This window comes from Acetonema longum DSM 6540, assembly GCF_000219125.1.
GTDB lineage: Bacteria > Bacillota > Negativicutes > Sporomusales > Acetonemataceae > Acetonema > Acetonema longum.
In genome coordinates this window covers 1-57671 of the sequence record NZ_AFGF01000016.1, presented here as the reverse complement: position 1 = coordinate 57671, position 57671 = coordinate 1, and the positions used below count along the sequence as shown (strand labels likewise).

Here is a 57671-nt window from a genome sequence, read left to right as displayed (position 1 = left end):
CAGCAGGATATTCGACGAATTAATCGCCGTCAGGGAAGCCAGCCGTACGGCTTCGCGAATCTCCACGCTTTCCCCGATAATATCATGAAACTGCAGGGTGGCGGAGTAGCCGCTAAAGCGATTGACCAGGTTTTGCACCTGTTTGATCGGCCGCAAAATGATAATGCCGCCGGTGACTGCGCCCTGCTCATTGACCACCGGCTCGCCGGAAGCCAGGCACTGGCACGGGCCGTATTGGGTATCAGCCATGACCGCCCTGTCGGTATAGGGTTCGTGAGCAGCTGATACTTTGCTTTTGCCGGATTCTTTCCCCTCAAACAGCTGCTGCACCGGCTGCCCCAGAATATCTTCCCTGGCGTGGCCGAAAATCTTCCAGGCCGCCGGATTGATCTCTGTTACCATGTCATTTTGGTCAATCATGATCACGCCGTCGGAGACGGCATTAAAGAAATTGGTCAACCGGTTGTTGATGATGGCCAGCTCCTGGTTCTTGCGCCGGATGTTCAGCTGGGCCGTGATGGCTTCCGCCGCCGCCGCCACCATCCCCAGGGTATGCAAATGGGATAGATGCGAGGCGCCCGACATATCCAGAATTCCGATGATCCGCCCGTCGGAATAAAGAATGGGTGCGGCGGAACAAGTCAGGCAGTGATGCTTCTGACGAAAATGTTCCGCCCCTGACACCTGAATGGGTTCTCCCAGGACCAGCGCTGTGCCGATGGCATTGGTCCCCGCTTCTTCCTCATGCCAGCTGGCGCCCCGGAAGAAATCCTGGGTCATGGGATTGGTCAGGGTATCTTCGTCGTCAAACAGCTCCATGATATGACCGTTTTCATCCGTTAATACCACCACAAAACCCGAGCCCCTCACAAACTGATATAGATTAGCCATAAAGGGCTTGGCAATTTTGATGAGCATTTCCTTTTCCTGCAGCACTTTATGCAGCGTCACGGCGTCCAGGGACCGGTGGGGCGCCAGGCTGCAGGGGCTGACTCCCGCCTGAAAACATCGGAACCATGATTCGGCGATCCGGGGCCGGACATGACTGGGGTTATGCTTTTTGGAGGATATAAACCTGCCCCATTCGCCCAGAATATTGTCAAAAGTGCCCAAAGTAGTGGCTTTCATGCCATTCACCTCGTTGTGCAGCTGGATATATATGACACAATTATTTCACTATTCTTTCTTCTCTTTTTTCATCCTGATCCCTTCTTTTACCAAACGGGGCAGTCGTTCCCCGGCACATCGGGGAGAGTCCGGTCCTTTGCCAAGCAGGTCATGGATTTTAGCCAGGGCTGCTTCGGAATAAAAGGCGATTTCGCTGGGATGGCCGGCAACAGTTTCTCCGGATAATATCACGCCGTTATCGGTTTCCAGATACTTCACCGGCAGAGTGCGCCGAAAAATTTTGCCTGTGGCTTTATCCATAATTTCTGCAACAATAGAGTCTGCTTCAATTTTCTCAAAGGATCTCTCCATCACGCCAATCTCCTGGTCTTTCATTCTGTCACCTCCAGGGTGCTTTTTTCCGCCACCAGCAGACAATAACCCAGCTGCCTGGCGGCAGGCCAGTTCTGCCGGCCTCCCTGCGCCGGCATGCAGCTTTGAAGTTCTTCCAGCGAGCCATGAGCCATAATAAAACCAGCCACAAACTCTTTCAGCAAAACCGTATGGTCTTCCCAGAGCAGAAGCCTGAAAGCTTTAGCCTCTATCAGGCGCAGCATCCCGGCTTGGTTCAAAACGCCGGCAATACGGCCAGAATCCGCCGCAGCATCCGGGGGCGCCGGGTCCGGTTCCCGGAGGTAAAGATCAGTAACCGCCAGCTTCCCGCCCGGGACCAGAATGCGATGGATTTCATCCAGCACCCGCCCCATGTCCTCCATGACCGACAGGCTGCACTCCGCCAAAACGCCTTGGACCGAGCCTCCGGCAAAAGGCAGCGCGTCGCCGGCAGCCCGGACGAGCAGCAGTCCGGCTGACCGTTCCCTTCCCTTTTGGAGGGAAGCCTCTGATATATCAACTCCTACCGGGTCCAGGCCGCACTTATCCCGCAGATATTCCACGGTCGCCCCGATGCCGCAGCCTATATCCGTTACTTTGGCGTTAGGCGCAAAACCGCAGCAGTTAACCAGCCGCCTGGTGAGCTTCAGCCCGCCGGGGCGCGCCCCCTCCGGCAGTCTGGACCACAGGCTGCCTTCTGAAATCCGGTCAGTTTGCATCATTTATCCTCCAGGGCCGCTTCCACCTCTTGCATCTTGCCTCTGGCCAAAGCTTCCGGGATATAGACCAGGCCGCACCGGGGACACTTATACAGTTCCACCGGAAATACGCTCCCCAGGTAGGCCAGTCTGACCTTGCCCAAAGTCAGGGGAATGCTGCACTTATCGCAACCGATATTTTCCGGTTGCTCCTCCTGTTTGCCCATTTATTCTCCCTCATCATCTGTATCCATGATCTCCAGTCTGTGGCTGTAGGCATTATGAAGCACAAAGCCATCGCCCTGAGGGGAATATTCCACCCAGTAGGTCACGGCCGCCGGCCGGAAATAGGCCAGATAATGGCCGCTGGCCGCGCTTTTCAGCCTGCTGCCGTTCTTTTCGGCCTGAGCGATGACGCTTTCCACATCGCTGACCAGGATTCGCCTGTCTTCCAGTATGCTTTTGACTGGGTCCGGGATACTCACTTTTACCGCCGGCAGCCGTTCGGCCACGGTTTCACCCCACATTTCCCGCAACAGCGCAATTTTAAGCCTGGCCCGGTTTTCCTGACGCTGCGAATAGCCGGGGCCTGCCTGCTCCGCCAGCCGGGCATCGCCGGAGCCAAACAGCAGGTCCAGCAAATGATAGACCCGTTTTCCCTGCCCGGCGAAATAGTCCCGGCACATGGCGCAATAAGCAAGATAATCCGTTTCGCATTCCCCGATGCGCCGCTGAATCTCTTTGCCTGCGACTTCCCGGTTGGCAAAAAGCATCAGGCCGCCATAACCGCAGCATATGGTCCGTTCCCGGCTGCGGGGCAGTTCTTCTATCTGATGGCCCAGTTTGGCCGCAATGCGGCGCACACTGTCCTGAAGTTCTGTTTCATGCCGGGTGGTGCAGCTGTCGTGAACCGCCAGCGTCTGCGGCCTAACCGCCGCTCCGGCGCCTTCCGGCAAGCCGGTACGGTCCAGCAGCGTCCACACCGTCTCTGCCGGCACAGCCGGCAAATAGCGCTTAAATATGCTAAAACAGGCGGGGCAGGCGGTAATCACCCGGGGGCTGCCCAGATTGCGCCAATTGCCTTCTATAGCTTGCAGAATCTCCTTCGCTTTTTCCTCCTGCCCGGCCCAGTCCGCCGGCGCACCGCAGCAGCCCAGCATAAGGCCGACGCCGCCCTCTGCTTTGGCGCATAAAAACTCATACAGCTTTCTGACCGATTGGGGCGACGAGGCCGCCAGCTGGCAACCGGGAAAAAAGGCCATGCTGCTGGCAGTCCGGCCCGGCTGATGCCGGTTCAGGACAAAGCTGTCGCCGCTGCTGAATTCCATGTCCCGCAAGGCGAAGTCATGCACCGACGGCGGCATTTTCCCCTTTTGGACCATCATTTGCCGCGCTTCCCGGCAGACTTCCCCCATGTCCAGCCGGTTGGGGCAGAGCTCGCCGCAAAGGCCGCATAAACTGCAGGAATTAATCAGCCGGTTGGCGGTGTGGATGCCCTTGACCAGGGCCAGGTTATTAAATACTTCCCGCACATACCGTTTAGGATAGGAACCGTAATGGGCCAGATACTCACAGGCTTTCACGCATTCGCGGCACTCGCAGGCCAGACAGCGGCCTGCCTCCTGCGCCGCCTCTTCACCGGTATAGCCGGCCGCCGGGTCAGAGGGGGCCACCCTGCGGGCTGGCTTTACCCCGGCAATGTTGACATACAGGCTGGCAGCAAAAGAGCCTTCTTTGTCCCGACTGGCCGTGAGGGAGGCGCCCTGCAGCAGCCGGTCAATGGAAACGGCGGCTATTTTGCCGTCGGCAATCGAGCCGATAGGTGAAGGGCTCTGCCCGGCCTGCCTCAGGCTGCCACCGGCGAAGATTTGGGGATGACTTGTGGCCAGGGTCACAGGATCAACCGCCAGATTGCCCGCTGTGTCGGTGTCAAGGCCCACCGCCGGCCAATCCATTCCTGGCTTGCCTATACCAAGATAAACGGCATCGAATCTGTCGCAGAGGCCGGCCAAGGTTATAGCCGGGTCGCCGTGAGCGCCCACAGACGTACTATATTGTATTTCTACCGGCATCTGGGTAAAAACGGCAAAATCTCTTTCGACCCACTGCCGGGGCATCTTATCTTCAGAAAGGTCCCGGATACGGCCCCCCAGCCGGTCACCTGCCTCAAAAACAGCCACCTTATAGCCCTTGCGGCTAAGCTCCAGGGCTGCCGTCAACCCGCTCAGCCCGGCCCCCACCACTGCCGCTTTCTGCGGCTTAGGCGGCAAAGGGACAATGGAGGGGATGCCGAATTCATGCCGGTCGGCGCAAACCCGTTCCAAGGCGTTAATCGAAATGGCAGTATCGATTTCCTGCCGTTTGCAGACTGCCTGGCAGGGCTGATCGCAAATCCGGCTGATAATCCTGGGAAAGGGGACTGCGGCCTGAAGCAGGCTGAATCCCCTCGCATAGTCGCCTGCTTTCACCGCGGCAACCAGCCCCCTTGCGTCCACACGGACCGGGCAGCCGGCTGTGCAGGCGGGAGGGCATTCCTGAATGCACTTCGCCTCCCGCTCACGCAATAGCTTATGATCCATACTTCTGTGCTCCCCTCTTCAACAGGGACACCTAAAACGAACTGGAAGAGAAAATACTCCGTTCAGTCCGTTTTAGGCTTATTCATTACCGTCCGGTGTTAGCCGGCGATTTCATTTACTATTTCTTGCTTAATTTTTCCAGTCCGGCTTTGATTTTTTCCGGCAGCGCCGGCACCGCGTACAGGCGTACGCCGCAGGCATTATAGATGGCATTGAGGATGGCCGGATGGGGCGCGGTCAAAGGCCCTTCGCCGGCGCCGGCGGCGCCGCCGGGTCCCAGGGGGCGGGGCGAAATGTTGTAGATGATGTCCATGTCATCGGGGATGTCCTGGATGTACGGCAGGCCGCAGGCCAGCAGGCTGGTGTGCTTTTTGAGATCCTCGAAGTCTTCGGTCAGGGCCAGGCCGATGCCCTGGGCCAAACCGCCGTAAATTTGGCCGTCGCAAACCGATTTGTTGGTAATGGTGCCAATGTCGGCGACAGTGGTAAATTTGACGACTTTGGTCTTGCCGGTTTTCATGTCCACTTCCACTTCCGGCATGAACACTTCGTACATGTAAACCCCGAACGGGGTGCCCTGGCCTGTCACCGGGTCGCAGGCAGTACCCGAGTAATCCCAGCGGCCGTCATAACGCAGCGGGATCTTTTCAGCCACCATTTCGTCGTAAGTGCGGTAAGTGCCATCCGGCTTTTTCATCGCCTTTAAGAGCATGGCGCAAACCACCCGGGTGGAATTGCCGGTCATGACATTGCTGCGGCTGCCGCCGGAGGGGCCGCTGTTGGGCGTGAGGGCCATGTCGTTCATGACCAGTTTGATCTGCTCCGGCTTGATGCCCAGAGGGCGGAGGACTTCATGGGCGTGAGTCAGGGTGCCGATGTCCGCGCCCTGGCCATGATCCTGCCAGGAGTTGCCGACGGTTACGCCGTCCTTGGTCAGCTCGGCCCAGGCTTCGGACCCGTCAGTCCCGTCCAGGCCGCAGCCATAGATGCCCAGCGCCAAACCGACGCCGCGCTTTTTCTCCGGGGCGGACAGTTCCCGGCAGCGCTGTTTGGCTTCCTGCCACAGGGGGCGAAGCTTGTTGAACATTTCTTCAAAGCAGAATACCTCCGGCTCCTGGCCTGAAGGGTTAGTAGAGCCCGGGCGGTAGATATTTTTGAACCGGAGCTCCAGCGGATCCACGCCCAGTTTTTCCGCCAATTCGTCCATGGCGATTTCGGAAGCCAGGAAGGCTTGCGGCGAACCATAGGCGCGGAAAGCCGAACCCCAGGCGTGATTGGTGCAAACCGTGCGGCCCTTGCTGCGAATGTTGGGAATGTCGTAGCCGGCGCCGATAAATTGAGCCTGACGCACCGTCAGCAAATCGCCGAACTCGGAATACGGCCCGTGGTCAATTGTCCAGTCGGCTTCCATGGCCAGCAGTTTGCCGTCTTTATCGGCGGCCAGCTTGCATTTGACAAAGCCGGGGGAACGCTTGCCGGTATAAGTGATGTGCTGGTACATGGAATAATTTAAGGAGACCGGCCTGCCGGTGGCCAGACAGGCTACTCCCAGCAAAGCTTCCATGGTGGGGCTGAATTTGTAGCCAAAGGTGCCGCCGGCAGGGTTTTGCACGAGCTGGCACTTTTCCGGGGCAATGCCAATCCCCTCGACAATCATAGCATGATGCAGGTGGATGCCGATGCTCTTGGAGTGGATCCGCAGGATGCCGTTCCCGTCGATATAGGCGTTGCCGCAGTCCGGCTCAATGGTCAGATGGGGCTGGCGGCTGCAGTAGGTATTGGTTTCCACTGTGACTACATCGTCCCGGTCCATAATCGGCTTGGTTTCGCCGCCTTTGATGACGCCCTGCTCATAATAGACATTGGGTGTGCCGGGATGGATTTCCATGGCGTCGGGAGCCATGGCGGCCGGGGCGCTCATGTAAGCCGGCAGCACCTCCAGGTCCACCCTGACTTTTTGCGCCGCTTCCCTGGCATGGGCTTCCGTGTCGGCGCAGACGATGGCGATGGCATCCCCGTACTGGAATACCTTTTCGTCGCACAGGATGGGCCGGTCCCAGCCATCGCCCTTATTGCTGGGGAAGGTACAGCCGAAAATGCGGTTTTTGCCTTTTACATCCTTATGGGTGACCACTTTGTACACGCCGGTCATTTTCTCGGCTTCCGACGTATCGATGCCCTTAATGTTGGCATGGGATACTTCGGCCTGCACCAGCGCCAGGCGCAGTGTGCCGGCCGGCATCTGCAGGGCCACGTCGGCGCCGTAATCCCAGGTTCCCGTCACCTTGCGCAGGGCGGAGGGGCGATGATAGGTAGTCCCCTGGATTTTATTGCCTACCGGCTGATACAGCAGTTCCTCCTTGCGCATTTCGCCGCGCAGCACCCTGGCCGCCGCCATCACTGCGTCTACCAGCGGCTTGTAGCCGGTGCAGCGGCAGGCGTTGCGGTTCTTCTGGAACCATTCACGCACGTCTTCCCGGCTGGGGTCATGATTTTTATCCAAAAGCACTTTGGCCGACAGAATAAAACCGGGACTGCAAAAACCGCACTGAGCACAGCCGTAAGCCATCCAGGCCACTTGCAGCGGATGCAGATTTTCCGGCGTACCCAGCCCTTCAATGGTAGTAATCTTTGCCTCGTCAGCAATCCGTTTCATTTTGAAGACGCAGGAACGGATAACCACGCCATCCACGATAATAGAGCAGGAGCCGCACTGGCCTTGGCCGCAGCCTACTTTGCAGCCGGTCAGGAGCAGCTGTTCCCGCAGCACACTGGCCAGAGTGGCTTCAGGGTCCACGATCAAAGTCCTGGTTAATCCGTTGATGTTCAAGACTTTCTTTTGCATTTTCCTCTCGCCTCGCTTTCCGGATAGTAAAACTCCTTGCAAGAATTTTCTAAAAACATGTATTGCAAGGAATGTGCCAAAAGTGGTATATGTAAAAAGTCCGCCTCGATTAATGAGGCGGACTATAACCCTTGTATCAGTCATGTAACCTATATGGTTAACAGGTAACGCATTCTATACACTTAGGTAACACTTTTTTGTAAAACTAAATTGACAGGCTGATCCCTAACTCATATAAGGCCAACGGCAGGCTGTGAGGCTGACTTAATGCCTGGTCAAAAGGCACCGCCACCATTTGATTGTTTTGCATGCCCACCATGACGCCGGCCCCTCCTTCCACCAGCAGGTCCACTGCCTTAGCCCCCATTCGGCTGCCCAGCATCCGGTCAAATGCTGAGGGGGAACCGCCCCGCTGAATATGTCCCAGGACTGTAACCCTGGTTTCAAAGCCGGTTTTCTCACGGATCAATTCGCCGATTGTCTGCCCATTGGCTACTCCTTCCGCTACCACAATAATGCTGTGTTTTTTGCCGCGTTTATGGCCTTGCAGCAGCCGGGCGGTAATATCATCTATATTGGCTTCCTTCTCCGGAATCAACACTGACTCAGCGCCGCCGGCCACCCCTGACCACAGGGCAATATCTCCCGCATGTCGGCCCATGACCTCAATGACATAGGTCCGCTCATGAGAGGTAGCTGTGTCCCTGATTTTATCAATGGCGTCAATCACCGTATTCACCGCCGTGTCAAATCCCAGGGTAAAATCAGTACAGGCAATGTCATTGTCAATGGTCCCCGGTATGCCAACCGTAGGAAATCCCAACTGGACTAACTTCTGGGCGCCGCGAAATGAACCGTCGCCGCCGATGACAACCAGTCCTTCTATGCCGTTTTCCCGCAGGCGGCCAAGGGCTTGCCGCTGCCCCTCCTCGGTCTTAAAAGCCTCGCTCCGGGCTGTTTGCAGAATGGTTCCCCCACGTTGAATGATGTCCCCTACGCTTCCCAGCTCCAGGGGAATGAAATCGCCTGCCATTAAACCCTCATAGCCGTGTTTAATTCCTGTCAATTCCAGCTGTTTGAATATCCCCCTTCTCACCACAGCCCGAATAGCCGCATTCATTCCAGGTGCATCTCCGCCGCTTGTCAGCACAGCGATCTTTTTCATTGAGTTCCCTCCCAAATGAAAATCCGTCAACAGTTCAACAGTATTTGCCAATTCAATTCGCTGCTGCTGCCAAAAAATCCTTTACCCCGCTATAATAATCGTCTATCCTCGCAGGATATCCGGCTTAGGGCATGGTATATAGTACCTATCTGCATATATCGACAAAACCGGGGGATAGAAAATGTTAGACCAAGCCCAACAAATCCTGCAAAAATACTACGGCTATCCTTCCTTCCGAGATGGACAGGCCAAGATTATTACCAATTTGCTCAGCGGCAGGGATACACTGGCGATCATGCCAACCGGCGCGGGAAAATCCCTTTGCTACCAGGTTCCGGCCATGCTGTTTCCCGGCTTGACCCTGGTCATCTCACCCTTGATTTCCCTGATGAAAGACCAGGTAGACGCCTTGCACAGCATCGGCATCCCGGCGACTTTTATCAACAGTTCCCTCACTGCCGGAGAAACCAACGACCGTATCGCCAGAGCCCTGTACGGAGATTTCAAGCTCTTATATGTGGCGCCGGAAAGACTGGAGTCCGAATTATTCCGCCGCTCTGCCGCTTCCCTGCCGATTTCTCTCTTAGCCATCGATGAGGCGCACTGCGTTTCCCAGTGGGGACACGATTTTCGTCCCAGCTACCGGGCCATTGCCCCGTTTATCAGCTGCCTGCCCAGGCGTCCGGTCATCGGCGCCTTTACCGCCACGGCCACGGATGATGTACGGCAGGATGTAATCCAACTCCTGAATTTAAACCGCCCTTCTGCCTTTATCACCGGTTTTGACCGGAAAAACCTCTCCTTTGCCGTCCTGCGGGGTGTCAACAAGCAAAAATTTGTCCTGGAGCATGTGGCTGCCAACCCGGATTCATCCGGCATCATCTACGCCACCACCCGCAAAGAAGTGGACGACCTCCATGACTTGCTGCGACGCAAAGGCTGGCCGGTGGGAAAATATCACGCCGGCATGAGCGACGCGGAGCGCACCCAAAACCAGGAGGCTTTTGTTTACGACGACCTGCCGATTATCGCAGCCACCAACGCCTTTGGCATGGGCATTGATAAATCCAATGTCCGCTACGTGCTCCATTACAATATGCCGAAAAACATGGAAGCCTACTACCAGGAAGCTGGCAGGGCCGGGCGAGACGGAGAGCCCGGCGAATGCATCCTGCTGTTTTCGCCTCAGGACACGCTGCTGCAAAAATATCTGATCGAACAGGGCACCCACGCCCCGGAACGAAAGGCCAACGAGTTTGAAAAACTCCAGACCATGGTGGACTACTGTCACACCCCCCGCTGCCTGCGAAAATATATTTTGCAATACTTCGGCGAATCCGATGCTCCTGACCAGTGCGGCAACTGCGGCAACTGCAATGACGACCGGGAACTGACGAATATTACGATTACCGCTCAGAAAATCTTCTCCTGCATTCTGCGGATGAAAGAGCGCTTCGGGACAGGGCTGGTAGCCGATGTATTAAAAGGGGCCGCGAACAAAAAGGTGACTGAGATGGGATTTAGCAGCCTGTCCACCTACGGCATCCTGAAGGAATACTCCACCCAGGAGATCAAAGACCTGATCAACCTGCTGGCAGCCGAAGACTATCTGTATTTCACCCCCGGCCAATACCCCCTGGTAAAACTGACCCCCAAAGCCGGCGACGTACTGAGAAATCAGGCCGAAGTCTGGCAAAAGGTTACCAAACAGCCAAAACAGCAGGCCGTGGACAACTCCCTCTTTGCCTTGCTGCGCAACCTGCGGCGGGAAATTGCCAGCCGTGAAAACGTACCGCCGTATGTGGTCTTCGCCGACAGTACCCTGCGGGAAATGTGCGAACAGTTCCCCCCGGATATGGAATCCCTGCGCCTGATCAAAGGTGTAGGCGAGGTCAAGCTGGACCGGTACGGCCGGGAATTCCTGCAGGTCATCCTGCTCTATATGGCCCAGCACAATATTCAGCCAATATCCCGCTCAAACGCTCATCTCGCCGCCCCCGACAAACCTCCGGAGCTTCCCAGCCACATCATCACCCTGAACCTCTTCAAGGCCGGCAAATCCCTGGAAGAAATCTGCCAGGAACGGGACCTGAAGCCGGTCACTGTCCAGGACCATCTGGTACGTTGCAGCCTGGAAGACCATAGCATCGACTGGGACCGGCTGATCCCGGCCCAGTATGAAACCGTGATTCTGGACACCATCAAAAAGCTGGGACCGGACCGGCTCAAGCCATTGAAAGACGCGCTGCCGTCAAACATAACCTACGAGACGATTAAGGCGGTTCTGTGCAAACATAAGCTGGTCCAGCGCACAGATAAATAACTATTTATTAAAATTAATGAATAGTTATTGACAAATATGCATATATAGGTATTATTATTTATATACGTATATAATGAGGTGACTAAAATGGCCCGGACAGGCAAACGACTTCAGGGACCAGGGGACAGAATGAAGGATTTACGCGAACAACTTGGCTTGACGCAAGATGAAGTAGCAAACAAAGTTGCCGCCGCATTGCGAGAAATGGGCTCCAAAAAAGACTTTTCCCAGTCCCAGTACAGCCGGTACGAAAAGGGCATACCCAAGCTTTGGCCGCAGGATGTTATGGAAGCCGTAGCCCAGGCCCTAGGCGTCACCTCATCCTACCTTTTAAGTGTCGAGGACCAATTTTCCCATCACAGTGACGAAGTCTTAGAATGGCTTAAAAAGCCGGAGTCCGCCCCCTATGCCAAGGAGGCGTTTATCGCTTATCTGAAAGAGCAGGCGTGACACCCGCTCACATCTAGGATAAACAACCTATAAAAACAAAGAAAGGGGAGGCCGAAGCCTCCCCTTTTTTTGTTGAAATCTTACCTTACCATGACGCCGCAGATACCGGAATCTGCCGCCGATGATGAAACCGCTCAGCATCAAACCTTATTTTGTGATTTTTTGCTCCTCAAGCTATTTTATCGCCAGGTAACCGGCTGCCAGCAGCAGCACACTCCGTTCAAACTTAAGGCGTCTGCGCTCGCGCCGCATCTCTTTTTCCAACTGTTCTAACGATTGTCTGGCCTTCTCTAATGAGTTCTGCGCTGTCTGCAGATTGATTCTGACTTTCTGTGATTCGTGCCTCAACGTCAGCAATTCGGTCTGTAACGCCGCCAACTCCTTCTGATACTCTTCCAGCTTCAGCCTCGCCGTCTGCAAGTCTGTTTTCGATATTTCCAAGTCTTTCACCAGCGCGCTGGTGTTGCTCTCCAGCTGATTGAAGATTTGTTCGAGCCGCGCCAGCTCCGGGTCCGTTATCTCGGCCGCCGTACCGATAGAGGGCAGCCAGGCTAAGGAGAGCAGCAAGAATACCGTACAAATACTTTTTCGCATCAATCGGTATCACCTCCCACAATACCAAAATAATCGGTAATCCCCCTGGCGACCGCCCGCGCCATACGGTCCTGCCATGCGGCGTCCGCCAGTAAGCAGCTTTCCTCTTCATTGCTGAGAAACGCCATTTCTATCAGGCACGCTGGAGCCTTTGTGTACACCAGGACATAGAATTTACTTTCTTTATCCGGATCCCCATCTGAGTAATCTGCACGTCCATACCGATCCGGGAATTCACCCTGAATTTGTTCAAATACGCGGGTCGCCAGTACGTCTCCCTGGGTTTGCCCCGGAGAAGTCCAAACTTCAAATCCGTGCGCAGAAGGGATCGTCGCACTGTTGCAATGCAAGCTGACGAACAGGTCCGCTCCCCAGTCATTCGAAAACTGCGTGCGATATCCAAGATCATCGGTTTCAGGCTGTTCCAGTTCAGTACGAGTCAAACAGACTTCGTGCCCGGCAGCGCACAGGTAACTTCGGACCAGCAGGGAAACGGATAAAGCAACATCCGCCTCCCGCAAACCGGTATATGGCGATACTGCTCCCGGATCCGTCGTGGGGCCTGCGTGACCAGGATCAATGCAAACCTTAGCCATCAATATTACCTTCTTCCTGATGCAAATCCGGCGACTGGGTCGCTTTTTGCATTGCCCGGATCACCTTTACCTGGATGTCGATAATGTAACCGATGAGCTGCGGCGGTATCAGATATTTGCTCAACCCCTTCAAACCTAACACAGTATAAACAAAATCAATAGCGTTTTGACGTTTTTGCTTGTTTGACATGTCGTCCGCGAATTCGTCCAGATAATAGATTTGTTTCTCAATTTTCTTCCCCAATTTCGAATGAGGATCTCGTGCATAAATCAAAAAGCCAACCCACAAAATCAGGTTGGCAACGATCACAACAATAATTGCCCAGTAAACAGGATCGAGACTAATAGACGTAAACCCTAAATTCAGCAAATTATCATCTCCCCTATTTTTATAGTCCTCCGTAAAGGAGGAATGGCTGGAAAATCGCAGGTCCAGATCCATCTGGATTCGGCTGCGGAACTCATCGCATCATGGTAGATCTGCACATTGGCAGCTGCGACAGGTGTATTGGTTGTCAATATAGTGTAGCTGACCAGCATGCCGGCACGCGGAAAGAGATTGATGACTGACTGCTGGCCATCCCCAGGATTAACAAGCGCGACGCCGGCTGACCAGGTCGGCGTCGGGAAATCAGACACGATCCTGATCATACACTGCCATCCCAGTCTATGCCGGCTATGATAACGTCAATCTCTTTGATCGATTGCGCTGTTTCGATGGCATTTTTATACTCACTACATAAATATAACTTTTGATATTTCCAATCTGCTGCGGCCAGCATCACGGCCTGCAATTGTTCGTAGGTGTGCGAAAACCATTCTTTTGTAACATCATCCGCATTCCATATACGGTATGATGTCGGTTTCCCGGTTGACTGTGCTACTTGCATAGCCTGCGCAAAATTAATTTGATCAACTATATCAGTATCATACCTGTGACGTTCGCCCAGAGCATCACAATAAAAGCCAGATATCAATATCTGACTGCAGGCGTTGTTTACCTCCGCAATTTTCCACTGCTTATAACCCGCAAGGTTCGGAACATATGGCTCAAGTTGAGGCGGTTCCGGCTCTGCTGGTTTCAGTACAGGTACGCTGCCATCCCAGTAGTATTTCGTCCAGTCTATCGGCATCTTGGATTGATACCAACCGTCAGGCGGATTGTCACCGCTATAGGTTTTTATGGCTGTATCTCCCTCAATTAAATAAGCATACATCATAGATCGCCCCCAATCACCAAAGAGTAAGATCGCGCTGCAGGGGGTTCAGCCCCGCCGACATAAATCTTCGCCAAACGCGTATCTGTCAGAGAATACAAATACCCGTCAGCGTAAGCCATGCCACGACACGCCGACACGCTGCTGCTGCCTAAATTCGAATGCTTCAGCGACTCTACAATTTGCATTGTGCTAGGATCAATCTTAATTATGGTAATCGGGTCTGTGCGGCATTGCGCGTATATGTAGCCGTTAACAGCCAAGCACCTTTCAGGACTAATATTGTCGTTGGTGTTTGCTCCCGGAAACTGGACTGTGTCCACCCATTGAAATGTGTTGAGATCGATTTTTGCAATCCTTCCAGGGGCGCGACGCAGTATAACATATAGATAGTTCCCGATAACACACAGATCGTATGGATACGCGTCAGAATTGCTCGGGTTTGTATTTGGGACTTCTAACTGTGCGGCGGTGTGCAATGTACTTGTATCAATTTTTGTAACTCTCCAGGGAATTGTTGACTGGTATTGCACGGTATAAATATATCCATCTTTTATCACCGCGCCTGCGGGGTTCGTGTCCCACCCGGCACTGCTTAAATACGATAAGGCAAGAGACATGTTACTTTTCAGATACTTTTCACGCCTGCCATTACCCATCAAGTAGTAAACGTAATTGTTATCCGTGGCTACTGTATAATTTACATACCCTGTTCCACGGGCCGAATAAGTACTGTTAAATGCTTCGGTAGCATAATCGATCTTATGCACGTAATTTACGTTATAATAGGCGGTGTAAAGAAACCCATTATCATATACCATACCGAATAACTGTGAACCGGCGTATGAAGAAAGTTGAACGTGGCCAATTGACCCCAGGGTCTCCGGGTTGTACTTAACTAAGGCACTTGCGCCAGATGAATAATAAGAAACATATAGTATCTCGCCCCCCGTCGCGAGAGCGCACCCGCCGTTTCTCGTAACTGAATTTACAAGTTCCATGTACCCTCCTAGCTAAATTCCGGCTGTACATTCAGCATTTTTAAATTATTTGCTGTCGTCTCAACTTTGTACCAAAAGGTATCCCCCACCGCATATACCACATCTGTCATATCAGCTGTCGCCTTTGCAGTCGAAAATGAGAAGTTGTACTGCTCGGCATCGTTCTTATACAGCCTTAAAGTAACTTCGGAACTAGGCACGAGGTCTCCATTTAAACTGGTATTGTCTGTAGATTGTACGGTCAGGGTTTTTAACGTTCTGGCAGACCGCAGTAAAAGAATGGCGGAGCAGGAGTTATTGACCGGATTGATCATCGGTATTGCTATGCTTGGGGGCGGTGGCGTCTCAGACAAGCCTCCTGATATTAACACGCGGAATTCTCCCGGATCCGGCGCCTCGGCGAATCGAACGGTTACCGTATTTTCGTCAGTGGCTTCGGCTTGAAATAGAGGGTAGTCATAGTTATCCTCGGCATGATTACTCCGCACCGTGACAAATACGTCCCTAGTTCCAAGATCATGTTGGCACACCGCAACCGTATCCCCACCCACGTCAAAGGCCTTTAATGCAGGGACACCCCCGCCTCCCGCGGCTACATCCACCTGGTCGATTCCGGTACCGGCGGCATTGACCTTTAGGTATTTGTTCGCCACTAGATCCTGCTTGATAGCATGAATAGATAGGTTGTCTACCTCTAATTCAGAGAGGCTTTCCGCAATGACCGTCATAATCTTTTCGCTGGAATAGGTTGTCCCGGCAGCCGTCTGGGTGTCGTCTATCTCGGCCTTGGCATCCACCTGGGCCTGCAGGGCTGCAACATCCCCTTGCAAGCCTGTCACATTGCTTCCCAATTGAGCTATATTCCGTTCGGCTGCCGTAACCCTGGGCGCCAGAAGATTTTGAGCGTTTTCTAAGTCATCCAGTTTTTCCTGCATATCAGGGATCGGCTCCTGCCCTTCTTGCAACGCACCGATTGCAGCGTCAAGAATTTCTGTGTTTGTGTTCAGCAGTTCTTTGCTCACAAGGTCTGAGCTTTCAATGAGTTTTAAATTGATATTTGCCGTATCTGTGGCCATTTTCCCACACCTCCCTATAAATTCGGCACGGCGATTTGTCGGAACCCAGCGCCGTCATATTGATACGCCGCCAAGTTACCCATAGCGTCGGGATCAAAGTATGTCAGGGCGATATAGCCGTTAGCCAGAGTCATCACATCATAAGTATTTGCGCCGATGATCGCCAGGATTGTGCCATTAGGCACCACCCATTTGCCGGACGGCAATAAAATCCCACCCAAGGCTAGCGCATCCACCACAATGGGCATGCCGTTTTCTCCCGCCATTTGCGTATATCTATTATCATAGACAGTTCCCAGTACAATAACCGGCATATCCGTCAGAGGGATGGTCCTGTTGAGCGTGGTATCGGGAAAGGATACTACCACATTCCCGTTGCTGTATATCCTGGACAGGATGGCCTGCGCCTCTTGTTCCGTGGCGCAGGCATCAACGATATAGGGCGGCTTCCAGAAGAAAGTACGCACATGGTTCTGATAGGATTCCAGGCCATTGAATTTCGCTGTGACGACAATGGTCGTCTCCGCGTCAAAGGAGGCCCGGTCCAGGCAGCGCTGCGCCCAGGTATAGGTCCATTTTGTCGGAGTCTTAGGTAAAACCGCGTCATCCCCTGCCGGTATCTGAGACAGGACCTCCTCCCGGAGCAAGGCGCTTCCGCTATACATCCTGATGACTGTCTGCAGTCCGTTTTCGGCTTCAATATCCTGCCCGCTATAGTAATCGGTGATATCATCCTGGGACACGCAGCCATGGGCAACTGTTTTGTTTCGCACAGCCCAAGCCAATTGCAAATCGCCGGTGGCTTCAGTGATGCGCGGCAACGCTGCCTGCATATGGCTGGTCAGACGGATTCGGCCAGGAGGATTGGGCCGCTCGGCGCGGCGGACGGTGGTCAACGGCCTGACTTTCGCGGCGCTGAACTCTTCCTCGGCGTCGGCAGTGGCCGTAGTGATATTGTATTGCTCGCTGACGGTTTCGCCAGCAGGGCATATCGGTCCGCCGGTCGTCACATTGGCGTAATATCCCGGGTCCAGGAAATAAACGATGTCGCCGGCACCATGGCCGGCCGGTACGGTATCATGGGTGGCCCGGATAATATTCGACACCCGCCAATTGCCATTGGCCAGTTGTGTCAGCGTACCCCACCCCATCAGTTCGCTATTGATTACCAGCAGGCGTGAGCCGTTACGGGCTAAATCCATGCCGGGTTTGACATTGCGTCTGGCCAAATCAAACAGGCCCCCCAAATCGATGAGTTCAAATCCGACACTGTCTTCCATGGCACTGTCTAGTGCAATGGGACCGACCAACTGTCCCGCCGGCGTCCAGAGGTTCAATCCATGTGTTTTTATCCAGGACAGGTCTTTATACCGCCACACGTCCCAACGGGCCGTAATGTTGTCCGGCTGCGCCGCCAAGGCGTAAACATAGCTTTCCAGCGAATGGCCCAACTCCCAGGGCGCCTCGAAATACCGGAATACCTGCACGCCGGTGGGATATTCCATCGGTCTGGTCCAGGAGGTTGTATCATTAGCGCCATAAGTGGTCTTACCCGCACCGAAGACATCTTCGACAGCGTCCACCGTGATCTCGCCGCTGACAAAATCACCAATATCAATATCGCTGACCCGCATGACCAAACCGGATATGCCATAAGGTTTCCAGTTTAGCTTAAATGGGTCCCCCGGTCTCAGAGTGTAGGCCTTGCGATTGCAAATCAGGCTGGCGGAAGCCAGAGGGAACCCTCTCTGCTTTAGTTCCCGGTTAGCTGCCCAAGCCGCATTGGCCGCGTTGGTAAAATAGGTGAAGTCCAGATCTTGGGAATTACGATCCCCATGATTGGCTTCGATCACCGCCGGATCGCTGTCCATCACAGTAGCTGTTTCATATAGCGCAGCTCCGTCCGAATAGGCGGCAATAATCTCACCCACTGAGTTTGACCATACGGTCCGGGAAAAATCGATGGAACTGCAGATGGATTCATCTATGACCGGCAGATTGTCCGCCTCATAATCATCCCGGATGAGTTTGAAGGTAAGCTTACCATTTTGGGGATTAATATAGCGGACCATGTCCAGGTGATCACACAGGTTATCAATAATATTACGCACCTGGGCCTTGGCCGTAATCTTAAAGGATACGCCCCTCCCCTCGTCCTTCAGCGTCCTGCCCACTGCCAGCAGGGAATCCACATCCAATAACTCCGGGTCTTTTCCCAAACCCCATTCGTTATTGACATGCATCTCATAGATGACCTCCGCCGGATTGGCGTCATTGTCACCGATGCCCCCCAGACCCAGACGATTGGGAATCCATTGCAGGTCGATCCAGGTTTGAGGAATGGCGGCCTGTTTGCCGATATAAGCCACCGGTACCACCAGACTGACGAAGGGCCGGTAAGCCGGCGTCAATCCCTTTAATTCCTGGGGTATGGAGCTGGCACTCATCTCAGCCGCCATCCAGGGGTCCGCCGGTTGATCGGGGCCACCCAGGTAGGCCCGTATATCGCCGACGAACCCGCCCCCCTCGTCGACGCCGCCGAATAATTCATCTTTATTCACATGCATGATATAGGGGCCGGCTGGGTAGTCTTCCCGGGACACGTCGCCGGTCCAGGCTTCTTTCTCATTCAGGTAGATTCCCCGCAGCCGCAGTCCGGCCCCGGATACGCAGCATAGTATTTGATAGCCCAGATAATACTTGAAACCTTTTTGAACAGTGGTCCTAAGCAGTCTTTCGTTGATCAGCCGGTTAAACAGCCACATGATCAGCGCATTCAAAATGGTCGGGCCTAATTGCTCCTGGGATTTGGCATGATTTGGCGCAGCGTTGGGCGGATGGGGATGAGGCCAGACCCAACCTGTCACCCTCGACAAGGCCCAGGTGATTGCCGTTGCCTTGATGACCTCCCAGCCGTCAAACTCAGCATGGGCTGAGTATTCCTCAGTATACTTTTTATAATCAAATCCTCCATAATAAATAATCAGAGGATTTTTGATGATAGAACGGCCTATGACCACCGGTACCGGCGCACCCAGACCGGCTGCCTCGGCGCTCAGTTCGGAGGGTTCCTGGGATGTTTCGTCCTCCTTCTTATTCAGCCAGTGAGACAAAAGTGTTGTAAGACCCCAACCGAGATAAGGATTCATAGACATTGCTTCTTCCTCCTACATGGAGATTCTGCCGATATATCCGTCAGTATCCCGCTTCACCACGGCTGAATCCACCCAATACACGCCGTTGCCTACCTGGGCGGCGGAATCTGTATCCGGCGGGATATAGGGGCAGCCGGTAAAATTAAGCGTGTTGTTAAACCGTTTGGCGCAGGTGCGGAACAATTTATCGCAGCCCGGAACCAGCGTCACATAGCCCATCGGTGTGGCGGGAAAGGGATATCGCAGGGTAAGGGCAGCGCCGGCATTGGCGCTGATCATTCTCATATTGCCGCCGTAGTACATCATACCGCCGGCGAAATAGTCGGTTTCATAGTTGGTCAGTTCATTCATGGCCACATTCAACCCGCTGGCTCCGTCCACATACAGCGTCTGCTCATAGTCGGCCTTGTTCAGCCGGCATGAGGCGTCATACACTACATTGCAGCAAAAAAACTGCCGCATAAAGTTCGGCAGTTTCCGGGACAGCCAATTTTCCATTTTTACGGTGAGTTCGCATTCTGAGTCACGAAAGGAGGCCTGAACAATCTCGCCGGCGAACAGTTTGTCAAAAACGCCATGGTCCTGGTCATGCAGGCGAATGATGGTCAGAGTCACAGGCTTGTCAGGCGGGGCCGCCTTAAACAGAGCCGCGACAGCATTATCTTTAGTGACCGTCACAACCACGCTGGACGAGTCTCCCTGGCTGGACGGCTTGATACTGTTGCGTCGGATGTAATCGGCTGCGTATCGTTCTGTGCCTGTCAGCTCGTTTTCCGTGACGGTTAAAGCCACGTCAGACCGGTCGGAGGTATATAGGTACGTCATATCTCGGTACCGGAACTTGTAGCATTCTATGGGCTGACCGTTTTGCGCAGAACTTTCATATACCGTTATATTGCTTTGGGCCATCAGGCGTTCACCTCCGCAAAGGATATCGTTGTTGTAGCCATGCCTGCCGTGTCATAGTCCATGATCAGGGCATCATTGTCGAACCGGTATCTTAGCAGAAAGGAAATCAGCAGCACATCTGACTTTTTCACGGCGGCGGTCAGGGTACTGTCCAAATATACTTTGCCATATTTACCGGCAGCGTCGGTGGAATATCCAGCCAAGGGGATGATTTGAACCCTGCCGTTCTTCAGAAACAGAATGATCAATTTACGCCGGGACATCTGGCTGTAATATTTCCAGTACAGCGGCCATTCCACCATGATATACGACTGCCCTTTCGCCGCGTCTTCCGTCATGGTCATGTCGTTAAGCCAGGTCGGGGCGTAAAACGACTTCCAGCGGCCCTTGCACTTGGTGAAAAAGCGCTGAAAGTTATTGATTTCCGACCTGCTGGCCAGGACATATTCCATTTCCTTATTTTCTGACGAAGACAGGCTCTTTACATCGTATTTGACCAAGCCGCTTTTGTTGTCCAGCTTATTGGCGTTCCGGGTGAAATTCCCCGCAATATCCCCTGCCCATGACGGCGGTATCGGGAATATATCCACCCCCTGATAGGCGGGGGGGATCGCATGTTGAAAGGGGGTAGAATTCTCCCATGGTTCAAAATAATTTTCGTCCAGCGCCGTTGGCAGGCCGGTGGCCGTATAATCCGTCAACAGCTCCACGTTAAGCTGCATATCCGACAGGGAGTCTGTGTATAGTATGAAATCCTCTTCCGGTTTTAGATAGCCGTAGGCCACGGGACAAATCATATGGCCCTGGATAGAATAGTTTTTCTCCAATATTTCAGTCAGTTTGAGAGATCCGTCCCCATGTAACGCGCTCAGGAAGTACCGTTCGCCGCCATCCACGTCGTTTCTCCAGAAGATAACGCCGCTACAGCCCCGGAATTGCCACAGGTCGCCGCTAGAGAGGCTGACATGAGACATGTTGGCATAGGCTGGTTCCGTCATGGAACAGGCGGCGTGCCAAAGGGGAATCTCAATTTGCTCATTCTGCCTGGCATAGGACAAGGCCCGCAAATACTGACTTTGCGCCGGTATCATGCCGTGATAATCGTAGGATATGGACCGGCGCGGATACTTGCGCAGGGCTGCCCGCTGCTCGGTGTTGTCCCAGGAGGTATGAACCTGGGTTAAAAATTCAAGGGTTTCCGATATTTTCAAACGCATCAACCCCAATTCGGTGACAAGTCAAAGATTCGCCGGGCATTCGCCTCGTAATGCGGTGAACTGAAATACCAGCGGAATATTTCATACAGCATCCATGGCTCATATAACATCTTGCTATCAGTGCTTAACAGTCTCTGGGCAAACAAGGCGATCATCAGATAGCCGACGCCGGCAAATTGCTGTCCGGCAAGATCCACTATATGCCGCACGGCCGGATTCCCCGGATCGCTTGCCAGCAGGTTGAGGGAGTAATCATTTACAGCCTGCATTCCTGCCCCCCGGGATAAAAGTATATCCGGCAGCGTATCATCGCCAAAGTATTCAGTGATCCTTTCGAGGCTGCCCGCTTCATCGCCATAGCCGTTATTGCCGCTCAGATTAACATCCGTGAGTATGATTTCGATCAGGGAGAGCCGGTCAAACAGCGCGTGCCGGCCTCCTTCGGCCAGATAGTCATTGGTCCAGGGGATTGCAGTTTCCACGCGGGACGACTTGCCTTCGATGACTTTGGAGGCGATCAGAAAGGCGCTGCTGTTTGAGTAGTTAGTATCCGTGATGCCAAACTGGCCGCTGGCAATGACCGCCCAGGATATGCCCAGGCCGGATAGGGTATAAACTCCATGGTGCAAAGTGACAGAACCAGTGTTGTCGGTCACGGCGAATATGCCGGTCCCGCTGTTCCAATGATAGGCCCAGTTCAGCTGGGGCTCGTCGTATCGGACCGCTGTACTGTCACCCCAGGGGCGCTTCAGATCACCCAGGACGCCCCATGATACATTGCCGGCGCCGATTGTTTTCGTGTCAGTCAGCATTTTGAGCCGGATAGGATGGACTGCCGTGCCGCGGCCCGCCAGGGAACTGCTTGCCTGGCTGAAGGCCGGGCTATCCAGATACATTAGCGAATTTAGCTCAGCCACGGCCGCACCCCTCCTTGCTATTGTTTGACGGAAAAACCGTCATACCCCATGACCCCGCCCCGGCTGGTATGCGGGAACGCCTGAAAGACATCACCTGAGCTGGGATAATTGATGTTATACGTTCCCCCGGCCGAGACATTGCGTGTGGATATAAAATACAGACCCGGCACATAGCCGCATTGGCTGAAATTGGCCAGTCCGTCCGGGTCCCGCAGTACATAGACCGCCAGCGGCAGGTTGACGGAAATGCAGTTCAGCGTGTTCACATTGCGGCCAGTGTCGTCGGCGCTCTGGGACTGCAGATAGCGGTAATGGGGAATGTTCGGCTGCCAGGCGGCGCCGGCCACATTAGCGCCAAACACGGGCAAGGCCAGTCTTTTGCCGGTATAACCAGCGTCGGCTTCTCCGGACGGACCGGCGCCGGCCCAGAGAACTTCCGGCGTTCGCAAGGGAGCTGAATCGATATTGGCCCGGAGAAAGGTATTGGCTTTGGCATTGACGGCGAACAAGTGGCCGCTGGTTGCTTCCACTGCAGCCTGAGTCATGGTGGTAACGAACATGTTGGCGCTGTTGCGGCTGGCGCTATAAATCGTGCCTCCGGTCCAGGAGCCGATCTTATAGGTTTCACCCACGGCGATATGCTGAAACACGCCGGGAAAAAGCTCTGCCGAAACCAGGAGCAGCTCCGACGGGTCGGCTACATGGTTGAAATAGACATTGTACTCCTGGGACTTATGCAGAGGGATGCCAACTCCAATCGGTTCACTGCCTGTGGTTCTGGTTACTCCGACCTGGTCATACCAGCGGCCACTGGCCGGGAATTCCGTAAATTCCGTGGAGCATGTCAGGCCAAGGCCATATAAATAATCTTTTTCCCCGTCCGCATTCTGGGAAGGAAATATCTTCATGCCGTTGGCGGAACGGAAATGAGCGAAGGTCTTACCGCCGGGACTCCGGATTACCAGCCTTTTCCCATCTATAGCGCTGCTGCCGTCAATGGCCAGGTCATCCCCCTCCGCCAGCACCGTCCAGTTATTGGCGGCGGCAAAGGCGCTGAGGGCAATGAGAAGGTCATTGGGGGTTGATATGGTGACTTTGGTATAGCCCATCTTTTTAATCCTCCAGTCTGATTAAAATGCGGAATTGTTTTCCGTATTCGATGATTTCTTTGTATAAGTTACCGAGAATAGTTGGGTCGGTGATTCCTGTTCCACCAGTGAGAATATACCACAAACGGTCTTCCCAGCAATTAGGAAGCAGCAGGCACAACTTGCCATTTACCCGCGTTTCGCCATAAGGGCCGTCTGCGCCGGGCCAGGCCATGCGCCAAAGAGAACCGAATAGATTCGTCGTGTGCATCTTTGGTGAATTCTGCACAAGCTGCAGGGCTTCCACGGTGATGGTATCTTCTCTGGATAACGTTTCTCTTATGCCCATCAGATCCGTGTGCATGGGCTTGATCACGAACTCACTGTTCGCATCCCGTACGGGCCGTTCCAGGGTAAACCAGTAGCTGATGCTGCCGTCGCCGTTCCTCTGACTGTTTGTTTTCAGTTCCTGCGTAAAATTGTGAAAAAACCGCCATCTGCCATCAGGCAGGCACAATCCCAGATTGGATGCTTCCCGGGTCCCGCCGGTTATATCAAAACAGGGCGCATGAGGCAGATTCCGGGATAGATCCCACTTATCATAAGAAAAGTCGATCTTTACGCCATTTCTTACGACAGTACTCTCGCCTACTCTTTCTGTTGTCGCCATTCCCCGCAAGCCATTCGTCGAGCCCGCGACCACCGCAGGAAAGGCATACTGCATCTCGGCATGAAACGGAATAAGCATGCCGGCATGACCCATATCCCACTGGCCGGCATTGTGGATGACGACCGTAAGCCGGCAGGCGTCCTTAGCCAGCCAGTAGTCGAAATACCCATTTACCGGCTCCCCGGCCGGCATGCCGATGCCGGGATACCCAACGCCGGGATAAAGAGGGGCGGGAAGTGCACCCTGGCTCCTGCCGACGCTATATCGCAGCGGAAAAAATTTCAGGTCGCCAAATTCAATCCCGCCGGGCTGCTCGTTCCAGTCAAGTCCTTCAGCGTATTGCTTGAATACGCCGAATACCAAGGCGCTGCCACTGTTGATCACGATGTCGGGATCTGAAAAGGAGTACGCCTTGCTCTTCGCGTTGAAGCTTGTCGCTCCGGCGGTATGGCTATAGGATGCGCCTTTCAAATTGAGACCCTTCGCCGGCCAGATCAGATGCTTGCCAATGTTTTCTGAGGCGAACAGCCATTCTTTGTAGGTTTTGTCTTTAATTAAGGTCAGCGGCAACATGCCGATATAGCAGGAGTTTTCTCCATTCAGACCCTTGGCTTTGAAAATAGTTCCCCGGGGCCAAGCTTCCTGTCGCATCAACTCCCAGGCGTCGTCGCCGTGTATATCCGCGTCCGTGGCCCATTCCGCGATTTTTGCCAGCAGGTCTTCCAGGCTGGCAGCCCTGCCCTTTGTGTACGGCATAGCATCAGCCTCCTAAAACCATTCGATGGCGAAGTATGAGTCATTATCCCGGCGGTGCACGTTGTTGAACACTTTATATACCTTACCGTCATAGATAATGCTGTCCTTGGTCGCCAGGTCCTGCCGGTTGCCGACCCAGTAGATGCCGTCAAGCTGGCCGACCAGACCGACCGGGTTGTTCTCGTACAGGAAAAAGGGGTACATAATCACATTCTCCATAGTCAGCACATCATCAAAGACTGTAAGTGTATTGACCGGCGAAACGTTAGTGGGCCAAACGCACAAATCCCCTAAAGTCTGATTCTTGCCGACCCGCCAGGAACCGTCCGGGCGTCTCAGACGCAGGGACGTATTGGCATCAGCGCCGGGGCAGACAAAGGAACTGTGTCCGGCGCCTGTATCGGTCCAGGCGCCGCCTTCATAGTAGCTGCCTCCCACTACCAGGGGATAGGGGTATTGGTTTTCGATGGCAATGGGTTTCATCAGCCCCAGATAGGCCGATTCATACTGGGTGGACATTTCCACCACCAGGATGACCCGGCTGGAGTTGGCGCTGACCCAGTAGGACATGTAGGTATCTTCCACCAGAGGCAGGGTAGGCAGGACACTTTGACTGACGCCCCCCGGCTGCTCCCGCCAGCCCAAACCTGCGTCATAGCCGGCATAGCCGTTTAAGACCAAATTCACCTGGCCGCCGGCCGCCGCCGCGATCTTCAGTCCGATGTAAATCTCATCATCGCCATCCCCCACTCCCTTCAAAATGACTTCCTGCACTGTGTCGATCTCAACAGCGCTGACCGGGCTGACCAGGGCCCATTCCTTGCCCTCGTCAAAATTCGCCGGATCAGTCAAAAAAGAAACAACGTCCTTAACCATTTCCAGGACGCTGTTGGCGGAACCGTTATATGCCGCCATAGGATCACCTCCTGATTTTTGGGTATAAGAAAACCCCCGGAAGGGTATCCGAGGGTACTTATCGTATAATGATTTTAAAAAGGGTGAGTACATTATAACATGTAGTTGCAGCATCTATAGTGTAAATATTTTCATATTTCAACATTATCAATTCGGAATACAAAATTGTAGTTATGAATCTTTCCATTAATTTCCACAGGCATAAAGATGCCAATAGATCTTCCTTTTAATGATTTTGCAAAAGGAGCTTTGGGCAATAAGTCACGATGACTCCACATACTGTATGAATCATCAAAATAAATGCGATTAACAGGTTGAATTAAGTCCTTAATTTTGGCGTTAGGAGGTATAGTTGTCGGCGGTAACATTTGCCCCTGATCTATATACCGGACTCCTTCATGTAGAACTTTTATCGCAGTTCCTGACAAATCAGTATAGGATACATTATTCCAGTCTAGTTTTAGCGGGGAATTGGTTTTGTTTTGTAAGCTGAATCCGATGTCAATTTTTGAAATATTGAATGATATCGAAATGTTACTATCCTCAAACTGCGTGGTTGGGTTACTAATAGGAGATACCAAGCTGAATATGTAGTTTGCCGGATATTCCCCTTTTTTAAAGTTAACATCAACGGTTTTAAATTTTATATTTTCAACTAATAATCTTGCTGTATGACGATAACTGCCAAGCGTAATAGTTTCAGATTTATCAATCGCTGATATAAGAACATCATCGGAAGCAACTTTATTTCCTGACGAATCAAAGAAATCTACTGTAAGATACAGATTTGACCAATCTGTGTTTGTATTATTTATTAAAGTACCGGATAATACCAAAAAGCGATAGCTATCTGTTACTATTGAATAATTTATTAATATAAAAGGCCCCTTTTCAGAAACTAATTCCTTAAGGTTATAAATATCGGAAGAAAATTTTTCTTTTTTAACTTTTATTTCAACAGGTTTTCCGTCTCTCATCACTTCTATCGTGAACCATTTTTCCGCTGGTATACTATCCATTGTTTTCCCTAGAAGTTCATACGTCGTCATGGATTGCCCATTGAGTTTCGTGATTATATCCTGCGCTTTCAGTCCATACCTCATAGCAGGAGAATTTTCATCCACATAGATGATTCGAATAGGATCTTTATCGAAATAAACTCCTAATTGGGCCTTAGCAGCATATGAAATATTAAAGGACCATAAAAGAATTAAAATTAAAAGGACTATTTTTGCTTTCATAAAAACCTCTATTCCGCCGCTACCGCTGCGGCACAAATAATAATGGAAACGGGAGGGCGGCGCATTCCCGCTTGTGGTATGCTGTCTTTGAGGAGAAGATACACTACAAAACACGGGGAGGTGAGTCATAGATTGGGGATGTCGCGCGGAGGAAGGGGGCGGGGTTATTGGCAATAAACATAATTGGGACTCTCTGGTTTTGCGGCATAAGAATCCCCCCGGCAGGATGAATCCGGAGGCTCTGTATATAGGTTATTCTATTTTTCCATGCTAATGACTTGCTTCCATTCAGCCAGAGCCTCATCGGATAGGACGATAACCGCAGGAGCATATTTGTCCGTATACACCTTGAGAGCAACACGCTTGGCCACTTTGATTTGATCAATGATATTTTGAGGGGTCGGCGCCTTACTTCGATTCCATGTTATGTCCTTATCCTCTAAATCTATTGGCATAGATGAGGCTTCTGTTATCGGAATGGTTTGCACCGGATAATCATCGATTTTGATCTCAATAGGGTCTTTTGTAAATTTTTCTCCCGATACTGCCCGGTTAAAAAAACGAATTTCATAACTCACAATATTTCCGCTAATAATTTTTGTAAAAGAAACGCTTGGTTCATAATCCCCTGGATTATAAGTACTTGAATATGTTTTGCCGCCGGTGAATTGATCAGTACCCGGAATAAATTTTGCATGAGTCGAAGTTACTCCCACTAGCATAATCAGAACAAAAACAAGCACAGTTCTCTTCACGATCATCATCCTCTCTAAATAATTTCACGATTTCTTGGAATATCTTTTATTTTGAGGTTATCACCTTTATCCTTCTCCTGTCAACCTCTGATCGACAAAACATGGCGCACTGCTCCAGCATTATTCTTAATCCAGTTTACCAAAACTTTCTCGCCAGCGCGGCTTTGCATATACTTGCCGACTTCATTAGGATCTGTGACATTGACAGTTTTAAGATGGATATTGGTGTCGCCACTGGACAAGGTAGCCGCAATATCTTGAGGTCCCGGCAAAGCTGCTAATGTACTGCCATCAATGAGTGAGCCGCCAGCGGCAAACCTAGGGAGTAGTTCGGTAGGCACAAGTCCACGGTTCAGACGATCTAAATAAGACTTGCCATATTTAGCAACCGCAGACCCGCGCATGATGAATTCACCATTAGAGATGCGGATGGCTTTTTTATGATTATCAATCCAAGCTAGAATACTGTCACTAGTACTAGTACCAGGGCCTCGCACGTACCCACTTTCGATTACCCCGCCTGATGCCATTTTCTCCTCAGATGATTTACCTGAGTCAGAATTATACGACCCTCCAATGTGAAACATAGCCATGATGTCTTTAGTTATTGCTTGGGCATATACCCGCTGAATCTCACTTAGGATAGTATTGGCAAAGTTCCGGAATGCGTCGCTTAGGCGTTGACACTTCATAACACCATCGGTTAGGAAGGTTAATAGACCGTCTTCAAAAGCCTGAGAACTCGCTCTACTGACTTCATCAGTAAGAGTCTTCGTTTCGGCAAGTTCACGGTTAAGCTCCGCTCTCTTTCTAGCCTCCTCCGCAAGAGCAGTCGGGTCAAATCCGGAATTTTTCTTTCTAATTTGTTCTTGCTCGTCCGGCGTCATCAAGTTATAACTTTTCGCCTGAGCATCATATTGCCTCGCCTGTTTTTCATACATGGCTGCCGTTTTAGCATGCGCCTTCCTTTTCGCATCCTCGGTAGCATCCTCTTTCTGCATCCTGGTTCTTTCAGGATCGACGTTAATCTTCGCGATTTCAGCCTGCAGATCGCTGTCGATCTTCTTAATAACCGCCTCAACCATTTGATTGGTTCCTTCGGCGATCTTTTTCAGCAATGCCTTGGCCTGAGCGGAGAGTTCAGCGTTGTTTCCGGCAGAAGCAATGATCCGCTGCAATTCGCCAACGATGCTGGCTGTCCTGTTCTTATACTGCTTCGCATAGTCTTCCGTGACCTCAGAGGCGGTTTTAGACCCGTTGGCAAGGTCGTTCATGAACCCTTCCTGGGTTTCGGCCAGGGCCAGATTGGCCAGTTCCAGGTCTTTTTGCGCCTGGGCAAAGTCGAGCTTTAAGAGTTCGAATTGTTTTAGTTCCTCGACCATTTGGGCGCCTTCGGGGGAACCATTGTTGCGGAAGGTTTTGGCCAGAGTGTCGTATTGAGCCGCCAGTTTGGCTTTTTGTTTGCTGGAGATATCGCCGCGCACCGCCGCCAGTTTGGTGGCGATATCATCGGCCTGGGCAAACAAATCAAGGAGCGCCTGTTGAAATTCCTCACCGCTTTTTGTCAGGCTCTGTCCCATAGCCTCTTTGGCCTTGGATACCAGGTCGATATTGACGTTGCCTATTTCTCCGGCGAGCAGTCCGCTTTCAGAGAGCTTGGCGTTGATACGTTCAATATCCGCCAGATTCTGCTGCTGCTCATTGAGTCGCTGGGCTTTTGCCGCAATTTCTTGCTCCAGGGCGGCGATTCGCTCATTTTTTTCGGTCGAATCCTGATAGTCGGTGTTTTTGACGGCTTGCAGGGTCGCATGGCTGGCGCTCAGATCAACCTGCTGCTGTTGATATACATAACCGGATTTCCCCAAATGATACTGTTCCAGGCTGATTTCATTTTGCTGCTTTTTCCTTTCTAAGGCAGCTATTTTTTCTTCCAGGTCTTGCTGTTGTTTCCGGGCACTGGCCTGAATCCCAGCTTCAGTAATCCGCAGGGCGCTTTGAGAACGGTTAATGGCCTCATCCCTGTTGCTTTTGCCATCTTCTGTTGCGGAAGAGTTGTCATCTTTCGAGGGGCTGCTGAGTTTGGATTCAATAAAGTCCATGATTTTATCGCCAAAAATCAGGCTGACTGCTGATAAGGCCAGCAGGATCACATTGCCTTTAGACAGACTAGTAAAGGCCAGTTTCAGGGCATTGACTGCCTTTTGTAAATCTTTGATTCCTTTGATTGCCCCAATAGCGCCGGAGATCATGTTTTGGAATACAGTGATGCGGGTAATGGCGATCATGGCCGCTTTTAACGAGCCGTAGGCTCCAGTCAGGGAACGGGTCAAGCCCAAGATTTGACTGACAATCACATAGGTGGCAAAGGAGGCAACCAGGTTATCCGAATACCGGGTAACCACCTCTAGGGTTTTACCCAATACCGTCAAAACACCTGTCAGTATGGGAACAGTCCCGTTGGCTAAACTGACCATAATATCGCCGATTTTAAGTATAGTGGGAAGGAGGTTGAGAAAGGCATTTGCCAGGGATTGCAATCCGCTTTGGGACCCTGCGCCTAAATTGGTCAGAAGCCGCTGTATATCAGTGATAAATATGGTCCATTGGGTGTGGATGGCTTGTAAAGCGGCAAATGTTTCCGGCGGGACCATATTCTGAAGGGCCTGACCGATATTTCCGGCCAGCAGGGCCTGGGTCAGTTGCTGGGTGGTGTCGCGGACTTTGGCGGTGATGGCGTTCAGGGCGTCGAACATACCTTGGGTCATAGAGCCGGCGATGATCATCAGACTGCTGGAGATAGCCGCCGCCATGGCGGGGAAGGTGTTGGCCTGATCACCTGCTTCGTTGCCGGCGGCAACTAGGGCGGGAATGATGTCGCGGGCTGCCCAGCCCAGGTTCATCAGACGCTGAGCGCCTGTCACCAACTGAGGGAAATCCAGGTTGTTGTCGACGGCGGCCCGGCGCAAGTCGTTCATAAAGGTCTGGGCAGCGGAGGCCGACCCCAGCATGGCGGCGAAGGCTGCCTGGCTTTGCTGCAGGGATGCGTGGTAGGCTATCATCGGTTTGGCAATGGCTGCCGCAGCCTGGGCCACCTGTGTAAAAGCTTTGGCAGCCTTCAGGGCGACACCGGGTATGCGAGTAAAAGTGTTTTGCATGGCAGTACCGGACTGAACGGCTTCTTTATTCAAGCCTTTCATAGAGTCCGTCACGGCTTTGAGGGCTTGCAGGACCTGATCGTTGTTTGCCGTAATTTTGATGGTTAATTCTTGAGCCATAATATCCTCCTTTCTTGACAGATAAGCGACGGAGACGGGAGCTGACCTCCTGCCTCCGGCAAATCTCATGGGTTATTGTTCCAGTGCCGCTAGCAGTCGTTCCAAGTCTTTGCCTTCAGCCCAGACGGACATCCGTACGTCGGCGATGAATTCAGCCCGCCTCCGGGTTTCCAGGCGTTTGGCCTTTTCGTAAAACAGGGTGAGCTGGCCCTTGGAGTATCGGGCCAGTTGGGCCGGGGAATGGCCGTTTTGGATCAGGTATTGGGCGATTTCGCCCCAGCTGATTTCCGGCCGGCCACCGGAGGCGTCTCCTGATTCTCTTTCTGTCCCGGCAGTCCCCCCAGCAGAGTCTGGAATTTCGGGAGGACCCGCCTGCTGAAAAAATCCCGGTTCACCATCAGGGTCCCGGCCAGCAGGGTCAGGCCGTCGTCGCCGTCCAGGGCGTCCACCCAGGCCCGGGGCTTATTGGCGCAGATGGCCAGAATATCCAGCAGATTGTCGCCGCCTTCGCTGAACAGGCGGACCATGAGTTGAAAGGTCGAAGCGCCCATATGAAAATTGTCCTGATCCAGAGAGACGTCAAAGGCCTGTCGGCCATGCTCCTGATAGGCGTCAATGACGATCTGCACAATGCCGGCGGCCTTGGCGATCACTTCCGGCCATGCGCCGAAAGGAAAAGGCCGGAGCTGAATTTCTTCCCCGGCCAGAATGACTTTATGATTGGGAAACAAGACGTCCAGTTCGTTCATTTCTGTTGCCATTGCCTCCCTCCTAATTCACTTTGACCAGACGGTGAAAGGGCTCGTCGGGATGATGGGAACGGTCGTCCAGGATGGTCACGGTAATGGGGAAAGTGGCGTATTCCTCGCTGATCAGGCCCAGTTCTCCGCCGGGGGTGATGGATACGCGCCAGAATTGGCCGTTATAGCAAGGGCCCTTGGCCGGGTCACCGATGAACATCAGCTCGCCTTCGATGCTGCTGACCACACCGCCTGCTACTTTCGGGAAGGTTCCGGCGGTTGTCTGGTAATCCACTGTGATGTCGGTATCGTCCGGAATGCGGGAGGATTCGGGAATGAGGATCAGGCCGCCCCGCAGCAGCACCGGATCTAGCTGGTAATCAACTCCTGCTTCATAGACAGTCACATCCGGATCTATAGCCGTGAGTTTAATCCCGGTGGGATTGATAGCATCCAGTTGGATATAGCGGCCCAGGAAGGCCCGATGCACTTCGCCGGCCACCTCTGCGGCTTTCTGACTGATGATGCCTTCTTCACCGAACAAGGCCAGGGCGACGTTGGCCGGATCGAATTCTTCCAGATCCAGGTCAGCGCTGATTTTGGTTTCTTTCACCGCCTCATCGTAAGTGGAACGGGAGGCATTCATGGAAGATTTTTTCGTGATCTTCTCTACTTCGGTTTTTAAATTGAACTTGGGGATGTTGCCCAAATGACGCAAGCCGGTTTTGTTGCCGCTAGCGTCAAAGCGATTGAATAGCACCTGCCCGGCGCCTAATAATAAATTTTTCGGACTTGGAGTTGCCATAAATTTTTTTCCTCACTTTCGCCAATCTATATTGAGTATCATACGACTTTTTGCCAGGGGTCGGTGGCTGTCGCCGTCGGAATTGATTTCCGCTATGGACAGCTTGGCTACCATGTTGAGATCATGCCAGACGGCATCAGACCATCGGGTTAGCACATCGCAGACGCGGCTCTGTAAATCGTACAGAGTCTCATAGGCGGCTGCCGGGTTTTGATCGTCTCCCGCTGCCCACAGATCAAGCCAAAGGGATACTCCACCTTTGGCCGGTCCATGTAGTGCCATGGAGCTTTCCTTATCCCAGAGAATTTCCAGACAGGGATAAGGGGCTTTGGAAGTTGCGTTTCCGGCTCGGACAGTGATGCCCGCCAGTTCCGGCTGCAACGCGGCATAATCACACAGATGCTCCGTAAGCGGCCACCAGCCCAAACCCTCTTTGCCCATTTCATTTGCACCTCCCTTACGATAGGATTCATGCTGAGTGGATCGACAGATGGGACGCTGGAGATATCTCGCCGTCAATCAGCCAGATATCCCGCCAGCGCCCTGACATAGGTCTTGACCTTAGCAGCATCATCGGATTGCCTCCCTTCACGGATTGAAAATGACATCAAAGAACAAATGTTCCCTTCATATAACAACACAAATTTCAGGGGTTTTTAACACACTTTTTTTGTACTTTTTTAATTTTTTAGTGATAACGGTTCATTCCTGGCGGGTGCAGCTATAATCTCCGTTATCCTCCATGCATAGAGGGCACTTGGTCTGACTGTCTCCGAAGGATTCAGCCAGGTATTCAGGAACCCGGCATACTTTCCGGGAGATATATTTCCCGCTTCGCCAATGCCCGCCAGCGTTTACCGCTTGTAAAAACTCATAAGGATAGTCAATCTTACGTTTGGGATGGCCTGCTTCAGGGGAAATAGGAGAACAGAACGACTGTTCTCCCCATATAACAGCACAAATTTCAGGGGTTTTTACACACTTTTTTTGCACTTTTTCTAAAATCTTTTTTAAAATCCGGGAAATCTTTTGTTGGTGAGTATGAAACTTGGCGGCGATTTGCTGTTGGGTCAGCCCATCTACCACATAGAGCCACAGCATTTGAAATTCTTTGGCGCCGATAACAGCTCGGATATATAGCAGCAGATCAATGATTTCCTGCTGTCTTTCTTTTTCCAGCAGTATTTCTTCCGGCGTCGCACTATGCTGTTGCAGGATATACTCGATATTCCGGTCTCGATACCGGTCTTCCAAGGGTGCATTATGCCGCCAGGTCAGATAATCTTCCCGGTTTTCATAAAACCCCATTTTTCTTTGCAGTTTAGCCGGATGATTAATATACTCTTTTAGCTCGGATAACATTTTTTGCGTTTTATCATAACTCATTTTCCTGCTCCTCTATTTGCTGTGAATGACGTTGATCCACTAATTCCAGCATAAAACTGCCGTAAGTATTGACTTTATCGTCCTGCCACTCGCAATTTCTGATAATACCGGATCGTATTTTTCGCCTGCCCGTATGCCTCCGGGAATTAAGTTCCCGGGTTCTTAAATAGATCACTTCCGGTGAATAAAGACACAGTTCTTTCTCTATTTCCCAATGTTCGCCTTCGATGGAAAGTTTATATCTTTGATGGTTCATATCCACGAGAAAATCATGAATTGCCAAACTGAATCCCTCCTAATATGCAAAATATGACTATTTTTAGGCAAAAAAAGCCCTGCGATTTTCATTCGGGCAAATAGGCCGCCTTTTATGCATTTTATAACTATTTTTAGACAGACGGATAGTGAGTGTTAAGTAGCTAAACAAGCCATCCACATTTTTCAATAAACAAATGAGCATAGGAAATTAGCTGCTATCACAGTGTTTTGTCATGCCCTTCTCCCCTTTCTATAATATATGAATCACAGTATGTCCGCATGCTGTACAAGTAAAAATCTCTACTCTAAGGATAAACCATCCATTACCGGCTATTTCAAATCGGACCCAGTCATTCATTAAATATTCCCCTCTGTCCATAATCGAATTGCAATGTTCACATGTCATAATAATTTCCCTTCTTCCTGTTTAAGAAGATCAAGAACACACGTTCGCGTTTGAATTTATTGTACACCGAAAATATGTTCGAGTAAAGGCCTATTTTTTCTTTGAAAATGCTCTGATGCCGAAAATAGATCAGGCAGGCGAAATTCGCCTGCCTGTCCTGGAGTTTCCTGCTGTTTAGACACTTCAAGTATCTTTTGAAAATTTTTCCCGAAAATCCTCACCCGGCGATATTTACGCCGATCATGTGTCCGACCAAATAGGTAACGGCGGCGGCAACCAGGCCAAACAATACCTGCCGCAGTCCGGACATCAGCACCGGTCTGCCGGTAAACAGGGTAGTCGCTGCGCCGATGGCAAATAAACCCACGGCGGATAATGCCGCACTGGCGAGAACCGCAGTCTGGCCAACCAGGAATAGATAGGGGAACACCGGCAAGATGGCGCCGACGGCAAACAACAGGAACGATGTGACTGCTGCTTCCCAGGCCGAACCACCCAGTTCTTCCGGATTGATGCCCAGTTCGTCCCGCGCCAGCGCGTCCAGGGCTGTATCAGGGTTTGCCATTAAAGACCGGGCCACGGAGCGGGCAGCCTCTTCATCCAGCCCCCGGGCCTGATAAATGAGCGCCAGCTCTTCCATCTCTTCCTCCGGCGCCCCCAGTATCTCGTCTCTCTCTGTCTCAATCTGCCTTTCGTACAATTCCCGTGAGCTCTGCACCGAGATCCATTCTCCCAGAGCCATGGAGATCGCTCCGGCGAGAAGACCGGCCAGCCCTGTCAGCAGAATTCCCGTATGGGACAATTCGGCGCCGGCAACCCCCATCACCAGGTTAAAATTCGATACCAGCCCGTCACTGGCGCCCAGCACGGCAGCCCTCAACGCATTACCGCCGGCGGTCCGATGCCTGCCTTCCATCTGAGCCAATACGTCGCCGCTGACTCCGCCGGAAGTCTTGTTCATCTGCTGCAGCAGCACGGCATGGGATCGTTCTACCGGAACCAGGGAGCGAGCATCCGGTTGAGAGGCATAGCTGTTGGAATTGGCGGTTTCGGTGGCGGCCAGGGTCGGCAATACTGCTGCCACCCCGAACTTTTTCGCCAGCCAGGAAAGGGTTCTGGTTCGCCAGGAAGGGCTGAACCTCGGCAGAGAACCGCCGGCCTGGAGAAGTTTTTCTTCCCAGCCGGCGGCGTGTTTTTCCTCCGACGCTGCCATGCGCCGATATATCTCAGACAGGCGCGGATCCGGCTCACTCACAGCCAGGCTGGCGTAAAGGGCCGCGCTATTCTTCTCTTCTGTCCAGTTTTCAAGCAAACGTTTGTGTTCCGAATTCATGGCAATCGCTCCTTCAATTAACGTCATTCAATATTGTTTCGCCAATCCTTGCCATATTCCTAGCCACTGTACCATGAAATATAAAAATGGTCCACGTCAATTTCATTCTGTAGATACGAACTGGCTTCTGTTTAGGGGACAGCTTCGCAGAATAAAAAATATGGCAAGGGCCTTAAACCCTTGCCATACCTTATTTCCCTTGGTGGAGACGGTGGGATTCGAACCCATGACCTCTTGTGATGCGAATCTGGCTTTCAGACTTTGTTTACATTTCTTTATGTAGTTTTAATGTGGTGCAGTCCATCGTTTGCTCTTAACTTGGTGTCCAGATTATTGTACCATGCCCAAGTTTCAGTATATCATAACTGTCTAACTTAAAGGGTGCACTTCAATCGGCAGGGGCAGCAGGATTTTTAAACCTCGCCTTTCTAAAAATATCCGGCAATCGAAGCCCGGGTACTTCTTAGTTATAAGGTATACGAACTTTTATATATACTAGGTTGTTGCTCCGATTTAATTGTTACTCCTGACTTTTTAGCAGCTGCTTCCCATTTCGCTTTGTCGGTAGCGCTGAGCCTTGAAATTCCTTGCTGATAAGATATATATTATTGTTGCTAGTGTAATGATTAATTGCTGATATCCCCATTATAAAAACCTCTCTTTTTTTATTTACTATAAAGAATGTTGCTGCACGGGACATAGGGGATTGTCCCAGCCAAAGCTGGGACAATCATAGAAGGGAGACCATATGTAGTTATGACTATAATTATAAATATAGAATCTTAAAATTTACTTAGTAAAAATTAAGAAGCCCCAGACCACAAGGTCCAGGGCATGTAAAAGGGAACGATCAACTCTATTATAAATTCCAATTTTAAAATTAAGTTAAAGGCACTTTAAAAACGGAGTCAATCATGCCGCCTTTATTCCGAGGATTTCGTTACTTCGCTGCCAGTGCAACCTGGTAGCCGATATTACACTTTCCTTACTTCAAATCTGATGACTTTATCAAAAAGCAAATATTCTTTGCTCTCTGTGAATGTACATTTTATAAATTTGTCCGTAATAATTAGCTTTAGGGGACAAGCCAGAAGGCAACTCTATATAAAACAAAATACAGCAGGGATATCAAACCCTTGCTGTATCTCATTTCTTGTGGTGGAGACGGTGGGATTCGAACCCATGACCTCTTGAATGCGAACCAAGCGCTCTCCCAACTGAGCTACGCCCCCATAATGCAACGTATTCATTATACTATCAAATACGGTTCTTTTGCAATCATATCTGCTACTTTATCGGATAATTTTTGTTTATGAATCACTTTGGCCGGACTTGCCGAGCGTCTTCCCAATCAGCCAGACCAATCCGGCCGTTGCTGCCGGTACCGCCAGCAATGCAACGGCCCAGCAGGCTGTTTCAATCCATTGCTGCTCACTCATGCTCTCTCCCGCCTCTCCGTTGTCTGCAAAATAATATGCAGACCCGTTGACAAACAGAACATTGGCGAAGACTAAGAGAGATGAGCAAACTTTTCGATTTTGCCACTTCCCAGGAACGTATGTTCTATATTATAATATAGCCACTAGGAGTTGATAACGGATGGATGTGTTTGATAAACTGAAGATCTTAACCGACGCGGCGAAATATGACGTGGCCTGCACCTCCAGCGGCGTCAACAAGAAGCCTTCCCCCGGCGGTATTGGCAGCGCGGCGGCAGCCGGCATTTGCCACAGTTTTGCGGCGGACGGGCGGTGCATTGCCCTGTTAAAGGTGCTGTTGAGCAACGCCTGCACCTATGACTGCCAATACTGCGTCAACCGCCGGTCCAATGACACCCGGCGGGCCTCCTTTACCCCCCGGGAGCTGGCGGACCTGACCATGAACTTTTATCGCCGCAATTACATTGAAGGTCTTTTTGTGAGCTCCGGCATCGTCAAGAGCCCGGACTACACCTGTGAGCAAATGATTGAGACCCTGCGCATCCTGCGGCAGGAATACCGGTTCAGCGGCTATATTCATGCCAAAGCCATTCCCGGGGCTGATAATGGGCTGACCCACCGCCTTGGGCTTTTAACCGACCGGATGAGCGTAAACATTGAGCTTCCTTCCCAGAACAGCCTGCAGCTCCTGGCCCCGGATAAATCCAAGCAGTCCATTTTAGCCCCCATGGGCTACATCCAAAACCGCATTCAGGAAAATACCAGCGACATCGTGCGCTACCGGCATGCTCCCAAGTTTGCCCCTGCCGGCCAAAGCACCCAGATGATCATCGGCGCTACTCCGGAAACTGACTTTCAGATCCTGAACCTGGCGGAAAGCCTGTATCGAAAATATAAACTGAAGCGGGTCTTTTTCTCGGCCTACATCCCGGTAAGCGAAAATTCCATCTTGCCCGCCCTTGACACGAAGCCGCCTCTGTGGCGGGAGCACCGGCTGTATCAGGCGGATTGGCTGCTGCGCTTTTATGGTTTTACTGCCAGCGAACTGCTGGATCAAGAGAAGCAAAGCTTTAATCCTTATCTGGACCCGAAATGCAATTGGGCCCTCAACCATCTGGGGTATTTCCCCATCGATGTAAACCGGGCGCCCCTCAGCGACCTGCTGCGGGTGCCAGGTATCGGCGTCAACAGCGCCAAACGGATTGTCACGGCCCGCCGGACTGCCACCCTTGATTTCGACGGACTGAAAAAGCTGGGAGTCGTACTGAAACGAGCCCGGTATTTTATCACCTGCAACGGTAAAAAATCCGACGGCCTGATACTGACTGAAAGCGCTATACTGCGTTCCCTGATGTCGGAAAAAACCCAGGAGATGTATCGCCATGATGTACCCTGGCAGTCTGAGCAGCTTTCCCTGTTTCCGGAAACGCCCTTACTGGCGGCGCAAGAACTGAGGGAGGATATGGTAAAATGCCTGACCGGTCAAATATGAATTTAATCTATGTTTATGACGGCAGCTTCGACGGGCTGCTGTGCTGCCTATTTGAAAGCTACGCCCAACGGGAAATCCCTCTGGATATCTTGCCGGCCGACCCGTCTCAGCTCACTCTTCTGCCGGTAAAAACGATTGTGACGGATACGGAAAAAGCCAGCCGGGTGCTGGCGTCTATCCCCTCAAAAATGGGCAGCGCCGCACTTAATTTTGTGCGGCACGCATTTCTAACCTGTCTGCCTCAAAAGGAACTGTATATTCTGTTGTTCCTGCGCCTGGGCTATCGTCATGGCCCGTCGGTGATGAACCGTCTGACTGATAACGTGGTGAATACGCTGGTCCAGGCGGTCAAACACCTGCAGAAAGAAAGCGATCTCCTTCGGGGATTTGTGCGGTTCTCCATTATTAACAACGTACTGGTCAGCGAAATAGGGCCGAAAAACTTTGTACTGCCTCTCCTGGCCCCCCACTTTTGCCAGCGCTATCCGGAGGAGCGCTTTTTGATTTATGACAAAACCCACGGGCAAGGACTCATCTATCAGCCTTATCAGCCCCTGGTGCTGCCGATCAACTCCCTGGAACTGCCCGAGCCGGATGAAGCGGAGCAAACCTATCGGGAGTTGTGGCGGCTGTTCTACCGTACCATTGAGGTCCAGGGCCGCCACAATCCGAAATGCCGCATGAGCCATATGCCCAAACGCTACTGGCAATACATGACCGAACTAAGCGGGCTGCAGCCCGAACCGGCGCGAAAACCCACTGTCCATGCCAATCCTGACTTTATACCTGCTAAGGTTTTGCCGCTTCTGCTTTCCCGGGAATAGACTGTTCATATTCGTTGGCCAAAGCAGCGGCAGCAGCTTCATCTGCCTCTATGGCCTGAATCCCGGCTACCTGCCGGCGCAGGGCTGCAATATCCGGCGCCCAGTAATCCACCGGGCCAATCTTAATGGTTTCGCCGGCAACTGTCTCCGTTTTTAAACCGCGTTGATAGGCGTCACCGGCCATCTTACCCAAGCTGAGCATCTCCCCGGCCGGTAAATCGGTAGTGACAGCAGACGAAGTCTCACTGATGATGGTCGGTATATGGGGAATCACTGCCGGGCTGGCCATCTTCTCTAACAAGGCTTTAGAAAACTTTTGCTGACGTTCAATCCGTCCCTGTTCACCCATTTCATCCTGACGGAACCTGATGTATTGCAAGGCGGACTGGCCGTCCAGATGCTGCAGTCCGGGCTGGAGATTGACTACCTCTCCCTCATCATAGGCATCGTAGTACATGCGTTTTTCCACATTAATGTCCACCCCGCCCACTGCGTCAATCACCCGGCTGAAGCCGGCCATATCCACCGCCAGGTAATAATCCAGCGGAATGCCCAGAAGGTCTTCCACTGTTTTTTTCGCCAGATCCAGTCCGCCATGGGCATAAGCCTGCCCGATCTTCTGCCAGCCGTATCCGTCAATCTTGACCCGGCTGTCCTGAGGAATCCATAGCATTGACACATTCCTGGCAGCCATATCAAAGGTGATGACGCAGGATACATTGGAGCGGCCGGCTTGACTTTGCCGTTTGTCAATTCCTAATGCCAAAACATTAATTTTCTTAGCGGGATCAGCCGAGCCTGAGGTTCCCGCCGCCGGTTGGGTCTGGTCAAAAAAACCGGTAAAAGCGCCGGCCCAATAGGCTATCGCGCCGATGAGCAAAATGACTAAGCTGGCAATGAGCAGCCACCACTTTCCGGGTTTTGTCTGTTTCTCAGAAGAGTATCTTTCTTTTCTGGACTCCATGCAGACTCATCCTTTCTGGCATTTATTCCGGCAGTTCCGTTATCCCAGGGCAACGTCTAAAATCATCATGACCGTAAAACCGATCATGCAGCCAATAGTACCGATATTAGTGGAACTTCCGCCTTCATTGTACTGAGCCTCCGGAATTAATTCCTCCACCACTACATAAATCATGGCGCCGGCGGCAAATGCCAGAGCCGAAGGCAGCACGTGCTGCATGGAAGCCACTGCGTATGCGCCAATAACTCCGGCGATCGGCTCGACAATACCGGATGCCTGTCCGTATAAGAATGCTTTGGTACGGCTGAATCCCTCCCGGCGAAGCGGGATAGAAACAGCGGCGCCCTCCGGAAAATTTTGCAGACCGATGCCAAGAGCCAGGGCTACAGCCCCGGCCAGAGAGGCCGATGGCAAATCAGAGGCAACCGCACCGAAAGCAATCCCTACTGCCAGGCCTTCCGGTATGTTATGCAAAGTAATAGCCAGGACCAACAAGACGCTTCTTTGCCAATTAGTCTTGATCCCCTCTGCCTTATCCTTTTCCAGTCCCATATGCAAATGCGGCAAGGTCATATCTACCAGCCACAAAAACAAGCCACCGCTTAAAAACCCGATGGCTACGGTCAGCCAGGCAGTCTGGCCCAAGGACTCCGCCGTCTCAATAGCCGGCGCCAGCAGAGACCAGAAACTGGCCGCGATCATAACGCCGGCCGCAAAGCCAAGCATACCGTTCAATACTGTCTTGTTGAAGGATTTAAAGAAAAAGACCAAACCTGCCCCTAAAGCGGTGACACCCCATGTGAACAGGGTTCCTGTCAGGGCTTGAAATACCGGTGAAAGAGTAGCCAACCATTCGAGCATGCCCTCTAATCTCCTCCTGTAAATACGACACAGATAATGTCATGTTTTTTCCTAAAAAAGCTTATAAACTCATTTTATACTCTCATGGCTCTGCCGTCAAACAGTCCTCTCTTTCTGGAAATCTATGCAAACCCCACCTGTAGCTTCGCGCCTGAGACCGTTCAAGAAGGTCCAGATGCTAGGCGCGACGAGGACGGGCGTGAGACTGTACGTTCGGGAGGTACGTCGAACGCCCGCCCGCAGGAGCAACGACGCAGATGGGCCTTTTTCAACGGTCTCCTAATTCCTCGTTCCATTTCAGGCAGACATCCACACCCTGTCGTGCATCATCGATCCAGGCATCCGCCCCGGTATACTCCCGGACTTTTTCGCTGACCAGCCCGCCAATCAGAATTTTGATCTTGGTGTCCCGCTCGATCAGCCGTACCAGCTGGATGGTCCGCTTCAAAGCTTCAAACCCCGGTGAAAGCAAGGTGCAAAGGCAGAGAATGCGGGCGCCTGATTCGGCCAGCGCCAGTATGAACTTATCCGGGGACACATCCACCCCCACGTCGTATACCTCAAAGCCATAGCATTTGACCATCGAAATAGCCAGGTTCTTGCCAATATCGTGAATATCCCCCTCCACTGTGCCAAAAACAATTTTGCCAATGGTCGGGCGGCATTCGCCAGATTCCAGCACCGGCGTCAAAAGATTCATGATCTGGGTAAAGATCTCCGAGGATAGAATCAAGTCTCCCAGGAAATACTCTCCCCGGGCGTAGCGATCCCCTACCTCCACTAATCCGGTGCGGCATTCTTCCACAATATCCAGCGGCGAAACCCCTTGGTTCAATGCTTTACGCACCAAATCTATCGCCAGAGGCTCATTGAGTTCCTGAAGGGCATCAGCCAAAAGCGGCAGCATTATCTCTCCCCCTTTAACGGTTGAATTTCCGACACCAGACTATACCGGTCCGCCCGGTAAAAAAACAGGCCTATACCCACCGGATTGCCATCGCATGAATAAAGGGTCTGCTGCAGCTTCAATACGGGAGAGCCGGCGGCCAGATTTAAATACTTCGCCTCCTGCTCTCCGGCAATTTCCGCCGTCAGTACCGCCCTGCTCCGCACCGGCAAAATATCGGTATTAATAGCAATCACTTCGGAGAAAGCTTTATACTGAAACTCGTTTTCCAGAATCGGCTTACCTTTTTGATAGCACATATATTTATGTTCAACTGCCAAGGGCTCGCCGTCTGCCAAAAGCAGACGGCAATAGTAAAGAATCCCGCGCTCAGCCTTCATCCCCAATTTTACCGCTATCTCGGGAGGTTCTTTGAGAAATCCGGCATAGACCAGTTTATCGGACGGATCTTTCCCCTGCTGCTCCATTTCACTCTTAAATTCATCCATGATGAATGTGGCCCGGTCCAAAGCCGGCCTGGACACAAAGGTTCCCTTGCCCTGCCGGGCGCTGATCAGCCCCCGGTCCGCCAGTAGATTCAGACATTTACGCACGGTAGTGCGACTCAGGTCATAGGCCCGTCCCAGTTCATTTTCCGAGGGCAACGGTTCTCCCGGCTTCCATTCGCCGGAATATATTTTTTGTTCCAATATCGTGGCCAATTGGTAGAAAGGCGGGGTAAATGAGTTTTTATTGATTTTATTCATGCCGGTCACATCCATCTTATAGTTCCTCTAGAGCTTCTTTTTCTCTTGCAGCAGACAGCAAGAATATTCTACATTCTTTCGATGCCTTCCTCCTCATGGGACAGCCGGGAATAAAAATCCCCATATACATCACGCCTCCGGGGAATCCCGGAGGCGTGATCTTGGTTCTTCCCGATTTATCAGAAGGTAAGTTTGCCTGCCCTGTATGCCTTGGTGTATTGGATGCAGCGCTTATCCCGGTTTAGGATGGTGTTTGCCGCATAGACCAATGCCATGGCCGTGGGGTCGGTGGGATCAATAATTGGTGCATCCAGGCCGTGTTCCATGGCCAGGACCAGAAAGGCGCGATTTAGATGCTTGCGTTCCGGCAGTCCGTGGGAAACGTTGCTCAGGCCGCAGGTAATATGAATCCCCGGAAAGACGGTGGAAATGTTCTCTATCAGACGAAAACAATCCACTGCCGCCGCCGTGTCGGTGCCTACCGCCCGCAGCAGCGGGTCAAAGTAAATATCCTCTACGGCAATGCCCTGCTGCAGCAAAGTGTTAATCAGCTTGACGCCCACTTCCCGGGCAGTTTCATAATCGCAGGGGATACCCCGGTCATCCATGCATAAGGCTACCACTGAAGCCTGATATTGTTTGACCAGAGACAAGACCTGCTTAAACCGTTCACTTTCACCGCTGATGGAGTTGATCAGCGGTTTCCCTTTATGCACGGCTAATCCCCGGGCCAGAGCCGCCGGATTGGGGCTGTCGATGCATAAGGGCAAATCGGTTACAGCCTGAATGGTCTGCACCAGCCACTCCATCGCTTCCGGTTCATCGGCAGCGTCCAAGGTGCCGCAGTTGGCGTCTAGCAGCGTGGCGCCGCCCTTCTGCTGCTTGAGAGCCTCCTCCTGAATATAAGCGGAGTCTCTGGCCTTAACCGCTTGCGCAATCGATTTCTTGGTCGAGTTAATTTTTTCTCCGATAATAATCATCGCCATTGACAATTCCTCCGTCACGGTATTGAGAAGCCGGCGCTTGTACCGGCGGCTGTTATTTGTAAACCTGCTTGCAGAACTCTACCGCCGCCAGAGCATCGGACGCATAAAAGTCCGCGCCGGCAAACTGGCGAACCTGCTCGTTGCAGGGAGCGCCGCCAATGATGACCTGCACGCCGCTGCGGATGCCGGCAGCCTGCAGGGATTCCACCACGGTCTTCATTTCCGGATAGGTAAAGTTCAGAAGGGCGCATAAGCCAAGTACCTTGGCCCCTGTTTCTTTCATTTTCCTGGCAAATTCGTCGGTAGCCACATCCACACCCAGGTCGGTTACTTCAAAGCCGGATCCCCGCAGCAGGCTGATGACGATATTTTTGCCAATATCATGGATGTCGCCCTTCACCGTGCCGATGACCACTTTACCGGCCGACTCCCTGGCCCCCGATCCCTGCAGCAGGGGCTCCAGCCTAGTCATAACGTTAGACAATATCTCCCCGGAATAAATCAGCTCGCTGAGAAAATATTGCCCTTCGGAATAAAGTCCTCCTACCGCCACCATGCCGGCGTTCATTTCCCCGATAATCTCCAAGGGCGGAGTTCCGCCCTTAATCGCTGTTTCCACCAGCTGATTCACAAATTCTTCATCTAAATCCCGTAATGCATCTGCCAACTGTCCCATGTCATTCCCTCCACATTATGGTATAGTGATTTAGTCTTTAAAAGTCTGATGCCAAACTCATCTGCGGCTTCGAATCTGGGACCGTTCAAAAAGGTCCAGATGCTAGGAAGGCCGAGAAAGCGCGCGCAGACAGTACGTTCGAGAGGGTACGGCAATGCTGGAAAGATACGCAGCATCATGAAAGCTGGAAGAAAGTAGGTCACTTTTCGGGTAATCAAAGCGAAGTAAACCATTAGTACAAATCCGAAAAGGGACGCTTTCTGAACAGCGCGCTCTCGCAGACCTGACAACGCAGATGGGCCTTTTTCAACGGTCTCCTAAAAAGCCCAGGACCACATCCAATTGAAGGCCATGGCCTCAAGATCATCCCAAGGCTTTTTAATCAGCTCCTCATCGCCCATGACGCCGCCCAGTTCCTTCGCCCTGACTTCCCAGGGAGTAACCCGGTATTGTTTTGCTATTGCATCGTAATCGGCTTTGGCCGCGGGCGCCGCCTTAGGTTTGGGCTGGATGGACTTGTCATACCAGCCATACCTCATGATGGCATCGATCATTGCCCGGAAGTTTTCCGGCTTGGTGTCATAAGGGACATTGCAGCCGCCGCTGATCATATAGCCGCCGCCTTTCCCCACGGTTTCGCACAATTGATGCACCTTTTCATCGATTTCCTGGGTAGAACCCAAAATGAACATGGAATCGGGAACCCCGCCGGCAATGGCCTGATGATGCCCGATATCCGCTTTGGCTTTAAAAATATCGCCTTGCGTGTCAATGTCGCAGAGGACTTTTCCTTTGGGCAATTCCAGCATATGGTGCCAATGCTGGCCCCAATCGCCCTCCAGATAGGCTCGGACGGTATAGCCGGCGTCGATTAAGTTCAGCAGCACTTTTTTGAAAGAAGGCCAGTAGAAGGTGTCAAACTGTTTGGGCGACATAAAGCAGGCTTTATGGGTAGGCACAAAAATCGGATACCGTTTGAACGGATCGGCAGTGGACAAGGCAAAACGCGTCATCACGTCCACCAGTACATCGCAGGCCTCCAGGACTTGTTTCGGCCGGCGGTAGGTATCCGTCAGCGCCCCCCTCAGACCCCGCAGCACATCACCCAAAACGTCAAAGGGGGCGACAAAGGCGCCGGTCATAGGCTGAGGCATGCCGCAGGCAGTCTGAAGTTTAATCGACCGGTTGCGCATGATATCAGCTGTCATCATCTGGGCCATGCCGGCTTTTAAGAAAGCCATGTGAGAACGTTTGGGGTCCTGTCCTCCATACTCGCTCAAAACCCGTGGCAAAAACTTATCCAGCATAAAAGAGCCGGGATTTTTAATAAGAAGGTCATACTCATCGGCCTGCATATATTCTTCTTCCACGAACTGGAATTGTTGGCGTGCCGGCAGTTCCCGCCCCGGAAACTTATAAGTCTTGCAGCCCACCGCGTCATAAAGCGGCGCCCAGACTCGGTTATCCCGCAAAACATCGGTTTCAGGAAAATCTTTGATAAAGTCCATCTCAGCCTGCAGCCATTTTTCAGGAGAATAGATGACCTCCTGGTTGGTGCAGCCTGAATACACTTCCGCCAAATAGTTAGAACCTGTGGCAATAGGGATCCGGTCAGTGGGCTCCAGGGCTATAGTGGCTTGATACCGCCCCAGTCTTTCCTCATACAACTTTTGTAAATCTGCTGACATGGTCCATCCCTCGCTTTTCTATAGTAATACACGCCTCAGCTATCAAAGGGTCATATTGACTCAATGTGTCCCGCCGCTTGCTAGGCTGCTTTTTGCGGACCGCGTTGCGCAGCGGAAGGAGCATGCAGCGGAAGAAGCACTAAAATGCCGACAAGCGGTCCAAGGGCCATCATATACCAAACAGTGTTGAAACTTCCGGATAAATCAATAACGCCGCCAAGTACCAATGGGCCAATCATAGAGGCAAGCTGGAAGATAAAGTTTGTTAACCCATTGGCAGTAGCCGCCCATTCTTTACCGGCAAATTCAGAAATCATCAGGCTAAGATGCGGATTTGCCAAATAGGAGCAAAACCCGTAAATAAACCCGACAAGATTTAGCATGGATAAAGTCGTCTGCATGCCAAAATATACTGTAAGCGGCGCACTGACGGCATAGGCTAACAGCAGGATTTTCTTGCGGTTGCCTAATTTGTCTGATACCCAGCCGGACACCACCGGTGCAATAAGCCCGCCGACACTATACCAAATAAGGACCGCCCCTGCCTCCCGCACCGTGAAACCTAAATTCTTGATATAGGCATTAGCCCAGGTTGCCAGCCCCAATTCCATCCACATCAAGCAAAATCCGGCGATCGCGAGTAAAACTATATTTCGGTTCGAGAAACAAACTTTAAATCCGCCAAAAAAGGATTTTTCTCCTCTAGGTTCATCAGAAGTTTTTACTAAGAAATAAATGAGCATTCCAAGGACCGCAGTCGCAATGCCGATGGATTGAAAAGCGCCTTGCCAGGACATGGCCGCGTTTAATGAAGGGACTATATAGTTCGCCAGCAGCAAACCGCCAGAAGGGGCCGCCAGCAGCAGGCCGAATGCCGTACCCCGTTCTTGCGGCGGGAACCATTCCATAAGCGCCCTGCCGCAGCAGGCCATGACTGCGCCAGCGCCAAGACCGGTCAGAAGCCGTAGCATGAAGCCTGTATCAAACGTACCGACCGATCCCATAGCCCATGTAGAAACTCCTTCCAGCACTAAGCTGATTCCCAGGATAGTGCGGACGCCGAAACGGTCGGCCAGCATTCCTGCAGGCACCTGGGTAATAACATAGCCTATATAAAAAGCAGTCATGTAGGCGCCAGCCTGGGACATGTTCATATTTAGAACAGGAACAACAACCGGAATGAGTGGCGGCCAGGCAAACCGCGCAAGAAAAGTCAGGACAAAACTGGAAAACATCAGAGCCATAATTACCCAGCGGTATTGACTATACTCTTCTTTTGGGAGTTGATTACTCATAAACATACCTCCTTCATTTCCTTATATCATGCATGATTCCTGTGGAATCAAACTCTTCCGTGCATTTGAAAATATTTGGTCAGCATGGTTGTGCACTTGTCTACACAAGTTTTTCTTTCTCTGTCTCATCCTATTTTCCTGCCAAATTTCCAAATAATTTAAAATACTTTTTATATTAAAATATTTACCTTTTTTATTATAAAAAGACAGGTCGACCAGAAGTCCTGGCAACCTGTCTTTACTCTGACAATATGATTTATATCGCAATCTGTGTATGGTTAAATTGCTGCCATATCTTTATTGTTTTGGGATCATAGCGGCCAGCACTGCCCCTATCGCAGCGTCTTCTTCCGACGTAAGACCGCTGACCCCGACTGCGCCTGCCACTGCCCCGGTACTGTCCTTAAAAACGACGCCGCCCGGCAAGCCGGTTAGTTTATCGTCGCAAAAATAACTGGCCTGGATATTCTCACGATGCAAGCGTTCGAGAAAAGCGCTGGTGTCCACTCCCATACGGGCTGCCGTATATGCTTTTCCCTGGGAAATAGCGATGCTGCGGAGCGGCGCTCCTTCCATGCGGGCAAAGGCCAGCAGGAAGCCTTGCTTGTCGCATACCGCCACGCAAATCGGCCGCTTAAATTTTTCTTTTGCCTGATCAACCGCTGCGGCAACCATAGTCTGGGCCAGTTGTAAACTGATCTCCATTTATCCCCACTCCTTATAATAGATAATCAGTGAACTATTTCTTGATTAACATTTTATTCCTTCCCAAATCATAGAGACCACAGATTTCTGCGCCAACGCATCGATATTCCCTTCAAAGGTCAGCAGGTAGTCTCCCCATACATGCCGCCTTTTGGCTGATAGATATAGGAGGCGGCATAGGCCTGAGCATAGCTCGAATACAATTCTTCAAAATCTACAATAAACAGCTCCGAATTTTTCCGCAGGTCCAGTTCGACAATACGGTTGATCAGAGTTCCGTCCGGGCCGGAAAGAATGCGGACAACCGGAGTGGTTTTACTGTTTATGCCAACGCCAAGGATCATGCCGGTTTGCTGATTGCTAAGCCGTACCGTTTTGCCCATGGGATAGATGGCAACATTCTGGTTAAACTTATCAACGATAGCCGGATTAAAATATTCGCCGGCGGCCTTATTTAAGATAGCGACTGCATAATACACCGGTGTAGGGAGGCGATGGGGCAGTCCGGTCAGCAATCTTTCATAGGCATCGGCAATGCTGATGATTTGAGCATACTCCGAAATAGCGTCTTCTTTAAGACCCATAGGGTAACCGCTGCCGTTCCAGCGTTCATGATGCTGAAAGCAGGCATTGACAACACCGGTCGGCAGCGTATAATTTTGCCGCAAAATTTCCAGCGAATAAAACGGATGCCGCCGGTACTCTTCCCGCTCCTTAATGGTTAAATAGTCGGGAAACTGCAGCGCCAAATACTTGGGGAACTTAACTTTGCCGATGTCGTGGAATATTGCGGCCAGCCCCAGTTCCTCCAATTGTCCGGCATCGTATCCCATAGCAAGACCGGTCATGATGGACAAGATGCAAGTATTCACGGCATGATCAAACATATAGTCTTCTTTCCGCCGTATATCCAGCAGGTGAACCATATTTTCCGGATTTCGGTCCAGTTGGTTAATCAAATCACTGACAATGCTTTTAACCCTGGTAAGCTGTATCCCTTTACCAACGCGAAAACGATCCACTGCCTCCTGAGCAGTGCTGATTGCCTCTTGCCGGTGGGAGGCATCATAGAAATCTTCTTCCGTTGCAGCAGCCGCATTTTCGATCTCCGGTTCGCCGATAAACAGAGAGGTAATGTCATTATTACGAAGATACCGGATATACCTTTCTTTTACTTCTATGCCTTCATGCAGCAGCACCATGCCATCGGCTGAAATCAGCGGCTTTGACAGGTGCATGCCCGGCTGTATCTCGTCTAAAGTTATGCTGCGCATGAAATTCCTCTCCTCCTACGATAACATGTTGACTACCATCTACTGTTATATATCGAATATAGGGAGAAATACTTAAAACAAAAACTGCAGTAAAAAACCAGGGGAGGACACCTTCCCTGGTTTTTTGCTGCAGCTATGGAACTGTTGAGCCGTCTTTTTCCCCTTCAGCTGCTCCGATAAAAGAATACACTATACCCGGAACCGGTCAACCGCCGACCGGAGATCCTGGGCCAATTGAGCCAGTGACTGGCTGGAGCCGGCAATTTCCTCCATTGAGGCTAATTGTTCCTCAGTAGCGGCTGAAACACCCTGAGTTTCCCCAGCTGTCGTCTTACTGAGAGCATCAATCTTTCTAACCGAGCCCACAATCTGCTGGCTGCCGCTGGCCATCTGCTGGATGGCCGCAGAAATCTCGGTCACCTGGTTTGACACCTGGGATACCAGCTCCACAATTTGCCGAAATGCTATGCCGGCAGTATTAACCACTTCGGCCCCGGTCTTCACTTCCCGCGTGCCATCATTCATGGCCACCACCGCCTTGGCGGTATCTCCCTGGATTTCCCCGATCAACTCCGCGATTTTTTTTGCCGCTTCCTGGGATTGTTCGGCCAATTTGCGAACTTCCTCGGCCACCACCGCGAAGCCGCGTCCCTGTTCTCCTGCCCGTGCCGCCTCAATAGCTGCGTTTAAGGCCAACAGATTGGTCTGACCGGCAATGCCGGAAATGGTGTCGACAATTTGCCCGATTTCCTTGGAACGCTCACCCAGCTTGGCGACAACCTGGGCAGAAGTGTTGACAGTGTCTTCAATCTGCCGCATCTGGCTCACTGCCTTCTCCACGGCCTGACCGCCCTCTTGGGCCTTAACGGCAGCTTGGGCCGATTGATCGGCAACCCGGTTGGTATTGGCAGCTACCTGCTGAATTCCTGCCGACATCTGCTCCACGGTCGAAGAACTTTCATTAGCCGCTACCAGTTGTTCGTTGGCCCCGTTAGCTACCTTGTTAATCGAGGCGGCAATCTGATTAGCCGCCTGTGCGGATTGCTCCGAGCTGGCGGTAAGCTCTTCACTGGCGGCCGCAACCTGTTCAGCGTTGCTGCTTATTTGTCTGATAAGGCTGGTTAACTGTTCAATCATAAGATTGAAAGCAACAGCCAGCTGCCCGATCTCGTCCTGGCGATTGACCGTGATCTGTTCTGTCAAGTCACCCCGAGCCACCTTTTGGGCCATCATTGCCAGTTGGTTGACAGGACGGGCAATGCTGCGGGCGGCAAAAAAGCCGATAGTGATGCCAAGAACCGCGGCCAGAACAGTGGCAAAAATGGCCACTGTTCTGGCTTGGCGGGCATTATCCACAGTTTGGTTGAGTGCGGCGGTGATTTCTTCGTTACGGAAAGCCTGATACTCGTTAATTTTAGCATTCAAGCTTTTGCCTATTGATGCCATTTCAGCCAATGTCTGAAGTGCTTCTTCCCGTTGGCCGGCCTGCATCAGGGGATAAAACTTTCCGTCGGCGGTTTCCGAATACTTGTCATTCAGTGTTTTCACCTCGCTGATAAGGCGCTTGGCTTCAGGCTTTATTGACGTTTGGATCAATTCGTCCTCAATGATTGCATTTTCTTCGGCCAGCTTTTTGTAGGCGCTAAACAATTGTGGATCATTGTAAATATAATACCCGCGAAGATTCACCATCTGGTCCGATACGTTATTGTTAACCCGGTTTGTTTTTAGTAAACGAGGCAGTTCCACATTGCTAACATTGTCGGCCAGACTGGAAGCTTCATCAACCTTCCAGATAGTAAAGGCAAATCCAGCTGTCGCTATAAGTACCACCAGCATAAAATAGACCACCATTTTCATCGTTAGATTCATCTTCATTTTTTTCAATCCTTTCTGCAAATCGAAGTGAATTTCGCAAATCCACCCATTATTTTCCTGTTGATCGGTTTCCCCGCAACTCCTCTCCGTCTTCCATTTGTTTTCATGATCAGTGCGGCGGTTTCCACTACGAGTACTGGAAACGTCAGCCTCTATAATCAACCCAGGCTTAATGTTTATAGCAGGACTAGAGTCCCGGCATGTGTGTTACGGTATTCTTCAGATAAACAGACGACACCTTTAGCGCCAAGGATAGTGTTTTTGTAAAATTTTGTTGTAAATTATCTTTTAACGATAAATTATATTACACTTTATTCCATGCCGGCAAAAAATAAAAGGGAACGCACATAGCGAACCCCGCATGGATGGCCTCAGTTCTTATCTCCAAACTGCATCAGCCGCAGAAGCTTGATGGCCATTAATAGATTTAACTGCTTATCTTGATTATCGATGTTAGTGCCCAAGATGCGTTCAATTTTTCTTTTCCGGAACAATACGGTTTTTTCGTGTACATGCAGCTGCCTGGCGACCGCTGCCGCAGAATCAGCCGTCAGGACCGCTTCTAAAGTATCAACCAGCGAACTTGCCTTTATCTTGTCATGCTCCAGAAGTGCCCCCAGCTCTGCCTGGACAAATGCCCGGCTCTGGTCAGAGTCATAATAGGCCGACATAAGCTGCAACATGCCGAGGTCCTGCCAATGGTAGACCGTTCCTCCCTTACCCTTATGAATCGCCTGCCCTGCCCGGAGTGCAAACATGGCCTGCTGATAAGCTAAAGCCATATTGGGAGGGTCGCCGGTCACTGTAGTGGTGCCAATGTCAGCCCGTTTATCAGAAAAAACCGTCCGGACCAGCGAAAGGAGTATTTCCGCAATATCTTGGTCCTGTGGGTTGTATGATATATTTTCCTGGCTTGGAGGTTGTTCCAGTACAGCGATTCCGGCGCAAGACGGCCATACAATACCTACCGTCTTGCGTTCGATTTCCGTTATCAACCGGTCAAGTTTAGCCTGACAGCGTTGACCCGGTTTATCTTGGGGCACTGTGTGCCCGCCGCTTGTAACTCCGCGAATCTGAATAATGTACAGGAGAGAGCCGGCTGTAAGCGAAATGCCGACTCGCCGGGCAGCTTCGACAAGTTCCTGGCCGCCAATTTCACCCCGCAGGGCTTTATTCAGCAAGTCTATCCTCTCTCGGCGCTTATGCTGGCAGTGGAAGGCCTGCTCCGCATTTTCCCGGTCGGTTATGTCGCAGCCTGCGCATATTATTCCCGTCACTCCCGTAACCGGATCCGTATACCTGCGCAGCTGCCATTGAATCCAAACCTGTTGACCGTTGGGAAGGCGGTAGCTGCTGACCAAGGAACCCTTACGGCTAAAGCGGCTTCTGCCCACTATTTGCGACAAACTTTTCCCATTCAACCTGTCACGGGGTATTACTGCGCCAATCAGAGGCAGGCCGGACAGTCTCCCCATCCAACCCTTGAAAAACTGATCGGCGCACTCGTTGGCAAACTCAATGACCCCGGCTTTATTCAGCAAAAAGATTAAGCAAGGAATGCTATGGAGAAGTAGCTGGTATTGCCCGGGACGGACATTAAGCTGTTCACTATGCCGTTCCAGCTCGCCCAGCATTCGCTTTTTTTCAGTAATGTCCTCAAACGTACATATGGCTGCAATGATGCTGCCCTCGGCATCGCGCAACGGGCGCGAGTTCCAGATCGCATATTTGCGTATGCCATCCTCCCATACCAACTCCAATTGGTCGCCGAATACCTCGTCGCCAAGCCATGCAGCACGTTCCAGGGGCCTATCGGCAGGAGAAAGTTCTCGGCCATCTCGGAATATTCTGTAAGGCTTATCGGGGGTAGGGGAAGCAGTTTGGGTCTGAATCCGCAGAAATTGCGCAGCAATAGAATTATAAATTATTTCTTTGCAACTGGTGTCGGCGGCAATGCATAGCCCAGCGGGAATGAGCTCAAATATCGTATGAAGCCCAAGTTTCTCTAGTTTTTCTAAACCGTTCACCATATCTTATATTTTCTGCAACCGCCTTCCGACGAAATCATGCCCCAAATACGAATGCGCGCAACCGGGTCGTATAAGGAAGCACCTGTGGACTGCTGCCACAGGTGCTTCCTTATACATGTCCCCCACAATGGCTATCTAATTTTTAGAGTGTTAACCACGACCCATAAATCCTACGCACACGGTCCCTAAACTGTGAGGAAGCAAGCTTCCCCTGGAGAAAAGGCTCTTAAGCGGTCGCCAAACTAACTGTCTGCGTTTTTTCTTCTATATTTCTCCTTATTTTCAGATGCTTCTATGAGAATTGAAATTTTGCTAATCTAAACGATACTATGTTAATTCGATAAATTATTCATAAATCCTTTAAGTTTTTACGGTCTTATATCGCCCTGCCGTTATCACTCACCAGCTTGGAAATGCTCCAATGAGCGTAAAAATTATTTAACACTGCGTGTCAGGAATAAAGGAAGCTCTCCTGGCATTGCCATTGTTAAACGATTTTCGACTTCACACCAATTGATTAAATTCAGCCACTCCCTTACATATTGTTCGCGATTGTACTGATAATCAAGGTAATAAGCATGTTCCCAGACATCTAAAACAAGTATCGGTATAGATCCCCATTGGGTAAGGTTTTGGTGTTTCTCTGCGGTTAGAATCTCCAAGTGATTCCAGGCCGGATTCCAGGCGAGTATCCCCCAGCCGGACGCCTCCACCTTTATGGTGGCGTTGATAAAGTGTTGGCAGAAAGCCCCGATACTGCCAAAATATCTATTGATTTCTTTCGTCGTGCATGGACCAGGTTCACCGCTGTAATCTTCCGGGGCCATAATCGTCCAATAAATACTATGCAGGATATGTCCGGAGCCATTAAAAGCCAACTCATTTTCCCAATATTTTATAAACTCAAAATCCTTTTCCTGTCTCGCTTTTACCAATGCTAATTCGGCTTTGTTCAGGCCATCCACATAAGATTTGTGATGATGATCGTGATGGAACCTAAGTGTAGCGGCGCTAATGACCGGTTCCAGCGCATCATATGAATAGGGCAGCGGAGGCAAGCGGTGTTTGCCGGCAGGAATATAATATTTTTCGTCCTCATTTTTCAATACTCTCGAACCTCCCGTTGATCGAAGTCTATCGTTATATGGTATTCAACAAACGGAAGGTTGTTAAATAAATTACTTCCGGGTGGAATTCTTTGTAACTTCTCCTGATTCTGTATTATAATAAATAGTAAGATCAATAAAGGAGTGAGAAAGAATGGATGAGGTTCTAAAATTTTTACAGGACAACCCTGTCTTTTATCTGGCTACCGTCGACGGCAATGCGCCTAAAGTCCGCCCCTTCGGCTTTGTCATGGCTTATCAGAACAAATTATGCTTTTGCACCAGCAACCAAAAAGACGTTTACAAACAAATGAAGGCCAATCCCAGCATTGAAATCAGCACCGCCTCCCCAAAGGGAGAATGGCTGCGCCTGAGCGGCAAAGCCGTATTTGTCACCAGCCGGGACTCTAAAAAAGCGGCGCTGGACGCCATGCCTTCTCTCAGAAAAATGTACAGTGAAGATGACACGATCTACGAAATCTTTGCCATTGAGCAAGGCGAAGCGACGTTTTATTCCTTTGGCGGGGCTCCCCGCAGCGTCAAATTTTAAAATTTAGTGTAAAAGGGGTGCCGCAAAACATTTGCCAAAAATGTTTTGTGACACCCCTTTTCTACTTTGTCGGATTCTGGCGAAAGCGATTCACAGCCCGCAATTCACCTACCGGGTCCCTCAGCTTGACGAGTTCATGGCAAACGAAAGAGCATCCGCCACCGTATCAGGCAGCATGGAGCCGTGCGTTTTTTCAGCCAGCTCCTTAAAGCTTACGTGAATGCCGGATAGGCCCCCTAATGCGACGGCAATCTCCTTTCCCGTCGGTCCGGAACGAAACCTCATTAATGCGGCGGCCTCAGCCTGAGAAAGCCCCTCCCGCAAGGCCCGTTTGCCGGCGGTCTCTATCAACAGGCGGACAGGAGCTTTTGCATTCCTTACCCGCTCATTCTCCATGAAGCGGGAATGCTCCGTCAGAATCGAACCGGCATTCCACCATATTGACGGGTCGGCTGCTACATAAGATTGGAACGAGGCAGGCGAGGTATATAGGATATACAGGACAAGCAAGCCAGCCAGGGAATGTCCGAATATGGCCTGCTGACTGCAGTCAACCGGCGCCATCTTTTCAATAACCGGCTTCAGCTCCGTTTCGAGGGAAGTAAAGAATGTGTCACGGCCACCGGTGGTGCAAGCTTCCCTGCCTAGGGCAACAATGGGAATCCGGTCCGGCGGGGTAGGCGGCGTAAGATCAAAGTAACGCCTGTCGACATCGAGACCTGAATCAATCGGATACCCTATACCAACCATGATTGCAGGGTAGATGCCTGTCTCCTGCTGGGCAGCCTGCATCATGGGAAAAGTTACGTTTCCGTCAAGCAGGTATATCACCGGATAACCGTTGCCGGGCACGGGACCAGCCGGCACCGAAACAAAAATACGATACTGGCCGCCGTGCTTTTGAAAGTCAAAATCAAAGATCTTAATCTCGCATTTAGTCAATCCGTCCACTGAAGCACCAGCCATTCTTGATATCCGCAAAGGCAATGACAGGTCAGTATTCTCATAGCAAAACCTCCACCCGATATATGTTATAGGTTATAACCCTATCATATATCAGGCGGAGGTGGGATTCAAGCTGTGGTGAAACGAGACGCGGCAAATGAAGACAAACGCTGATACAAATTTAGAAATTAAAAAATATCCCGCCGCCAAATCCCTTGTAGGTTGCACCGTTATTATCGTCATAATTCTTCCAGTTAAAATTCAAACGGGCATTATCATTTATCGCATAGGTAACGCCCAGAGACTCGTCCTTAAAATCGTTGCCTTTTTGATAAGTTCCGTATACTGCAAATCCCCCCGCAAGGTCTTGATTAACCGCTATACCGCAAAAAAGATCGTTGTCACTGGCGGCATTATCCGGATCCATACGCCGCTGACCAACCATAACCGCCACGCTGGGCAATAACAAATTGGTTTTTAGACCGTAATCAGTATAGGCTGTATCATCGCCTTCGGCGTAATTTATAAATGCGCCTAATCCCAAGCCGATTCCAGCGCTACCGTAAATTTCGTTAAAATCGCAATTTCCTTGACTATGTCCGTTGGAAGTTTTGTCGAGACTATAATAATTATAGCCGACCTCAATGTTCCATAATCCAGCATTCGTATCCGGAACGGCACACATTCCAACAGATGACATTGCTGCAATAAGTATTGCGGTAAGACATACCAATCTGCGCATTTTCTTTTCCTCCAATTTATACAATATAGTATTTTTAATTTTATTCTCCAATTATTAAAATATAATTTAAAAAATTTAAACCCTGATCTGGCTGTATTGCCGGGTTTTCACAAGAGAAACGAACAACATGTCTTAGTGCTCTTGCTCACGCAAAAGAAAAAAGCCCGGAACAGGTCCGGGCGGTGTTTCGTGAATTCGTCCAACTGGTGACAGTCGGATCAGAATTCATAATGCGAGTTTGTCTTTTGATTGGTGGAGGCGAGGAGAATCGAACTCCTGTCCAAAAGCATTGCTACATAGACTTCTCCGAGCGCAGTCAGTATTTTAGATTTCGCCCCATTGACGCCTACTGACGGGCTTCGCTGGCGCTATCTCGATAAAGTTTCCCATTCGGTCCGCCGAGAATAGGACCTCAGGTATCCTGCTGTGTGACGCCCTAGCCCGGCCCGCAGGCTAAGCTGAGTAGGACGTTAGCATTAAGCTGCTAAAGCGTATTCTTCGTTTGCGTTTAAAAGCTTTCCACCGTATTGCGGGCTGGTGGGATCCCGGCTCGCTATCCATGCCACACCTACCCCTGTCGAAACCAGTACGCCCCCATGATGATGGGTCCGGTTTTAGGGAAGGAAACGAAGAAATCCTTCAGCTTTATATTATAACAGTAGTTAAGACAAAAAACAAGAGGCTGTAAGTTGA

General features: G+C 51.3%; 51 protein-coding genes, 1 tRNA gene and 1 other RNA gene (1 of these 53 running past the window's edge). 5 read left to right on the top strand and 48 right to left on the bottom strand.

Features of this window, described 5'->3' with window-relative positions; all coding sequences use genetic code 11:
- The 7 genes from ALO_RS01875 to pfkA all read right to left on the bottom strand — a co-directional run.
- Positions 1-1128 carry the 5' portion of a sigma-54-dependent Fis family transcriptional regulator gene (locus ALO_RS01875; protein WP_004092227.1) on the bottom strand. 879 nt of this gene lie to the left of the window's left edge, so the window shows 1128 of its 2007 coding nt (coding positions 1-1128); the start codon lies at positions 1126-1128; its stop codon lies beyond the left edge, outside the window.
- Between the two features lie 48 nt (positions 1129-1176).
- Positions 1177-1503 (bottom strand): hypothetical protein, encoded by a 327-nt coding sequence (locus ALO_RS01870; protein WP_004092225.1) that lies wholly within the window; start codon positions 1501-1503, stop codon positions 1177-1179.
- Positions 1500-2222, bottom strand: coding sequence for a DVU_1556 family methyltransferase (gene trsM / locus ALO_RS01865; protein ID WP_083821005.1), 723 nt, complete (start codon positions 2220-2222; stop codon positions 1500-1502). The genes ALO_RS01870 and trsM overlap by 4 nt, the downstream gene beginning before the upstream one ends.
- Entirely contained in the window at positions 2219-2425 is a 207-nt protein-coding gene (locus tag ALO_RS01860) for a DVU_1557 family redox protein (RefSeq protein ID WP_004092221.1), read from the bottom strand. The genes trsM and ALO_RS01860 overlap by 4 nt, the downstream gene beginning before the upstream one ends.
- A complete protein-coding gene (locus tag ALO_RS01855; RefSeq protein ID WP_004092215.1) occupies positions 2426-4777 on the bottom strand; it encodes a pyridine nucleotide-disulfide oxidoreductase/dicluster-binding protein in 2352 nt (783 codons plus the stop codon). It abuts the gene before it with no gap.
- Between the two features lie 118 nt (positions 4778-4895).
- The gene (locus tag ALO_RS01850; protein WP_004092212.1) at positions 4896-7622 is read right to left on the bottom strand and encodes a molybdopterin-dependent aldehyde oxidoreductase; all 2727 of its coding nucleotides are present in this window, start codon (positions 7620-7622) and stop codon (positions 4896-4898) included.
- A gap of 205 nt (positions 7623-7827) precedes the next feature.
- Entirely contained in the window at positions 7828-8787 is a 960-nt protein-coding gene (gene pfkA / locus ALO_RS01845) for a 6-phosphofructokinase (RefSeq protein WP_004092211.1), read from the bottom strand.
- A 181-nt stretch (positions 8788-8968) separates the two neighbouring features.
- On the opposite strand from pfkA, the gene recQ reads away from it, so the two are divergent.
- Positions 8969-11110: a DNA helicase RecQ gene (recQ, locus tag ALO_RS01840; RefSeq protein WP_004092204.1), complete on the top strand. Its 2142-nt coding sequence runs from the start codon at positions 8969-8971 to the stop codon at positions 11108-11110.
- A gap of 129 nt (positions 11111-11239) precedes the next feature.
- Complete coding sequence (locus ALO_RS01835) at positions 11240-11560, top strand: helix-turn-helix domain-containing protein (RefSeq protein ID WP_169313113.1); 321 nt, start codon at positions 11240-11242, stop codon at positions 11558-11560.
- Positions 11561-11734: 174 nt separating this feature from the next.
- On the opposite strand, the gene ALO_RS01830 is transcribed toward ALO_RS01835, so the two are convergent.
- The 25 genes from ALO_RS01830 to ALO_RS23420 all read right to left on the bottom strand — a co-directional run bounded on the left by ALO_RS01830 (position 11735) and on the right by ALO_RS23420 (position 37309).
- Positions 11735-12154, bottom strand: a complete 420-nt coding sequence (locus ALO_RS01830; protein ID WP_004092201.1) for a coiled-coil domain-containing protein — start codon at positions 12152-12154, stop codon at positions 11735-11737.
- Entirely contained in the window at positions 12154-12750 is a 597-nt protein-coding gene (locus ALO_RS01825; RefSeq protein WP_004092199.1) for an N-acetylmuramoyl-L-alanine amidase family protein, read from the bottom strand. Before ALO_RS01825 ends, ALO_RS01830 begins: the two co-directional genes overlap by 1 nt.
- Positions 12743-13120 carry a hypothetical protein gene (locus tag ALO_RS01820; protein ID WP_004092197.1) on the bottom strand — a complete coding sequence of 126 codons (378 nt, stop codon included), beginning with the start codon at positions 13118-13120 and terminating at the stop codon, positions 12743-12745. Before ALO_RS01820 ends, ALO_RS01825 begins: the two co-directional genes overlap by 8 nt.
- Complete coding sequence (locus ALO_RS01815) at positions 13114-13401, bottom strand: hypothetical protein (RefSeq protein WP_004092196.1); 288 nt, start codon at positions 13399-13401, stop codon at positions 13114-13116. Before ALO_RS01815 ends, ALO_RS01820 begins: the two co-directional genes overlap by 7 nt.
- The gene (locus tag ALO_RS01810) at positions 13398-13970 is read right to left on the bottom strand and encodes a DUF4376 domain-containing protein (protein ID WP_040292513.1); all 573 of its coding nucleotides are present in this window, start codon (positions 13968-13970) and stop codon (positions 13398-13400) included. The genes ALO_RS01815 and ALO_RS01810 overlap by 4 nt, the downstream gene beginning before the upstream one ends.
- On the bottom strand, positions 13967-14968 hold the full coding sequence (locus ALO_RS01805; RefSeq protein ID WP_004092193.1) for an NHL repeat-containing protein: 1002 nt from the start codon (positions 14966-14968) through the stop codon (positions 13967-13969). The genes ALO_RS01810 and ALO_RS01805 overlap by 4 nt, the downstream gene beginning before the upstream one ends.
- An 8-nt stretch (positions 14969-14976) precedes the next feature.
- On the bottom strand, positions 14977-16044 hold the full coding sequence (locus tag ALO_RS01800; protein ID WP_004092192.1) for a hypothetical protein: 1068 nt from the start codon (positions 16042-16044) through the stop codon (positions 14977-14979).
- A gap of 14 nt (positions 16045-16058) precedes the next feature.
- Complete coding sequence (locus ALO_RS01795; RefSeq protein WP_004092191.1) at positions 16059-19199, bottom strand: phage tail protein; 3141 nt, start codon at positions 19197-19199, stop codon at positions 16059-16061.
- 12 nt (positions 19200-19211) lie between these two features.
- Positions 19212-20108 (bottom strand): phage BR0599 family protein, encoded by an 897-nt coding sequence (locus ALO_RS01790; RefSeq protein ID WP_004092190.1) that lies wholly within the window; start codon positions 20106-20108, stop codon positions 19212-19214.
- Positions 20108-21325, bottom strand: coding sequence for a hypothetical protein (locus tag ALO_RS01785; RefSeq protein WP_004092189.1), 1218 nt, complete (start codon positions 21323-21325; stop codon positions 20108-20110). Before ALO_RS01785 ends, ALO_RS01790 begins: the two co-directional genes overlap by 1 nt.
- Positions 21325-22242, bottom strand: coding sequence for a hypothetical protein (locus tag ALO_RS01780; RefSeq protein ID WP_004092187.1), 918 nt, complete (start codon positions 22240-22242; stop codon positions 21325-21327). The genes ALO_RS01785 and ALO_RS01780 overlap by 1 nt, the downstream gene beginning before the upstream one ends.
- A gap of 17 nt (positions 22243-22259) precedes the next feature.
- Positions 22260-23351, bottom strand: coding sequence for a hypothetical protein (locus tag ALO_RS01775; protein ID WP_004092186.1), 1092 nt, complete (start codon positions 23349-23351; stop codon positions 22260-22262).
- 4 nt (positions 23352-23355) lie between these two features.
- On the bottom strand, positions 23356-24756 hold the full coding sequence (locus ALO_RS01770; RefSeq protein WP_004092185.1) for a hypothetical protein: 1401 nt from the start codon (positions 24754-24756) through the stop codon (positions 23356-23358).
- Between the two features lie 12 nt (positions 24757-24768).
- Positions 24769-25671: a hypothetical protein gene (locus ALO_RS01765; RefSeq protein ID WP_004092184.1), complete on the bottom strand. Its 903-nt coding sequence runs from the start codon at positions 25669-25671 to the stop codon at positions 24769-24771.
- Positions 25672-25802: 131 nt separating this feature from the next.
- Positions 25803-26912 carry a PDZ domain-containing protein gene (locus ALO_RS01760; RefSeq protein ID WP_004092183.1) on the bottom strand — a complete coding sequence of 370 codons (1110 nt, stop codon included), beginning with the start codon at positions 26910-26912 and terminating at the stop codon, positions 25803-25805.
- A 257-nt stretch (positions 26913-27169) separates the two neighbouring features.
- Positions 27170-27667: a hypothetical protein gene (locus ALO_RS01755; protein WP_004092180.1), complete on the bottom strand. Its 498-nt coding sequence runs from the start codon at positions 27665-27667 to the stop codon at positions 27170-27172.
- A gap of 80 nt (positions 27668-27747) precedes the next feature.
- Positions 27748-30942: a hypothetical protein gene (locus tag ALO_RS01750; RefSeq protein ID WP_004092178.1), complete on the bottom strand. Its 3195-nt coding sequence runs from the start codon at positions 30940-30942 to the stop codon at positions 27748-27750.
- A gap of 254 nt (positions 30943-31196) precedes the next feature.
- A complete protein-coding gene (locus ALO_RS20650; protein ID WP_004092177.1) occupies positions 31197-31703 on the bottom strand; it encodes a DUF6631 family protein in 507 nt (168 codons plus the stop codon).
- Between the two features lie 10 nt (positions 31704-31713).
- Positions 31714-32487 carry a phage tail tube protein gene (locus ALO_RS01740; protein ID WP_004092176.1) on the bottom strand — a complete coding sequence of 258 codons (774 nt, stop codon included), beginning with the start codon at positions 32485-32487 and terminating at the stop codon, positions 31714-31716.
- Between the two features lie 12 nt (positions 32488-32499).
- Positions 32500-32928, bottom strand: coding sequence for a hypothetical protein (locus ALO_RS01735; RefSeq protein WP_004092175.1), 429 nt, complete (start codon positions 32926-32928; stop codon positions 32500-32502).
- Between the two features lie 261 nt (positions 32929-33189).
- Positions 33190-33873, bottom strand: coding sequence for a sigma-70 RNA polymerase sigma factor region 4 domain-containing protein (locus ALO_RS01730; RefSeq protein ID WP_004092174.1), 684 nt, complete (start codon positions 33871-33873; stop codon positions 33190-33192).
- The gene (locus ALO_RS01725) at positions 33863-34156 is read right to left on the bottom strand and encodes a hypothetical protein (protein ID WP_004092173.1); all 294 of its coding nucleotides are present in this window, start codon (positions 34154-34156) and stop codon (positions 33863-33865) included. The genes ALO_RS01730 and ALO_RS01725 overlap by 11 nt, the downstream gene beginning before the upstream one ends.
- Positions 34157-34754: 598 nt before the next feature.
- Positions 34755-35870, bottom strand: a complete 1116-nt coding sequence (locus ALO_RS01720; protein ID WP_004092171.1) for a VIT1/CCC1 transporter family protein — start codon at positions 35868-35870, stop codon at positions 34755-34757.
- 1156 nt (positions 35871-37026) lie between these two features.
- A tRNA-Ala gene (locus ALO_RS01715) sits at positions 37027-37102 on the bottom strand.
- 78 nt (positions 37103-37180) lie between these two features.
- Positions 37181-37309 (bottom strand): hypothetical protein, encoded by a 129-nt coding sequence (locus tag ALO_RS23420; protein WP_004092169.1) that lies wholly within the window; start codon positions 37307-37309, stop codon positions 37181-37183.
- Positions 37310-37469: 160 nt separating this feature from the next.
- Between ALO_RS23420 and ALO_RS01710 the strand changes: the two genes are divergently transcribed.
- Together ALO_RS01710 and ALO_RS01705 are read left to right on the top strand one after the other, a co-directional pair.
- Entirely contained in the window at positions 37470-38801 is a 1332-nt protein-coding gene (locus tag ALO_RS01710) for a putative DNA modification/repair radical SAM protein (protein ID WP_004092167.1), read from the top strand.
- On the top strand, positions 38780-39625 hold the full coding sequence (locus ALO_RS01705) for a TIGR03915 family putative DNA repair protein (protein WP_004092165.1): 846 nt from the start codon (positions 38780-38782) through the stop codon (positions 39623-39625). Before ALO_RS01710 ends, ALO_RS01705 begins: the two co-directional genes overlap by 22 nt.
- Here ALO_RS01705 and ALO_RS01700 read toward each other — a convergent pair.
- The 13 genes from ALO_RS01700 to ALO_RS01635 all read right to left on the bottom strand — a co-directional run bounded on the left by ALO_RS01700 (position 39591) and on the right by ALO_RS01635 (position 54741).
- Positions 39591-40589 carry an LCP family protein gene (locus tag ALO_RS01700; protein WP_004092163.1) on the bottom strand — a complete coding sequence of 333 codons (999 nt, stop codon included), beginning with the start codon at positions 40587-40589 and terminating at the stop codon, positions 39591-39593. The two genes, ALO_RS01705 and ALO_RS01700, sit on opposite strands and share 35 nt — an antisense overlap.
- Before the next feature lie 39 nt (positions 40590-40628).
- Entirely contained in the window at positions 40629-41450 is an 822-nt protein-coding gene (locus ALO_RS01695; protein ID WP_004092161.1) for a ZIP family metal transporter, read from the bottom strand.
- Between the two features lie 268 nt (positions 41451-41718).
- Positions 41719-42357 (bottom strand): cobalamin B12-binding domain-containing protein, encoded by a 639-nt coding sequence (locus ALO_RS01690; protein WP_004092160.1) that lies wholly within the window; start codon positions 42355-42357, stop codon positions 41719-41721.
- On the bottom strand, positions 42357-43103 hold the full coding sequence (locus tag ALO_RS01685; RefSeq protein ID WP_139025291.1) for a GntR family transcriptional regulator: 747 nt from the start codon (positions 43101-43103) through the stop codon (positions 42357-42359). The genes ALO_RS01690 and ALO_RS01685 overlap by 1 nt, the downstream gene beginning before the upstream one ends.
- Positions 43104-43282: 179 nt before the next feature.
- Positions 43283-44089, bottom strand: a complete 807-nt coding sequence (locus tag ALO_RS01680) for a dihydropteroate synthase (protein WP_004092158.1) — start codon at positions 44087-44089, stop codon at positions 43283-43285.
- Positions 44090-44141: 52 nt separating this feature from the next.
- Positions 44142-44765, bottom strand: coding sequence for a cobalamin B12-binding domain-containing protein (locus ALO_RS01675; RefSeq protein WP_004092157.1), 624 nt, complete (start codon positions 44763-44765; stop codon positions 44142-44144).
- A gap of 317 nt (positions 44766-45082) precedes the next feature.
- Positions 45083-46453, bottom strand: coding sequence for a uroporphyrinogen decarboxylase family protein (locus ALO_RS01665; protein WP_004092155.1), 1371 nt, complete (start codon positions 46451-46453; stop codon positions 45083-45085).
- An 80-nt stretch (positions 46454-46533) separates the two neighbouring features.
- Complete coding sequence (locus ALO_RS01660; RefSeq protein ID WP_004092154.1) at positions 46534-47748, bottom strand: MFS transporter; 1215 nt, start codon at positions 47746-47748, stop codon at positions 46534-46536.
- Positions 47749-48045: 297 nt separating this feature from the next.
- On the bottom strand, positions 48046-48453 hold the full coding sequence (locus ALO_RS01655; RefSeq protein WP_004092152.1) for a GlcG/HbpS family heme-binding protein: 408 nt from the start codon (positions 48451-48453) through the stop codon (positions 48046-48048).
- 119 nt (positions 48454-48572) lie between these two features.
- On the bottom strand, positions 48573-49727 hold the full coding sequence (locus ALO_RS01650) for an HD-GYP domain-containing protein (protein ID WP_004092150.1): 1155 nt from the start codon (positions 49725-49727) through the stop codon (positions 48573-48575).
- A gap of 189 nt (positions 49728-49916) precedes the next feature.
- On the bottom strand, positions 49917-51605 hold the full coding sequence (locus ALO_RS01645; RefSeq protein WP_004092149.1) for a methyl-accepting chemotaxis protein: 1689 nt from the start codon (positions 51603-51605) through the stop codon (positions 49917-49919).
- 371 nt (positions 51606-51976) lie between these two features.
- Positions 51977-53635 (bottom strand): PAS domain-containing protein, encoded by a 1659-nt coding sequence (locus ALO_RS01640; RefSeq protein WP_004092148.1) that lies wholly within the window; start codon positions 53633-53635, stop codon positions 51977-51979.
- Between the two features lie 434 nt (positions 53636-54069).
- The gene (locus tag ALO_RS01635) at positions 54070-54741 is read right to left on the bottom strand and encodes a superoxide dismutase (RefSeq protein WP_004092147.1); all 672 of its coding nucleotides are present in this window, start codon (positions 54739-54741) and stop codon (positions 54070-54072) included.
- A 154-nt stretch (positions 54742-54895) separates the two neighbouring features.
- Between ALO_RS01635 and ALO_RS01630 the strand changes: the two genes are divergently transcribed.
- Complete coding sequence (locus ALO_RS01630) at positions 54896-55291, top strand: pyridoxamine 5'-phosphate oxidase family protein (RefSeq protein ID WP_004092146.1); 396 nt, start codon at positions 54896-54898, stop codon at positions 55289-55291.
- Positions 55292-55411: 120 nt separating this feature from the next.
- Here ALO_RS01630 and ALO_RS01625 read toward each other — a convergent pair whose 3' ends face one another.
- The 3 genes from ALO_RS01625 to ssrA form a co-directional block, all read right to left on the bottom strand.
- A complete protein-coding gene (locus ALO_RS01625) occupies positions 55412-56257 on the bottom strand; it encodes an alpha/beta hydrolase (protein WP_004092145.1) in 846 nt (281 codons plus the stop codon).
- A 160-nt stretch (positions 56258-56417) separates the two neighbouring features.
- A complete protein-coding gene (locus tag ALO_RS01620) occupies positions 56418-56978 on the bottom strand; it encodes a hypothetical protein (protein WP_004092144.1) in 561 nt (186 codons plus the stop codon).
- A gap of 250 nt (positions 56979-57228) precedes the next feature.
- Positions 57229-57574, bottom strand: a transfer-messenger RNA (tmRNA) gene (gene ssrA, locus ALO_RS21185).
- Positions 57575-57671 lie beyond the last annotated feature (97 nt).

Bases quoted from the DNA above. Each gene is read 5' to 3' on its own strand.
- ALO_RS01870 (WP_004092225.1), bottom strand. From the start codon at position 1,503: ATGAAAGACCAGGAGATTGGCGTGATGGAGAGATCCTTTGAGAAAATT.
- trsM (WP_083821005.1), bottom strand. From the start codon at position 2,222: ATGATGCAAACTGACCGGATTTCAGAAGGCAGCCTGTGGTCCAGACTG.
- ALO_RS01860 (WP_004092221.1), bottom strand. From the start codon at position 2,425: ATGGGCAAACAGGAGGAGCAACCGGAAAATATCGGTTGCGATAAGTGC.
- ALO_RS01855 (WP_004092215.1), bottom strand. From the start codon at position 4,777: ATGGATCATAAGCTATTGCGTGAGCGGGAGGCGAAGTGCATTCAGGAA.
- ALO_RS01850 (WP_004092212.1), bottom strand. From the start codon at position 7,622: ATGCAAAAGAAAGTCTTGAACATCAACGGATTAACCAGGACTTTGATC.
- pfkA (WP_004092211.1), bottom strand. From the start codon at position 8,787: ATGAAAAAGATCGCTGTGCTGACAAGCGGCGGAGATGCACCTGGAATG.
- recQ (WP_004092204.1), top strand. From the start codon at position 8,969: ATGTTAGACCAAGCCCAACAAATCCTGCAAAAATACTACGGCTATCCT.
- ALO_RS01835 (WP_169313113.1), top strand. From the start codon at position 11,240: ATGAAGGATTTACGCGAACAACTTGGCTTGACGCAAGATGAAGTAGCA.
- ALO_RS01830 (WP_004092201.1), bottom strand. From the start codon at position 12,154: ATGCGAAAAAGTATTTGTACGGTATTCTTGCTGCTCTCCTTAGCCTGG.
- ALO_RS01825 (WP_004092199.1), bottom strand. From the start codon at position 12,750: ATGGCTAAGGTTTGCATTGATCCTGGTCACGCAGGCCCCACGACGGAT.
- ALO_RS01815 (WP_004092196.1), bottom strand. From the start codon at position 13,401: ATGATCAGGATCGTGTCTGATTTCCCGACGCCGACCTGGTCAGCCGGC.
- ALO_RS01810 (WP_040292513.1), bottom strand. From the start codon at position 13,970: ATGATGTATGCTTATTTAATTGAGGGAGATACAGCCATAAAAACCTAT.
- ALO_RS01805 (WP_004092193.1), bottom strand. From the start codon at position 14,968: ATGGAACTTGTAAATTCAGTTACGAGAAACGGCGGGTGCGCTCTCGCG.
- ALO_RS01800 (WP_004092192.1), bottom strand. From the start codon at position 16,044: ATGGCCACAGATACGGCAAATATCAATTTAAAACTCATTGAAAGCTCA.
- ALO_RS01795 (WP_004092191.1), bottom strand. From the start codon at position 19,199: ATGTCTATGAATCCTTATCTCGGTTGGGGTCTTACAACACTTTTGTCT.
- ALO_RS01790 (WP_004092190.1), bottom strand. From the start codon at position 20,108: ATGGCCCAAAGCAATATAACGGTATATGAAAGTTCTGCGCAAAACGGT.
- ALO_RS01785 (WP_004092189.1), bottom strand. From the start codon at position 21,325: ATGCGTTTGAAAATATCGGAAACCCTTGAATTTTTAACCCAGGTTCAT.
- ALO_RS01775 (WP_004092186.1), bottom strand. From the start codon at position 23,351: ATGGGCTATACCAAAGTCACCATATCAACCCCCAATGACCTTCTCATT.
- ALO_RS01770 (WP_004092185.1), bottom strand. From the start codon at position 24,756: ATGCCGTACACAAAGGGCAGGGCTGCCAGCCTGGAAGACCTGCTGGCA.
- ALO_RS01765 (WP_004092184.1), bottom strand. From the start codon at position 25,671: ATGGCGGCATATAACGGTTCCGCCAACAGCGTCCTGGAAATGGTTAAG.
- ALO_RS01760 (WP_004092183.1), bottom strand. From the start codon at position 26,912: ATGAAAGCAAAAATAGTCCTTTTAATTTTAATTCTTTTATGGTCCTTT.
- ALO_RS01750 (WP_004092178.1), bottom strand. From the start codon at position 30,942: ATGGCTCAAGAATTAACCATCAAAATTACGGCAAACAACGATCAGGTC.
- ALO_RS20650 (WP_004092177.1), bottom strand. From the start codon at position 31,703: ATGGCAACAGAAATGAACGAACTGGACGTCTTGTTTCCCAATCATAAA.
- ALO_RS01740 (WP_004092176.1), bottom strand. From the start codon at position 32,487: ATGGCAACTCCAAGTCCGAAAAATTTATTATTAGGCGCCGGGCAGGTG.
- ALO_RS01735 (WP_004092175.1), bottom strand. From the start codon at position 32,928: ATGGGCAAAGAGGGTTTGGGCTGGTGGCCGCTTACGGAGCATCTGTGT.
- ALO_RS01730 (WP_004092174.1), bottom strand. From the start codon at position 33,873: ATGAGTTATGATAAAACGCAAAAAATGTTATCCGAGCTAAAAGAGTAT.
- ALO_RS01720 (WP_004092171.1), bottom strand. From the start codon at position 35,870: ATGAATTCGGAACACAAACGTTTGCTTGAAAACTGGACAGAAGAGAAG.
- ALO_RS23420 (WP_004092169.1), bottom strand. From the start codon at position 37,309: ATGAGTGAGCAGCAATGGATTGAAACAGCCTGCTGGGCCGTTGCATTG.
- ALO_RS01710 (WP_004092167.1), top strand. From the start codon at position 37,470: ATGGATGTGTTTGATAAACTGAAGATCTTAACCGACGCGGCGAAATAT.
- ALO_RS01705 (WP_004092165.1), top strand. From the start codon at position 38,780: ATGCCTGACCGGTCAAATATGAATTTAATCTATGTTTATGACGGCAGC.
- ALO_RS01700 (WP_004092163.1), bottom strand. From the start codon at position 40,589: ATGGAGTCCAGAAAAGAAAGATACTCTTCTGAGAAACAGACAAAACCC.
- ALO_RS01695 (WP_004092161.1), bottom strand. From the start codon at position 41,450: ATGCTCGAATGGTTGGCTACTCTTTCACCGGTATTTCAAGCCCTGACA.
- ALO_RS01690 (WP_004092160.1), bottom strand. From the start codon at position 42,357: ATGCTGCCGCTTTTGGCTGATGCCCTTCAGGAACTCAATGAGCCTCTG.
- ALO_RS01685 (WP_139025291.1), bottom strand. From the start codon at position 43,103: ATGAATAAAATCAATAAAAACTCATTTACCCCGCCTTTCTACCAATTG.
- ALO_RS01680 (WP_004092158.1), bottom strand. From the start codon at position 44,089: ATGGCGATGATTATTATCGGAGAAAAAATTAACTCGACCAAGAAATCG.
- ALO_RS01675 (WP_004092157.1), bottom strand. From the start codon at position 44,765: ATGGGACAGTTGGCAGATGCATTACGGGATTTAGATGAAGAATTTGTG.
- ALO_RS01665 (WP_004092155.1), bottom strand. From the start codon at position 46,453: ATGTCAGCAGATTTACAAAAGTTGTATGAGGAAAGACTGGGGCGGTAT.
- ALO_RS01660 (WP_004092154.1), bottom strand. From the start codon at position 47,748: ATGAGTAATCAACTCCCAAAAGAAGAGTATAGTCAATACCGCTGGGTA.
- ALO_RS01655 (WP_004092152.1), bottom strand. From the start codon at position 48,453: ATGGAGATCAGTTTACAACTGGCCCAGACTATGGTTGCCGCAGCGGTT.
- ALO_RS01650 (WP_004092150.1), bottom strand. From the start codon at position 49,727: ATGCGCAGCATAACTTTAGACGAGATACAGCCGGGCATGCACCTGTCA.
- ALO_RS01645 (WP_004092149.1), bottom strand. From the start codon at position 51,605: ATGAAGATGAATCTAACGATGAAAATGGTGGTCTATTTTATGCTGGTG.
- ALO_RS01640 (WP_004092148.1), bottom strand. From the start codon at position 53,635: ATGGTGAACGGTTTAGAAAAACTAGAGAAACTTGGGCTTCATACGATA.
- ALO_RS01630 (WP_004092146.1), top strand. From the start codon at position 54,896: ATGGATGAGGTTCTAAAATTTTTACAGGACAACCCTGTCTTTTATCTG.
- ALO_RS01625 (WP_004092145.1), bottom strand. From the start codon at position 56,257: ATGGCTGGTGCTTCAGTGGACGGATTGACTAAATGCGAGATTAAGATC.
- ALO_RS01620 (WP_004092144.1), bottom strand. From the start codon at position 56,978: ATGCGCAGATTGGTATGTCTTACCGCAATACTTATTGCAGCAATGTCA.